Raw genomic sequence first — 57,671 nt, 5'->3', positions numbered from 1 at the left:
GCTGTGGATCGAGCGCATCGCCAAGCTGAACCCGGACTACATCTTCTCGTTCTACTACCGCAACCTGCTTAGCGAGCCGCTGCTGGCCACCGCTCGTAAAGGCGCGTTCAACCTGCACGGCTCGCTGCTGCCGAAATACCGTGGCCGCGCGCCGGCCAACTGGGTGCTGGTCAACGGCGAAACCGAAACCGGCGTGACCCTGCACCGCATGGTCAAGCGTGCCGATGCCGGTGCGATCCTCGCCCAGCAAAAGGTCATCATCGACCGCACCGACACCGGCCTGAGCCTGCACGCCAAACTGCGTGACGCGGCCACCACCCTGCTGCGCGATGCACTGCCGCAGCTGGCTGCGGGCAAACTGAGCGAGACCGCCCAGGACGAAAGCCAGGCCACCTACTTTGGCCGTCGCACCGCCGCCGATGGCAAGCTGGAGTGGAAAAAGCCGGCTGAAGAACTGTTCAACCTGGTGCGTGCCGTAACCCAACCATACCCGGGCGCCTTCTGCGCCGTGGGCGAGCACAAGCTGATCGTGTGGCAAGCCGAAGTGGTCAAGGGCAATGAAGGCCTGGCTCCAGGCCGCGTGATCAGCGTCAACCCGCTGCGCATCGCCTGCGGTGAAGACTCCCTGGTGGTCAAGTTCGGCCAGCGCAACGACAACGGCCTGTACCTGGCCGGCCCGTCCCTGGCCAACGAACTGGGCCTGGTGGACGGTTCGGTGCTGCGCGGTGCCGAGTCCGGCCGCAAACCGCGCCGTACCCGTGTGCTGATCCTCGGCGTGAACGGCTTTATCGGTAACCACCTGTCCGAGCGCCTGCTGCGTGACGACCGTTACGAAGTCTACGGCCTGGACATCGGCTCCGACGCCATCGAGCGCCTGCGCAGCCACCCGAATTTCCATTACGTGGAAGGCGACATCAGCATCCACACCGAGTGGATCGAGTACCACATCAAGAAGTGCGACGTGGTCCTACCGCTGGTGGCCATCGCCACGCCCATCGAGTACACCCGTAACCCGCTGCGCGTATTCGAACTGGACTTCGAGGAAAACCTCAAGCTGGTGCGCTACTGCGTCAAGTACAACAAGCGCGTGATCTTCCCGTCGACCTCCGAAGTCTATGGCATGTGCCAGGACCAGTACTTCGACGAAGACACCTCCAACCTGGTGGTCGGCCCGGTCAACAAACAACGCTGGATCTACTCGGTCTCCAAGCAACTGCTGGACCGCGTGATCTGGGCCTACGGCGCCAAAGGCCTGAACTTCACCCTGTTCCGTCCGTTCAACTGGATGGGCCCACGCCTCGACCGCCTGGACTCGGCGCGTATCGGCAGCTCCCGCGCCATCACCCAGTTGATCCTCAACCTGGTGGAAGGCACGCCGATCCGCCTGTTCGACGGTGGTGAACAGAAGCGTTGCTTCACCGACATCGCCGACGGCATCGAAGCCCTGGCGCGCATCATTGATAACGACAATGACGTGTGCAACGGCCAGATCATCAACATCGGCAACCCGGAAAACGAAGCCAGCATCCGCCAGTTGGGCGAAGAGCTGCTGCGTCAGTTCGAAGCGCACCCGCTGCGTGGCAACTTCCCGCCGTTCGCCGGTTTCCGCGACGTGGAAAGCAAGGCGTTCTACGGCACGGGCTACCAGGACGTGGCACACCGCAAGCCAAGCATCGAAAACGCCAAGCGCCTGCTGAACTGGGAGCCGACCGTGGAGATGAGCGAAACCATCGGCAATACGCTCGACTTCTTCTTGCGTGAAGCCATGCTTGAAATAGCGGATAAAAAGTAATGCAGGCAGGTCTTCGCATTGATGTCGATACCTACCGTGGCACCCGTGAAGGTGTGCCACGGCTGCTCGAAACCCTGGATGAAGCTGGGGTGAAGGCAACGTTCTTCTTCAGCGTCGGGCCGGACAATATGGGGCGCCACTTGTGGCGTCTCATCCGCCCGCAATTCCTGTGGAAGATGCTGCGTTCCAATGCCGTCGGCCTGTATGGCCTGGATATCTTGCTCGCCGGCACGGCCTGGCCGGGCAAGCCGATTGGCCGTGACCTGGGGCATCTGATGCGCCAGGCCAAGGCCGCCGGGCATGAAGTCGGCCTGCACGCCTGGGACCACCACGGCTGGCAGGCCAACACCGGGCGCTGGAGCGAAGCACAGCTGGTCGAACAGATCCGCCGTGGCGTCGACACCCTCAGCGACATCCTCGGTGAGCGCATCGACTGTTCAGCGGCTGCCGGTTGGCGTGCCGATGAACGTGTGGTGCAAGCCAAGCAAGGTTTCAACTTTCGCTACAACAGCGATTGCCGGGGCACCAGCCTGTTTCGTCCAACCTTGGCCGATGGCAGCGCGGGCACCCCACAAATTCCGGTAGACCTGCCGACCTTCGACGAAGTCGTCGGGCCGGTGGTGGCTGCCAAAGACTTCAATACGTTCATCCTCGACCGCTTTGCCGAGTCGAAGCTCAACGTCTATACGATCCACGCAGAAGTAGAAGGGATTCTGATGGCCAATGATTTTCGCCAGTTGCTGGCCCAGGCAGGGCAGCGCGGCATCGACTTCAACCCCCTGGGCGATTTGTTGCCGGCGGACCCGAGCACCCTGCCCCAGCAACGGCTGGTGCGTGGCGCCTTGCCCGGGCGTGAGGGTTGGCTTGGAGTGCAGCAGGCATGATCCGGCGTCTGGCGTTGCCTCTGCTGCTGTTGGCCTTCGGCGTGTTTTACCTGTTGCCGCTGGCCACCCATGGGCTGTGGATCCCCGATGAAACCCGCTACGCACAGATCAGTCAGGAAATGCTGCTGACCGGCAAGTGGGCCTCGCCGCACTTCATGGGCATCCGCTACTTTGAAAAGCCGGCGGCGGGCTACTGGATGATCGCGCTGGGTCAGGCGATCTTCGGGCAGAACCTGTTTGGCGTGCGCTTTGCCTCGGCGTTGAGCACCGGCTTGAGCATCCTGCTGGTGTACCTGGTGTCGCGCCGGTTGTGGAATGACCCGCAAAAAAGCCTGATCAGCACTGTGCTGTACATGAGCTTTGTCAGCGTCGCGGCCCTGGGTGGTTACGCCAACCTCGATCCGCAGTTCACCTTCTGGGTCAACCTGACCGGCGTGGCTTTGTGGTTCTGTTTCGACAGCACCACGCGCAATGGCCGCCTGGGTGCCTGGGCGTTGTTGGGTTTTGCCTGTGGCATGGGCTTCATGACCAAGGGTTTCCTCGCCTGGCTGTTGCCGGTGCTGATCGCCCTGCCCTACGCCATCTGGCAAAAACGTTTCCGTGAACTGCTGGGCTATGGCCTGGTCGCCGTCGTCGTCGCGATTGTGGTCAGCCTGCCGTGGGCATTGGCGGTGCACCTGCAAGAGCCGGATTACTGGAACTTCTTCTTCTGGCACGAACATATCCAGCGTTTTGCCGGTGACGATGCCCAGCATGCCGAACCGTTCTGGTACTACCTGCCGCTGCTGGTGGCGTTCTCGCTGCCGTGGGTGGCGCTGCTGCCGTCCACCGTCAAGCAGGCGTGGCTGGATAAGCGCCTGCCGAAAACCGCATTCCTGCTGTTGTGGCTGCTGATGCCCCTGGCGTTTTTCAGCCTGGCCAAAGGCAAACTGCCCTCCTACATCATGCCGTGCCTGCTGCCGCTGGCGTTGCTGATGGGCTCGACCCTGGCCGACACACTCGCCGCGGGCCGCAGCCGTGCGCTGCGTATCAACGGCTGGTTGAACCTGGTGGTGGGCATCGTCGCGTTGCTGGCACTCACTTGGTTCCAATTGAAGAAGCCTGTGTACGAGCCGGGCCAGGAAACCTTCAGCCTGGTGCTGGTATTTGTCTTCCTGTTCGGCTGGATCATCGCCAACCTGCTGCAGGCTGCGCGCCCGTTGAAACTGTGGGCAGCGCCAGTCATTGGCAGCTGGTTGCTGGTGGCGCTGGTACCGGCCGCGTTGCCCCATTCGGTGGTCTACAACAAGACCCCGGACCAATTCATCATCGACCACCTGCAAGCCCTGCGCCCGGCCACGGCGTTGCTCAGCAACGACCTCGGCGCCGCGTCGGCGCTGTCCTGGCGCCTGGCGCGCCCGGACGTGACCCTTTACAACACCGTCGGCGAAGTCAAATACGGCCTGGCCTTCCCGGACAGCGCCGCGCGCAAGATCGACACCACCCAAGTGCAACAGTGGATGAGCGATGCGCGCAAAAAAGGCCCGGTCGGAGTGGTGATGCGGGTTAAAGGTGACGATGAAATGGCCGAAGTTGCCTTGCTGCCCAATGACGGGCAGCGCTTTGAACAAGGCAACATCGTGATTCTGATCTTCCCGCAGGCTGCTCCATGATCACCCTGCTCCTGTTATTGGCCGCCTGCCTGCTGACGTGCATGGGCCAGATTGCGCAAAAGTTCGCTGTGGAAAGCTGGCGTGACATGCCGGACGGCTGGGGACTGAAACTGCGCTCGCCGTGGCTGTGGGCCGCATTGGTGTGCCTGGGCCTGGGCCTGCTGGTGTGGTTGCTGGTGTTACAGCGCCTGGAAGTCGGCATCGCCTACCCCATGCTCAGCCTCAACTTTGTGCTGGTCACGCTGGTGGCGCGGTTTGTCTTTCATGAGCCCATCGATGGCCGTCACTGGCTGGGCGTGGCGCTGGTGATTGCCGGTGTCGTGCTGCTGGGGCGTCAGGTATGAGCCGCGTGCAAGGGTTTGCCCTGGCGTTGGGCAGCGTTGGTTTGGTCAGTGCGGCCCAGTTGGGCATGCGCTGGAGCATGACGCGCCTGCCGCTGCCCCACGAATGGCTGAGCGCGTTGAGCAACAACAGTATCGACCTCGGCGCCCTGGTCGCGGTGCTGCTGGCGATCTTCGCCTATGCGCTGTCGATGCTCTGCTGGCTGGGCGCGCTCAAGCACCTGCCGCTGGGCCGTGCCTATTCGTTGTTGAGCATCAGCTACGCACTGGTGTACCTGCTGGCCGCCAGCCTGCCGGTGTTCAACGAACATTTTTCGCTTTCAAAAACCCTGGGGGTGGCGTTGGTCATCCTTGGAGTTCTGGTTATCAACTCTCGCCGTGCTAGCACCACAAGTCCCAGGAATGCCCCATGAAAATCAGTGTATTTGGTAGTGGTTACGTCGGTCTGGTGCAGGCCACCGTATTGGCCGAAGTCGGTCACGATGTCATCTGCATGGACGTAGACAAGAACAAGGTCGAGTCGCTGCAAAAAGGCCATGTGACGATCTTTGAGCCGGGGCTGGCTGCGATGGTCAAGGAAAACCTGGAAAGCGGGCGACTGCACTTTACCCACGACGAAAAACTCGCGGTCGAACACGGCGAAGTGCTGTTTATCGCTGTGGGCACGCCGTCGGACGAAGACGGTTCGGCCGATTTGAAATACGTGTTATCGGTAGGCGACGCCGTGGCCCGTCACCGTGTGGCCCCGGTGATCCTCGTGGAAAAATCCACCGTGCCCGTGGGCACCGGCGACACCCTGCGTGCCCATATCGAAAAAGCCCTGCACGTGGCCGGCCGTCACCTGGAGTTCGATATCGTCTCCAACCCTGAATTCCTCAAGGAAGGCTCGGCAGTTGCCGACTGCCGCCGCCCAGACCGCATTGTCATCGGCTGCGAGCGTGAAGAAGTGCGTGAAGTGATGCGTGACCTCTACGCCCCCTTCAACCGCAACCACGACCGCATCATCTTCATGGACCTGCGCAGCGCCGAGCTGACCAAGTACGCCGCCAACTGCATGCTGGCGACCAAGATCAGCTTTATCAACCAGATCGCCGAACTGGCCGAACACCTGGGTGCGGACATCGAAGCGGTACGCCTGGGGATCGGCGCCGACTCGCGCATTGGCTACCACTTTATCTACCCGGGTTGCGGTTACGGCGGCTCGTGTTTCCCCAAAGACATGCGGGCCCTGATCCACAGCGCCAAGCAGGCCAACTGCTCCAGCGACCTGCTGGAAGCCGTGGAAGCGATCAACCAGCGCCAGAAGAGCAAGCTGTTCGAGCGCGTCAACGCGTTCTTCAAAGGCGATCTCAAAGGCAAGACCTTTGCCGTGTGGGGCCTGGCATTCAAACCCAACACCGACGACATGCGCGATGCGCCGAGCCGTGTGCTGATGGAAGCCTTGTGGGCGGCCGGCGCCAACGTGCGTGCCTTCGACCCTGAAGCCATGCAGGAAACCCAGCGCATCTACGGCGATGACCCACGACTGATGCTGATGGGCACCCCGGAATCGACCTTGGGCGGCGCCGATGGCCTGATCGTCTGCACCGAATGGCAGCAATTCAAGGCGCCGGACTTCGACCTGATCCACTCGCGCCTGAAAACCCCGGTGATCTTCGACGGCCGCAACCTGTACGACGGCGAGCGTCTGGCGCGCAAAGGCTTCCAGTACTTCCCGATCGGCCGTGGCGATTCCTGCCAACTGCCAATGCCGCAGCAACAGTGGGTGGCGCAATCGGCAGATCAATCGGCCTATCAGGTCGTGGAAGCCTGAGACGTGAACAAAGCGCCCTTCATCGACGCCACGGTGCGCCGTCAGTCCCTGCTGCTCGGGCTGTTGGCGCTGCTGCTGTTTATCGCCGGCAACTGGCACCAGGCAATCATCGGGTTTGACTCGCGCTTCGTGCTGTTCGCCCAGGAGATGCTGCGCCATGGCCCGAGCTTTTTCCCCACCACCTACGGCCAGCCGTACGCCGATTACCTGGCGACCTCGACGCTGCTGACCTGGTTGCTCTCGTTGCCGCTGGGCCAGGTCACCAGCTTGACGGCGTGGTTGCCGACGGCGATTGCCTCGGCACTGATCGTGATCCTGGTGTACCGCCTCACGGCGCCCTACTCCCCGCGCTGGGGCCTGCTGAGCGTGGCGATGCTGTTGCTCAGCAGCACCTTCGTCAGCGAAACCCGTGCCGTGTCCCTGGACCAGATGCTCGCCGCCGTGACCCTGACGGTGTTTTACCTGGGTTATGCCCATGATCACTTCGGCGCTGGCAAACGCCTGCACTGGGTGTACCTGCTGCTGATCGCAGGCTTTGCGATCCGTGGGCCGATTGGCCTGGTGATCCCTACCGGCGTGCTGTGCAGCTACTACCTGATCAACCGCCAGTGGCGGCAACTGTTCAGCTTCGGCTTGCTCGCACTGGCACTGTTGTTGGCGTGTGTCGGGGTGTTGTTGCTGTTGGCCAAGCTCAGTGGTGGCGAGGTGTTCATGCAGGACGTGATCCGCATGCAATTCCTCGGGCGCATGGACGGCAGCGAAGGCTCGAGCGGCGTGCTGTATTACTTCACCAGCTCCATGGGCAACTACGCGTTGGCGTATCCGATGGCCTTGTTGGTGCTGCTGGCGGTGGCCTTCGGTGGCAAACGCGCGCCGGAGCCGGCCTTGCAGCTGGTGTTGTACTGCGCGGCTGCGGGCTTGCTAGTGATGCTTGGCCTGTCGATCCCCCAGGCGAAGAAAGCGCGTTATGTGCTGCCGATGCTGCCGATGGCGGCAATCATTGCGGCGTACCCGTTCCAGGTCACCCAAGGGCGTGTGTATGCCTGGCTGCGCGGTGTGCTGTTGGGCCTCTGGACCCTGTTGCCATCGCTGCTGATCATTGGCCTGCTGGTGGCGCGCCGCCGCTACGCCGAGCAGGTGGGCGACTTGAGCCTGATCTTTGGCATGCTGGGCGCGTTGCAGGTACTGGCGTTGCTGGCGTGGTTCAAGCCACGCCTGCGTCCGGCAGGGCCGGCATTGGCGGCGGTACTGGCGTTGTGGACGACCTACATCGTGGTGGTCGAACCGCTGGCGCGCACGCTCTACGACACGCGCACCTTCAGCCTGGCGGTCAAGGCGCAGATCAACCAGCAACCAGCGCCCGTGGTGCTGCACGGCCTGGGCAAAGACGCCAAGGCGATCAAGCTGATGGTCAACCTCGAGTGCGACCGTGTGCCGTTGTTCACCCAGTCAACCACCGACCTGGCACCATTGCAGGCCCCCGCCTGGTTGGTGATGAGCGAGGACGACTACGCCGCTTTGAAGGAGCCCCGCCTGCGCGCGCTCGCCCCGACACTGGTGGGTGAATTCGACAAAAATCCCTATGTGCTGCTGCACCTGACAGCCACTCCACAGCCCTGATCCAGCCGGCTTCGGCCGGCCCCTCACGAAAGCTCCTACACAGCTATGCGTAATGACTGGTGCCTTTTGCCATTCCCGCTCATGGATCCAAAATGTAAACTCGGTCGCCAGTTGCGGTAACTATTTACTACCAATGGAACATGCCAAGGACGCTGCCCGCCGTGCACTCAAACGCGACGGGCTTCATGGAAAGGACCACACCGTGCCCAATGACTTATTGCCTGCCCCCCCCTCACTGCTGGTGCCCGACCAGGTACATGCCGGCCTGCACCGCCTGATGGGGTTGCGCGACGCGGTTGTCGCGTTGAATGGCCCCTTGTCCAACGACCCTGGGCTGCGCGACAACCTGCATAAGCAGCTGCTGAGCGAAGAGAACCATGATCGGATCCTGGGGGGCGTCAGCCACTCGTCTGCGTCTATCACCTATTAAACTTCAATTTTATTGCATTTAACCTGCATTAATATGCAGTGGCGTCACTCCATCGAGGTGGGCACACTGCGCGGGTTCCTCCCCCAAATGTGGAACTTTCAAGGGCTTTTCCGGGAAACCAGGCAAGCCTTTTTTTTCGCCTGCTGTTTATGGATCTATCGCAATGCTTGCTCGCTGGTTACCTGCTGCCATCAACACCCGTCCCGCCGAATGGAGCCGTGCCGCCATCGGCATGGCCTTGGGCACTCTGCTCAGTGTATGGGCCTGCGCCCAGGTATTTGGCATGGAGGTCGCGCTGCACCTGCTTGGTCCTTTGGGGGCGTCGGCAGTATTGTTGTTTGCAGTGTCGTCCGGTGCGTTGGCCCAGCCCTGGTCGATTATCGGCAGCTACCTGTGTGCCGGTATCGTCGCGCTGCTGGTCGCCCGTGTACTGGGGCGAACGCTGGGCAGTGCGTGCCTCGCCGCGGGCATGACGGTGATCTTGATCTGCTGGCTGCGCTGCCTGCACCCACCCGCGGGTGGGCTGGCCATGACCTTGGTATTGGCCGACCCGGCCTCGATTGCCCTCGGCTGGCAGGAGCTGGGTGCGGTGATGCTCGGCGCCGGCGCGCTGCTGGGCTGCGCGTTGGCCTACAACAACGCCACGCGTACACGTTATCCCAAAGGTTTGCCGGTGCCGTCCCCTGTGGTGGTGGGCAGCAGTGCGCCGGTCATCGACCCTGAGGTCACGGCGGCCGACTTGAAGCTGGCCCTGGCCGAGATGGAGCAGTTCTACGATGTGCAACCGTCCGAGCTGGAGCAACTGATCCACGCGGCGCAGGGCCATGCACGGCGGCGCAGCATTGGTGAAGTGCTCAGCCGCCGTGCATAAATGCAACAACGACCTGCATGATTCCCCGGTGTACTGGGCAAATTTGCACTGGTAGGATCACAAGAAGGTTCGTCCCCGAACATCTTGATAAAGAACAATAAAAGCAGGGAGTTAGCGATGACTGCTCAGGTTTCATCCGAGGCAAGCCACACCGACCATCTTCAAGACGACATACTCGCCGAAGTCCGCAACCATATTGGCCACCTCACCCTCAACCGCCCCGCCGGCCTGAATGCCATTACCCTGGACATGGTCCGCAGCCTGAGCCAGCACCTGCACGCCTGGGCCGACGATCCCACGGTGTATGCGGTAGTCCTGCGCGGCGCCGGGGAAAAAGCCTTCTGCGCGGGGGGCGACATCCGCTCGTTGTATGACAGCTTCAAAAACGGCGACACCCTGCACGAAGACTTTTTCGTCGAGGAATACGCCCTCGACCTCGCCATCCACCACTACCGCAAACCTGTCCTCGCCCTGATGGACGGCTTTGTCCTGGGCGGCGGTATGGGCCTGGTGCAAGGCGCCGACCTGCGCGTGGTCACCGAGCGCAGCCGCCTGGCGATGCCGGAAGTGGCCATCGGTTACTTCCCGGACGTTGGCGGCAGCTATTTCCTGCCGCGTATCCCCGGCGAGCTGGGTGTTTACCTCGGGGTTACCGGCGTGCAGGTTCGTGCTGCCGATGCACTGTATTGCGGTTTGGCCGACTGGTACCTGGACAGCGCCAAGCTGGCCGACCTCGACCAGAAGCTGGACCGCCTGCACTGGCACGAATCGCCCCTCAAGGACCTGCAAGGCCTGCTCGCCAAGCTCGGCGTACAGCACTTGCCGGATGCGCCGCTGGCCGCGTTGCGCCCGGCCATCGACCACTTCTTCGCCTTGCCGGACGTGCCGAGCATCGTCGAGCAGCTCCAGCAAGTCACCGTTGCCGACAGCCATGAGTGGGCGTTGACCACGGCAGCCCTGATGCAAACCCGCTCGCCGCTGGCCATGGCCGTGACCCTCGAAATGCTGCGCCGTGGCCGTCACCTGCCACTGGAACAATGCTTTGCCCTGGAACTCCACCTGGACCGTCAATGGTTCGCGCGCGGCGACCTGATCGAAGGCGTTCGCGCATTGATCATCGACAAGGACAAAGCCCCACGCTGGAACCCTGCCACGGTGGCTGAGCTGGATGCGCACCATGTCGACAGCTTCTTCCGTGACTTCGAGTTGGTTGGGAGATAAGCCATGCAAGATATTGAATACACAGAAGAACAAGTGATGATCCGCGACATGGCGCGCGACTTTGCCCGGGGTGAGATCGCGCCCCACGCCCAAGCCTGGGAGAAAGCCGGCTGGATCGATGATGCCCTGGTCGCCAAGATGGGCGAACTGGGCTTGCTGGGCATGGTGGTCCCGGAAGAATGGGGTGGCACCTACGTGGATTACGTCGCCTACGCCCTCGCCGTCGAGGAGATTTCTGCGGGTGATGGCGCCACCGGTGCGCTGATGAGCATCCACAATTCAGTGGGTTGCGGGCCGATCCTCAACTACGGCTCCGATGAACAGAAACAGACCTGGCTGGCCGATCTGGCCAGTGGCCAGGCGATTGGCTGCTTCTGCCTGACCGAACCCCAGGCCGGCTCCGAGGCGCACAACCTGCGCACCCGTGCCGAACTGCGCGATGGCCAGTGGGTAATCAATGGCGCCAAGCAGTTTGTCAGCAACGGCAAGCGCGCCAAGCTGGCCATCGTGTTTGCGGTGACCGATCCCGACCTCGGCAAAAAAGGTATCTCCGCGTTCCTGGTGCCCACCGACACGCCCGGTTTTGTGGTGGATCGCACAGAACACAAAATGGGCATCCGCGCCTCGGACACCTGCGCCGTGACCCTCAACCAATGCAGCGTGCCTGAGGCCAACCTGCTGGGCGAACGTGGCAAGGGCCTGGCCATCGCCCTGTCCAACCTCGAAGGCGGGCGCATCGGCATTGCCGCCCAGGCTCTGGGCATCGCCCGCGCGGCGTTTGAAGCGGCATTGGCCTACGCCCGTGATCGGGTGCAGTTCGACAAGGCGATTATCGAGCACCAGAGCGTGGCCAACCTGCTCGCCGACATGCAAACCCGCTTGAATGCCGCGCGCTTGCTGATCCTGCACGCCGCGCGCCTGCGCAGCGCCGGCAAGCCGTGCCTGTCGGAAGCCTCCCAGGCCAAGCTGTTTGCCTCGGAAATGGCGGAAAAGGTCTGCTCGTCAGCGATGCAGATTCATGGCGGGTATGGGTACTTGGAGGATTACCCGGTGGAGCGTTATTACCGGGATGCGCGGATCACGCAGATTTATGAAGGGACGAGCGAGATTCAGCGGATGGTGATTGCTCGCGAACTGAAGAACTACCAACTCTAACTGGCTCAATGCAAAACCAAAATGTGGGAGCGGGCTTGCTCGCGAAGGCGGCGTGCCAGTCAGCACATGCAGCGACTGATCCACCGCATTCGCGAGCAAGCCCGCTCCCACACAAGCCCGCTCCCACATTTGGATCTTCTGTGTTTGGGATTACTTATCTTTGAACTCGGGCGCACGCTTGGCCACAAACGCTGCCATGCCTTCCTTCTGATCCTGCGTCGCAAACGCCGCATGGAACACCCGGCGCTCAAAGCGCACGCCTTCCGACAGGCTGACTTCAAACGCACGGTTCACGCTTTCCTTGACCATCATGCTGATGGGCACCGATTTGCCGGCGATCAGCGTGGCGACTTTCAGCGCTTCTTCCAGCAGTTCATCGGCCGGCACGATACGCGCGACGATGCCGCAACGCTCGGCTTCCACCGCGTCGATAAAACGCCCGGTCAGGCACATTTCCATGGCCTTGGCCTTGCCCACGGCGCGGGTCAGGCGTTGGGTGCCGCCCATGCCCGGCAACACGCCGAGGTTGATTTCCGGCTGGCCGAACTTGGCGCCATCGCCGGCCAGGATGAAGTCGCACATCAACGCCAGTTCACAGCCGCCACCGAGGGCGAAGCCGTTCACGGCAGCGATGATCGGCTTGCGGCGGTTGGCCACGCGGTCGCTGTCGCTGAACAGGTCGTCGAGGTAGATCTGCGGGTAGGTCAGCTCGGCCATTTCCTTGATGTCGGCGCCGGCGGCGAAGGCTTTTTTCGAGCCGGTCAGCACGATGCAGCCGATTTCAGGGTTGGCTTCCAGGCCGTCCAGCGCCTGGTTCAGTTCGCTGACCAGTTGCGCATTCAGCGCGTTCAGGGCTTGCGGGCGATTGAGGGTAATCAGCCCGACGCGGCCCTGGACTTCGAGCAGGATGGTTTCGTAACTCATGTATCGGCTCCTTAGAGATTGCGTGAGATGACCATGCGTTGAATATCGCTGGTGCCTTCGTAAATCTGGCAGACCCGCACATCGCGGTAGATGCGCTCCAGGGGGAAGTCGCTCAGGTAACCGTAACCGCCCAGGGTTTGCAAGGCGGCCGAGCAGACTTTCTCGGCCATTTCCGAGGCGAACAGCTTGGCCATCGAGGCTTCCACCAGCGCCGGCTTGCCGCTGTCACGCAGGGCGGCGGCGTAATGCACCATCTGCCGGGCGACGGCGATTTGCGTGGCCATGTCCGCCAGGCGGAACGCCACGGCCTGGTGTTCGATCAGCGCCTTGCCGAAGCTTTCGCGCTCACGGGCGTAGTCTCGCGCCGCTTCAAAGGCGGCGCGGGCCATGCCCACCGATTGCGAGGCGATGCCGACGCGCCCGCCTTCCAGGTTGGCCAGGGCGATCTTGTAGCCTTCGCCCTCCTCGCCCAACCGGTTGGCCACCGGCACCTTGACGTCTTCAAAGAGGATCTGGCAGGTGTCGGACGCGTGCTGGCCGAGTTTGTCCTCGACCCGCGCCACGGTGTAGCCAGGTGAATCCGTGGGTACGATAAACGCGCTGATGCCACGCTTGCCCGCCGCCGGGTCGGTGACCGCAAACACAATCACGATCCCGGCGTTTTGCCCGGAGGTGATGAACTGTTTGCAGCCGTTCAGCACGTAGTGGTCACCTTCCAGGCGGGCACGGGTTTTCAGGCTGCTGGCGTCGGAGCCGGCCTGGGGCTCGGTCAAGGCAAATGCGCCGAGCATGGCGCCGCTGGCCAGGGGCGTGAGGAACTGCGCTTTCTGCTGATCGTTGCCGAACTTGAGGATCGGCACGCAACCCACCGAGTTGTGCACGCTCATGATGGTCGAGCACGCGCCGTCGCCGGCAGCGATCTCTTCCAGGGCCATGGCGTATGCCAGGTAGCCGGTGTCGCAACCGCCCCACTGTTCCGGCACGAGCATGCCGAAAAAGCCCAGTTCAGCCATTTCGCCGATGGCTTCCTTGGGAAAGCGATGCTCGCGGTCCCACTCGGCGGCGAAAGGTTTCAGGCGCTCCTGGGCAAATTGCCGGGCCGCGTCGCTGATTTGCAGTTGTTCGTCATTGGGCAGCATGGGGTTCAGTCCTTAATACAGGCATTCAACGGCCATGGCCGTGGCTTCACCACCGCCGATGCAGATGGCGGCGACGCCACGCTTGAGGCCTTTTTGGCGCAGGGCCGCGAGCAAGGTCACCAGGATGCGCGCGCCGGACGCGCCAATCGGGTGGCCCAGGGCGCAGGCGCCGCCGTGGATATTCACCTTGCTATGGGGGATTTCCAGCTTGCTCATGGTCACCAGGCTGACCACGGCGAAGGCTTCGTTGATCTCGAACAGGTCCACTTCGTCGAGGTTCCAGCCGGTCTTGCTCATCAGCTTGCGAATCGCCCCCACCGGTGCGACCGGGAACAGCCCCGGCTCATCGGCAAACGCCGCGTGCCCGTGGATCACCGCCAAGGGCTTGAGGCCGCGTTTGTGCGCCTCGGATTGACGCATCAGCAGCAACGCCGCTGCACCATCGGAAATCGAACTGGAGTTCGCCGCCGTGACCGTGCCGCCGTCGCGAAACGCCGGTTTCAGGCTGGCAATCTTGTCCAGCTTGGCTTTCGGCGGTTGTTCGTCGTGCTGGATGGTTTTCTGTTCCTTGCCCACGGTGACCTGCACCGGGACGATTTCCGCGTCAAAGCTGCCGTCGCTGATCGCTTGTTGTGCGCGGGTCAGGGAGGCGATGGCGAACGCGTCCTGGGCCTCACGGGTGAAACCGTTGTGCTCGGCGCAGTCTTCGGCAAAGGTGCCCATCAGGCGGCCTTTGTCATACGCATCTTCGAGGCCGTCGAGGAACATATGGTCGAGTACGCGGCCATGGCCCATGCGGTAGCCGCTGCGCGCACGGTCCAGAAGGTATGGCGCGTTGGACATGCTTTCCATGCCCCCGGCGATTGCCACCCCAATGCTGCCGGCCAGCAGCGAGTCATGGGCCAGGATCGTCGCTTCCATGCCCGAGCCGCACATCTTGTTGAGGGTGGTGCAGCGGGTGGACTTGTCCAGCCCGGCGCCCAATGCCGCCTGACGTGCAGGCGCCTGGCCGAGACCAGCCGGCAGTACGCAGCCGAACAGCACTTCATCCACGGCATCGTGGGCGATACCGGCGCGTTCTACCGCCGCACGAATCGCGGCGGCACCCAGTTGTGGCGCGGTCAGGCCCTTGAGGTCGCCCTGGAAGCCGCCCATGGGTGTGCGCACGGCGCTGACAATTACGATGGGATCAGTCATGGTTCAAACTCCTTACTTGGCCGCCATGCGCAAGGCACCGTCGAGACGGATCACCTCGCCGTTGAGCATGCTGTTTTCAATGATGTGACGCACCAGCGCGGCGTATTCGGCCGGTTTGCCCAGGCGTGGCGGGAATGGCACGCCGGCGGCCAGGGAGTCGCGCACTTCCGGGGTCATGCCGGCCATCATCGGCGTTTCGAAAATGCCCGGGGCGATGGTCATCACGCGGATACCAAAGCGCGCCAACTCGCGGGCGGCGGGCAAGGTGAGGCTGGCAATCGCGCCTTTGGAGGCGGAATACGCCGCCTGGCCGATCTGCCCGTCAAAGGCGGCGACCGAGGCGGTGTTGATGATCACACCGCGTTCGCCATCGGCATTCGCTTCGGTTTCGGCGATGGCCGCAGCGGCCAGGCGCAGCAGGTTGAAGCTGCCGATCAGGTTGACGTTGATCACCTGGGCAAAGCTGGCGAGGGCGTGAGGGCCGTTCTTGCCGAGGATCTTCTCGCCGCGCACCACACCGGCGCAGTTGACCAGGCCGTGCAAACCGCCGAACGCTGCAACGGCGGCTTGTACCGCCGCCTCGGCAGCCTCTTCCTGGCTGATATCCGCTACGGCGCTGCGTGCGTTGTCACCCAGTTGCCTGGCCTTGGCCGCGACGGCTTCGGCGTTGAGGTCCACCAGCATGACCTTGGCGCCAGCGGCGACCAGCATCTCGGCGGTGGCCGCGCCAAGGCCCGACGCGCCGCCGCTGACCAGGAATACCTTGTTTTCAATTTGCATCATTGTTTCCTTAAAAGTGGATCAGGCCACCGCCGCCTTGGCGATTTCCTGGTTACGCAAGATAAAACGTTGCAGCTTGCCGCTCGGGGTCTTGGGCAAGTCGCTGACAAATTCGATTTCCCGTGGGTAGGCATGGGCGGCGAGGCGCTTGCGCACGTGCAGGCGCAGTTCCTCGGCCAGTTCCGGGGTGGCGCGGTATTGGCTGTTGATCACCACGAAGGCTTTCACCAGTTCGGTCCGCTCAGGATCCGGTTTGCCGACTACCGCCGCTTCGATCACCGCCGGGTGCTCCACCAGCGCACTTTCCACATCGAACGGGCCGACGCGGTAGCCGGACGTGGTGATCACATCGTCACTGCGCCCGACAAAACTGATGCTGCCGTTGGGGTTCAACTCCACGGTGTCGCCGCTCAGGTAGTACTTGCCGACAAACGCCTTGGTCTTCACGCCGTCATACCCGGCGAACCAGCACATCGGCGACTGTTCGCGGTCGATGGCGAGAATGCCCGGCTGGCCTGCTGGCAACTCCTGATAGTCATCGTCCAGCACCACGATGCGGTGGCCCGGCGAGGCAAAGCCGGCCGAGCCGACATGCACCGGATGCTCCAGGCCATGGTGGTTGCACAGCACCATGCCCAGTTCGGTCTGGCCGTAGTGGTCATGGATGGTCACGCCCAGGTTGTCGGCGAACCAGCGGATCACTTCCGGGTTCAGCGGCTCGCCGGCGCTGCTGACGATGCGCAGCTTGCCCTTGATCGAATGGGCAAACTGCTCGCCGCCGGCGATCAACAGACGGTAGGCAGTGGGCGAACCGGTGAGGTTGGTGATGCCGTATTTGTTGATGACCCGGCAGGTGCTTTCCAGGGTGAAGGGGCCATCGTAGAACGTGATCGGGTGGCCCATGGACAACGGGCCGGTCACGCCGAAGTAGATGCCATAGGCCCAGCCCGGGTCGGCGACGTTCCAGAACGCGTCTTCGGGGCGCAGGTCCACGGCGTCGCGGGTGTAGCTCTGGAACGCGACGATGGCCTTGAGCGGCACCGACAGCGCTTTCGACGGGCCGGTGGTGCCCGAGGTGAACATCAGCAGGAACGGGTCGTCAGCGCCCAGTAGCACCGGCTCACACACATTGGAATAGTTGGGCAGCTCGGCCCAGAAGCTGAAATCGCCGCGTACCAGGCCTTCGCCCTTGGCGCCGGTGACCGTGACGATGGTCGGGCAGCCTTCGACTTCCGCCAGTTTCGGGCGGTTCACCGCGTCGGTGACCACCAGCGCCGCCCCGGAGCTGTTCAGGCGGTGCTCGATGGCCTTGGGGCCAAAGGCGGTGAACAACGGTTGGTAGACCGCGCCGATACGCCAGGTGGCGAACACCACCACCAGCAATTCCGCGGTGCGCGGCAGCAGTCCCGCCACTTTGTCGCCGCGCTTGACGCCCTGGGCCAGGAGGAAATTGGCGAAGCGTGCGGCCTGGTCCTGCAAGTCGGTAAAGGTCGAGGTGGCGCTGCGGCCGTCCTTGCCCTCCCAGAACAACGCGATGCGCCCGGGCAGCGCGTGGCGGTCACAGCATTCCACGCAGGCATTGAGGCCTTGCAGGGTGCCGGCCAGTGCGGCGGCAACGGTGTGCGGGTAGTCAAATCCGGTGGTGGCGGCCAAGTAGTCACGCATCGCTTCAAATCCTTCTGTGTTTTTTATTTTCAGGACGTAAACCACGGAAATAGTCGCTCTAGCGCGCCCCAGCAGCAATGGTCAAAGCCATCAACATGGCTGACTGGTTTGGCCAGTCATCGACCCCGCCGATCAACCGGTCAGCCCAAGCGATTGGACGCGTTGGCAGCGAGCTTCTAACCTGAGGGCCTGCGCCACCAAAGAAGCTCCCCAGCCGATGATTGTCCGTCCCAAGCCCAACCTCGTGGGCATCCTGTTTTCCCTCAAGGGTTCGATTGCCAAGCGCATTGCCTTACGCAGCCTGCTGGTGACGTTGCTGGCATCGGTGATCGTGCTGGTGGAAACCTGGCACCCGGCCTACTTTTCCAAGGTCAATGCCACGCCCTTTACGTTGCTGGGCCTGTCGTTGTCGATCTTCATGAGCTTTCGCAACAACGCCTGCTACGACCGCTGGTGGGAAGGCCGCAAGCAATTGGGGCAGATGATCATTGATGTACGTTCGCTGATCCGCGAAACCCAGGTGCTGGGGGATTCGCCTGAACGTGCCGGGCTATTGCGCGGCTTGTGTGGTTTTGCCCATGGGCTGGTTGCGCGTTTGCGCCATGAAGACGAAGCCTTGGCGATCAAGCCCTGGGCGGCGGTGGCGGCGACGCACCCCAACCTGCCGGACAGCGTGCTGCAACAACTGGGGGCGCGCTTTTGCGCACTGGCCGAGCGCGGGGTGATCAGCGAGTGGCGCTATACCCAGCTGGAAACCCGCCTGGTCAGCCTGAGCCAGGTGCAGGCCTCGTGCGAGCGGATCAAGAGCACGCCGCTGCCCTTCCCCTACACCCTGCTGCTGCACCGCACCATTTACCTGTTCTGTATTCTGCTGCCGTTTGCCATGGCCGAGCCGCTGGGTTGGTTGACACCGGTGTTCACCGCCATCGTCAGCTACACCTTCTTTGGCCTCGACGAAATCGGCGATGACTTGGAAGACCCCTTCGGTTTCGACGAAAACGACCTGCCGTGCAACGCCATCCTGCGCAACCTGGAGCGTGAGGTGCGCGCCGCCCTCGGTGAAACCGACTTGCCGCCGCCTCTGGAACCGGTGGACTACGTGCTGACCTGACGCGGGTTTGACACCTGCCCTGCTCTGGTCGAAGCTGACGGCTTTGTAATACTTGCGGACGCCTGCATGTCTAAGTCACGCCGTTATTCCCTCGTCGGCCTGTGCGCCCTGCTGTTGATTGTGCTGATCACTTGGTATTTCTCCCGTTCCAGTCAGGTCGCCGTGCCGCCGGCAATTGCCCACGGTTATTCCAAAGCCCTGAAACAGGCGCGCAATGGCGAGCCGGGGGCGGCGCGGGTGTTGTATCAGCAACTGGGCCGGCCGGACCTGTCCCCGGAGCGCCGCGCCGCGCTGCACGCCGAGTTGCCCAACTACCCTAGCCCGCAAGCCTTGAAGCTGGCCGACAAGGACCTGGCGAGCGATTCGCCGCAGGTGCGTGAAGCGGCAATCCACAGCATTGTCGGCCTGGTGCCCAGCGGCCAGCGCACGCTGTTGCTCGGTCCGGCACTCGACGACCCGGAACAAAGCGTGCGCTTTGCTGCGGCCAACGCCCTGCTTGGCCTGTCGCCCGACACCCTGGGCCTGTACTTCGGCCCGTTGCAGCAAGTGCTCGACGAGTTCGTCAAATACCTCAAGGCCCAGCCCGAAACCGCCGAGGGCTGGATTCAACTGGCGCAGCTGTACATCCACAGCGCCCTGCTGACCGATGCACAAAACGCCCTGGAACAGGCGATGCGCTTGCAGCCGGACAATCTGCAAGCGGTGGTCGCACAGATCGAGTTGCTGGATAAACAAGGCAAGAGTGAGGAGTCCCGCCAATTGCTGGCGCGGCAACTGGCGGCGCACCCGGACTCGGCCTATCTGCAACATGCCTTGGGGCTGTGGCTGCTGCACCACGGTGAACGCCCGTACGCGTTGCTGGGCCTGTCCAAGGCCGTGGAGCTGGAGCCGGACAATCAGGATTACCGCTACGACCTGGCGACCACCCTCCACGCCCAGAACGAACTGGAAGCGGCACAGCGTCAGTTGGAAGAGATCCTGCAACGCCATCCGGCCAACCGCAAAGCGCGGGTGCTGCTGGTCAATTACTGGAAGGAAAGCGGCCAGTTGCAAAACGTCCAGGTGTTGCTCGCCCAATTGGAACAGCAAAATCCCGACGACCCGGCCTTGCAGCAAGGCCTGTAGCGCTCTCGGAAAAAAATCGTGGAACGGCTACGGGCCATCACGGTCAAGTAAATATGGCGCGCCCAAGGCGGCGCGTTCCTCTATTGATCCGTGACCCGAGGGCACTTCTTGTCTACATCCAACGAGCTGTTCAGTGAAAAGGCGGCCACCGGTATCGAAGGTCTGGACGACATTCTTTCCGGCGGGCTATCGCGCAGCCACCTGTTCTTGCTGGAAGGTGAACCCGGCACCGGCAAAACCACCGTCGCCCTGCATTTTTTGCAGGCCGGCGCGAAAAACGGCGAGAAGTCGCTGTACATCACCCTGTCCGAGACCGAGCGTGAATTGCGCCAGGGTGCCAAGTCCCACGGCTGGGACCTGGACGACAATATCCATATCTTCGAACTGACCCCACCCGAAAGCCTGCTCAACGCCGAGCACCAGCAGAGCCTGCTGTATTCGTCCGACCTGGAGTTGGGCGAAGCGACGCGGCAGATCTTTGAAGTGGTGGAACGGGTCAAGCCGACCCGCGTGGTGGTCGACAGCCTGTCGGAGATTCGCCTGCTGGCGCAAAGCTCCCTGCGTTATCGCCGGCAGATCCTCGCGATCAAGCACTATTTCGTGCGTTATGACGCCACCGTGCTGCTGCTGGACGACCTCACCACCGAATCCCTCGACAAGACGGTACACAGCGTCGCCCACGGGGTGATCCGCCTGGAAGAACTGACCCCCAACTACGGCGCCGAACGTCGCCGGGTGCGGGTGGTGAAGTACCGCGGGCAGAAATACCGTGGCGGTTTCCATGACTTCACCATCATGCAGGACGGCGTGCATGTGTTCCCGCGCCTGGTGGCGGCTGAACACCGGGGCGGTTACAACCGCCAGACCCTGACCAGCGGCATCAAAGAGTTGGATTCGTTACTCGGCGGCGGTATCGAGACCGGCTCCAGCAGCCTGATCCTCGGCCCGGCCGGTACCGGCAAATCGCTGATCTCGATGATCTTCGCCGCCTCGGCCGTGGCCCGAGGCGAAAAAGCTGCGCTGTTCATCTTCGACGAAGAACTGGGCCTGCTGTTTGAACGCATGAAAAACATGGGGATCGACCTGGAGGCGCTGCAAGCCACTGGCAACCTGCTGATTGAACAAGTGGACGCTGCCGAGCTGTCGCCCGGCGAGTTTTCCCACCGGGTGCGGCGTTGCGTCGATGACAGCGGCATTAAAACCGTGGTGATCGACAGCATCAACGGCTACACCGCTGCGATGCCGGAAGAAAACGCGCTGATCCTGCACATGCACGAACTGCTGCTGTACCTCAACCGCAGGGGCGCGGCGACCTTTATGACGGTCGCCCAGCACGGGCTGGTGGGCGATATGCAGGCGCCGGTGGATATCACTTACCTGGCCGACACCGTGATCCTGTTGCGTTACTTCGAAGCGATCGGTGAGGTGCGCCGGGCGATTTCGATCATCAAGAAAAGGACCGGCTCCCATGAATCCACCATTCGCGAATACCGCATCGGCAGTCGCGGCATGACCGTGGGCGAGCCACTGAACAACTTCCAGGGCGTACTGCGCGGGATTCCCACGTATATGGGCGCCGGCTCGCCCCTGCTCAAGGACATGGGCTGATGCCGGGCCTTTCGCCCTTTTCCGAGCGCGCAATCATCCTGGCGCCGATGGGCCGCGACGGCTCATTGGCGCTGATGATGCTCAAGGAAGCCGGCTACAGTGGCATCGTCGCCAGCGACCTGGGTGCACTGTGCGAAGCGCTGGAACAAGGCGCCGGCTTGGTGATCGTGGCGGCCGAAGCGTTGCTTGGGGTGGAGCTGGAACCGTTGCTGGAGATCCTGCACCAGCAGCCAGCGTGGTCGGACTTGCCGATTGTGCTGATGACCCATCACGGCGGCAGCGGCCAGAATGGTTCCTCGCAACTGAGCCCCTTGTTGGGCAACGTGACGTTCCTGGAGCGGCCTTTTCACCCGGTCACCCTGATCAGCCAGGTGAGCACGGCCTTGCGTGGTCGGCGCCGCCAATACGAAGCCCGCGACCGCTTGATCGACCTGAGTGCAAGCGAGCTGCGCCTGCAACGCACCCTGGAAACCCTCGAACAGCAGGTAGAAGAGCGCACCGCGCAATTGCGCCACAACGAAGACGCCTTGCGCCAATCGCAAAAGATGGAAGCGGTTGGCCAGTTGACCGGTGGCATCGCCCACGACTTCAACAATATGCTCACCGGCATTATCGGCAGCCTGGAGCTGCTGCGCCGGCGGGTGTCGCGGGGCAAATTGGATGATCTCGACAGTTTGATCGACCTGGGTGTGACCTCGGCCAACCGCGCGGCGGGCCTGACCCATCGGCTCTTGGCGTTTTCGCGGCGCCAATCCCTGGATTCCAAGCCGGTGGAGCTCAATACGTTGGTCAGTGCCATGGGCGAACTGCTGCAACGCAGCATCAACGAAAGCATTGCCTTGGACATGCGCCTCGCCGATGGGCTGTGGACCGCCGAAGCCGACCCCAACCAACTGGAAAGCGCCCTGCTCAACCTCGTGATCAACGCACGTGATGCCATGCCCAGCGGCGGCGGCCTCACCGTGGAAACCGGCAACCGCCACCTCGACAGCGTCTTCACCGCCGCCTATGGCACGCTTAAACCCGGTGACTACGTGGAATTGAGCGTCAGCGACACTGGCTGCGGTATCCCAGAAAGCGTGATGGGCCGCGTGTTCGACCCGTTCTTCACCACCAAGCCCATTGGTCAGGGAACCGGCCTGGGGCTGTCGATGATCTACGGGTTTGCGCGCCAGTCCCATGGGCATGTCACGATTCATAGCGTGGTCGGCAAAGGCACCACGGTCAGCCTGTTTCTGCCACGTTTTGCTGGCCAGATCGTTGCCGATGATGTGGTCAACCCGGCCTTGCTGCCGTTTGCCAACGCCGGTGAGACGGTGCTGATCGTCGAGGATGATCCGGCGGTACGGGTCTTGGTCAGCGCGGTGCTCAAGGAGTTGGGCTATGGCTTTGTCGAGGCAGGGGATGCCGATACGGCGGTGCCGATCATCGAATCTGATCAGCGGATCGATCTGCTGATCAGCGACGTCGGGTTGCCCGGCATGAACAGGCGGCAACTGGCGGAAATCGGCCGGCAGATCCGGCCAGAGCTGAAGGTGCTGTTTATCACTGGATATGCCGAACACGCAGCGGTGCGCGGCGGATTCCTAGACCCGGGCATGCAATTGATCACCAAGCCGTTTACCTTTGACTTATTGACGGCCAAGGTGCGGGAGATGATCAAGCAATAGGATGTAGTTCCCCTAGTTTGTAGTGTTTGGAAACGAAGCGCTGTAGGACCATTGGAATCAAACCGTCATCAGGCGACACGAACGGGCAACGCCCGGTACTCAAGAACCGGGGCGTATTAGCCCTGATCGAGTAACTGCTGATGACGCTGAATGCCCTTCCCCTGCGCCCCTCCGTGCCAGCCACGGCCCTATTGCCGAACGCTCTCGCCGCCAAGGCACGAGCCGCTCACGCGCAGGCACCGTTACCGCCCTCCGCATCGCGCGACGGCGCGCACCTTTACCAAGCGTACGCCGCTGCATTGATCAAGGGCGGTGATAATGCAGATTCCATTGGGAGCGAGCGGATTGCCCCGATCTCGCCAGCATCGAGCTTTGGTCAATGGCACCAGCATCTGAAGAGACTGTTGCAGACGGCTGATTTCACACAATGGGCGCAGGCAAATAACGTCGACCTCTCCAAGCCGATCACACTATTTCCACCTGACGGCGGCCGGCCGGGTTATGCGGCAATGCACCTCAAATCGCCAGCAGGTTCGATTGAATATTTCGGAGCAGCGAGTTTTAACCGTAGCAAGGAATTCCCTCTTGTCTGGCCGTTTATCTTGCAGGCGACGACTGCCCTCGCCGCTGGAAAAACCTACATTTTTGGCCCAAAGGACGATAGCGCGCAGGTCAGCGAAATCGCGGCGTTCTACGGTGAGACGGTTCCAACCAATGCGGCGCAGGCTTCCCAACGGGCGGCGCAGTTGACCCAAAGCAAAGAATTTGCCGGGCCGGGCGCCCTTGCCTTTCCCCAAGATCAACAGGAATTGTTGGACAACATCGAACATCGGCACGCATTCAAGGCGAGCGTGATGGATAAGTTGATGCCCGCCTTCATCGAGAAGTACCTGAAGGAGCTGGATAATCTCAACTTGCTGGACGAAGCACATAGCCGCGTGATCCCGGCCCAAGCGCGCAGCAAGGTCAGCGAGATCCTCTTGCAATGCCTGGAGGACACGGTTATGCCCCTGGGGGCTGGCGAAAGCGTCAGCTTGAAGCAGTTCATTGAAGATGCAGGCTGGGTGATGCCGTCCGACCATTTTGAACTCGCCCAACTCGCCCAGAGCGTAACGGCCTTCGCACCTATACAACCGGTTAACGGGGACCTTGGTGGCGCCCTGTCCTGGGCCGTCCCCCTCCATTCGGACGATAAGGCGGGTTTGTATTACCATCCGATCCAGACACTCCCTGACGTGGAAGACCACGGACTGTTCAAACTGCTGACACGCCATAAAGTGTGGGACAAAACCGACCTGGCCCAGCCACGCAGAGTGATCAACGACATCCTTGCCTCTGCGGCCGGCAAAGCGATCGGTGAAGGGCTGCAGCGCAAAAACGGGGCACTGGCCACCCCCACCAGTCACGCCGACTGGCTGCTGGCTGCGCTGCAGGTTTCACTGGATAAGGAAACCTTGTTGGATAATACGCAAGGCGTGCGACACGACAACATCGCAGGCTTTGACCTGGCCAATCAGTCGCATATCGGCGAACGTCCGTCGACCGTGGTCCAGGCACTGGCCAACCATCTACACAGTCAACAAAAGGCCAGTGCCGAGTTGTCCCCCGTTGCCGCATACCTGCTGCTGGCGCACCGCGCCCCCGCCTATCTCGTCAAGCAGATACCTGCCGCCATCACTGTGGGTTCCCATTCCTGGGTCAGTTTTCAAGTAGCCGTCGCACGCCTGGAAGCCAAGGCGCCAGGTTCGACTGCGGATATGACCTATGCCGAGGTGATGCCCCATGCGAATCGCCCTCCCGTGACGCAACAAGAGCAGGCCGTCGAATACGCCGCACAACACGCCGCGCTCAAGGATTGGGGAGTGGCCAATGGCATTATCCGTTCGAACGCCAGCGGGCAATACAGCCCAGCGCAGATGCAGACCGTCAAAACGGCTTACGATCAGCAGATGCTGGAATTGAGTGCTGCATCGCATACGTTCTCCACGCCGATGCCAGCGCGCAGGGAGATGGCACTCGCAGAGCTGAAAAAGGCGTTTGGTGAAGGTATCGATTTTGAAAAGGAGTGCCTGCAGTCCACAACCCGCGCCCAAGACCGTGATGATGTGGGGCCGCACTCGATCGTAGATCTCTATTTGCACAAAGGCACCACGGAGTTGCTGGCCCGGGGGTGGAAGTCCACCAGTCCCGAAGTGCCGCTCGAGCGTCTGAACACCACGCGTCAATCACCGGACATGAACGAGGTGTTCGCGCGGGAGTTTGGGGCCTACCGCGTCGAAATGGATAAGGCCATCGCCACCCAGACGAAGCACCTGATTGTCCGGCTGCCCGTGGAAGACCGGCAACGTATCGAGTTCGGCAACCTTACGGTGATGACGGCCACACAGGTGTCGCAAGACTCTTTTGGTGTGGTTTCCGAAAACAGGATGCCAAATGACCGTAGCCTGCTGCTCAAAACAACCTTTCGTGGTGAGGTGCTGACCTACGAACTCAATTTGAAAGACAACACCCTTAAACGCACGGGACTGGGAGACGTAACGCTTGGAGAACATGCCGATGACAACGGTCGCGTTTATCGCAGGTACGATCAAGTGGCCTCAAGTCCAGCGTCTCAGGGCGCGGCAAGCAATAGCCAGCAGCCGGCAGGGGTACCCGCAAGTTTCACCAGCCAACGTACAGCCTTGATCGCCGACGCCGCGGTGAAGAACGCCGATATCGCCTCCTACGAATCCCAGGCCCGCGGGCAAACGCGGTTTGAAAGTCGCCAGCCATGGTACAAAATAGGCCGCGAGCTACTGCTGAATATGGTTCCCCTGTATTCGGCGATAAAGAATTTCCAGGCCGGAAATATCCGCGACGGAATTGTCGACCTGGCCTTTGATGCGCTGGGTTTTCTGGTGGTGGCAGGTACCGCTGCGAAAGGTGGCAAAGCCTTGAACACGGCTGCGCGTAGCGTTGCCACGCTGGGTCAAGTCAGCAGAACGTTCGGGCGAGCGGCCCTGGGCGTACTCAACCCCCTGGATGGGTCGGGGGCGTCGGTGTTTCGTGGGGGGCAAAAGGCAGCCGCTTCAATCGGAAAGTTGCGCGGGACCGCTGGTCGTTATGACCTGTTGCAGGCCAGTCGAAAATACGAGGCGGCTGCCAAGGGTACATACAAGGTGGGCGAGCAGGTAAGCGAGACATCGGCCATTCTGAAAAACCATAAGTGGTACGCCTTCGACGTCGTTACTCAACAGCCTTACGGTAAGGCCCTGAATGATTTTGTGCCTTCGGCACAGCTGGGTTCGTGGGCAACGGCAAAAGACCCCGTCAAGCGGATTGACGATGCCACGGTCAAAATTTGGAAAAGAACCGTCATCGGACATAGGAGTGGAGACGGGAAATTGGCATTCGAAAGCGGCTACCTCAATGGAAGTTTAAGCAGTGTCCCAGGGCTCTCCGCCTCCTCGAAGATTGAAGACCTGATGAAATTGGCCGCACGCCAAGACATGACACCACAACAGGTGGGTGTACTCGTAAGGCGATACGACGAGATAGCCTATGAGTTTGGCCGACGTGGTGTTGCCCGCTTTATCGATAATATCGAGCCCCGCTTTGGCAGTGTGATACCCATGCCGCAAGTCGTCTACTTCTCCCGGACAGGTCAATTGTCCGACGGACAATGCGCGGCGCTTGCGCGCGCTATGGCCAGTGCTGTCGCCGAAGGTAAAGAGCAGGTATTGCTCAAGAACATGTACTTCGCTGCCGCTTTTCCTGCTGATCCCGCCTCCAGGCGCTTCATGGCGTCCTTACGCAAACTTCAGGTGCAAGTAGGCGCAGAAACCGCCTTCCATGCACGTAAACCGATCCGGCAGATGACCTATCAAAACATGGTCAAGGAGCTGGACGCATCGGCGGTTTCAAAGTCAGTCATGATTGACTCCCCGGATCATGCAATGGCCGCCGGCGTCAGGGTCGAGGGTGGCGAGAAAACATTTTATTTTTATGACCCTAACCATGGCCTGGCGACGTTTGCAGATGCAGGGGCCATGGAGGGCGGCTTGAATAAGCTATTTAACGACAAGAAGATGAATGTTCACTACAAAACCCATGGAAATGACCGAAAGGCTCTGGAATTCAAGGTGTTTGACCATGACGATGCCTGGCAGCTGCAAAACAGCGTAAACAGTGCTGATTTCAAAGCCTTATACGAGGCGCCGCTGGGTCCATCCAACACGTCACACGGCCTTTCCAGCCTGGAACTGGCAAGGAACTGGGAAGTGCTGCATGCCAATCCTGCCAATAAGGGCCTGGTCTGCTATGAGGCATCGATACGCGTGGGTGAAGCAGAAAAAAGGTTGTCACCCAACGTATTCGACGCTGTCATAGCCAGCACAGTCCGCAGGGGAGATACCAACTACTCGCCGCGCTACCTTGAGCTCATGGGGATCAAACCGGGCAGCCTCAAAACAACCTTCAAACCTGCCGAAATCACCGAGTCCGGGCTGATCAACTTCAAGCATGCGCATGAAGGGGGCGAGTTCGGCCACACGGTGTACGTGCAGAAAACCATCGACAATGAGCTGATTCTATTCAATACCAACAGCCCGGATCTGGATATCGCGATGATCCGCAATGGCAATCCCCCACAGATTATCGGTGGAATGCAGGTCTACCGACTGGACAATGGCAAGCACAAAGGCTTGCAGGACTTCCTCGATGGGGTGAACGGAACGACAGGGTGGCAATTTGCGTATACACCGGCCAGCAAGCTCCATGCGAATGTCAGCCGGTTACAACCCTGACGCACTGAAACGATCGGCGCCATGGCGCGGCGCCGACGCAGCCGTTACGCCAACAACCGCTGGATATGCTCATGCAGTGTATCCAGGTCAAACGGCTTGGCCAGGATCGGCGCATTGCGCGTGATCGGGCTGTTGCAGTCGAGGATTTCCTGCGGATAACCGCTGATGAAGATGACCTTCAATTCCGGGCGCAACTTGATCGCCGGTTCCGCGATCTGTACTCCGGAAATGCCGCCGGGCAGGCGGTAGTCGGTGACCATCAGGTCCAGGTGTGGCTTGGACGCAAGGATTTCGAAGGCCTGCTCCCCATCGATCGCCTTCAACACCCGATAGCCCAGGCCGGCCAGGTACTCACCCAGCACAAACATAATCGATTCGTCGTCCTCGACGATCAGTACAACATCTTGTGCATCTTCACTCATGGGAAGCCTTTGTCCGGTCAATTGCTGCAATTACGACCATGGGGTCACGCAGAGGTTGCGTCGAGCTGACGATTGATTTCATTGCGCAGCCTCAAGGGGCAGGCACACGCGAAACAAGGCGCCCTCGCCTATCTGGCTTTCGACCTCGATGGTACCGCCGTGGGCCGAAACGATCTGCTCGGAAATAAACAGCCCAAGCCCCAGGCCTGCTGCCACTTGGCTCGCGGACACACGCTCGAACTGCTGGAAAATACGCTTCTGGTTGTCTTCGCTGATACCGATACCACGGTCGCGCACTTCTACCCGCGCTTCCCCGTGCTCACTGTAGACCCGCACGTCCACCGGGCTTTTGGCCCCGTAGCGCAATGCGTTGGTCAACAGGTTGGTGACCACTTGCTCGATACGGAACTCATCCCAGTGACCCTCCACCGGCCCCACGGCGTCCAGTTGCATGGATGAGCCGGCCGCTGCCACTTGCTGGGCGAAATTTTCCACGAGGTTGCGCACCAGCTGTGCAAGGTCGAAGCGCGCGGGGCGGATCGACAGCTTGCCGGTGCGGATACGCGACACGTCGAGCATGTCTTCGATCAAGCGGATCAGGCTCTGGATCTGGCGTTCATCGCGGTCAACCATGGCGTGCATCTTGTCCAGGGTAAACGCCGCGGCGTTATCCCGAGCCAGATGCATCTTGCGCAGCTGGGTTTCGAGGATCAGCCCGTTCAGGGGCGTACGCACTTCGTGGGCAACGATCGACATAAAGTCGTCACGCATACGCACCGCTTGCTCCAGCTCGGCCTGGGTGGCCTGCAGGCGCGTGAGCAACAGCTCTTGCTCGCGCCGGCTGCGCTCCAGGGCTTCGACCTGTTGCTTCATCGCCTTGCTCTGGCGGTACAGGTCGACAAAGATGTTGACCTTGCTCTTCACCGCGTGGATATCCAGCGGCTTGTGCAGGAAGTCCACGGCACCGCTTTCATAGCCTTTGAAGGCGTAGTTGAGTTCGCGGCCTGCGGCGCTGACGAACACAATCGGGATGTTCTTGGTCTTTTCGGTGCCGCGCATCAACTCGGCCAGCTCAAAGCCATTCATGCCGGGCATCTGCACGTCGAGGATCGCCATGGCGAACTCGTGCTCCAGTAACAGCGACAAGGCTTCGTCGGCACTCAATGCCTTGAACACCTGGCGATCCTCACGCTTGATCAGCGCTTCGAGGGCCAGCAGGTTTTCCGGCAGATCATCGACGATCAGCAGTTTGGCCTGGACAGTACTTAACATGGGGAATATTCCAGGGAAGCCAACAATGAGCCTATCTGGCTCAGCGAAAGAATGTGGTCAGGAGTATGCAGTGCCAGGGCCGCGCGGGGCATGACGGCCACGCGTGCTTCTGTGGGGTCTTGCACCACAGTGGTTCCACCTTGTTGCTTGACATGGGCCAGGCCCCGGGCGCCGTCTTGGTTGGCGCCGGTCAACAGGATGGCCAACAAGCTGCAGCCGTAGGTATCGGCGGCGGACGCGAACAGAAAGTCGATCGCGGGTCGCGAGTGATGCACGCGGTCTTCCTGGCTCAGGGACAGGCTGTGATCGTGTTCTACCGACAGGTGATAGCCTGGTCCGGCAAAGTACAGGGTGCCAGGCTTTATCAGCTCTTTGTCGCGCGCCTCTAGCACCGGCATGCTGATCCGCCGGTCAAACACCTCGGCCAGTTGGCTGCGACGTTCGTCAGGCAGGTGCAGCACGGCAATGATCGGCACACCAAAGCCCTGTGGCAGGTCGCCGAAAATACTCAGCAACGCCTCTACGCCGCCGGCAGAAGCGCCGACGACGATGGCTTCAATCCCGCGAATCGGGCCTGTTGCAGCGTCGTTCATGATTTTCGGTAGATCCGTTCTTGCTTGACCAAGGGCTCGAATTGCTTGCTGTAGGCGGAAAAGTCCAGGGTCTCTTTGCTGCCCAGCACCAGGAAGCCGCGATGACACAGCGACTCATGAAACAATCCAAAGGCGCGATCCTGCAATTTTTTATTGAAATAAATCAGTACGTTACGACACGAAATTAATTGAGTTTCTGAGAAGACACTGTCGGTCGCCAGGCTGTGATCAGCGAAGGTCACGTTCTCGCGCAGGGTCTTGTCAAAGATCGCGTAATCGTAAGCCGCCGTGTAGTAGTCGGCAAATGAACGTTGCCCACCGGCCTGCTGGTAATTGGCGGTGTAGGCGCGCACGTTCTCCAGGGAAAAGATGCCCTGCTTGGCTTTGTCCAGGGACGCCGGGTTGATGTCCGTGGCATAGATGATCGTACGCTCCAGCAAGCCCTCTTCGCGCAGCAGGATGGCCATGGAGTACACCTCCTCCCCCGTGCTGCAACCGGCGATCCAGATCTTGATTGACGGGTAGGTCTTGAGCAGCGGCACCACTTCCTGGCGGATGGCGAGGAAGTGCGACGGGTCGCGAAACATCTCGCTCACCGGGATCGTCAGAAATTGCAGCAACTGCATGAACGCCGCCGGGTCGTGCAGCACCCGCTCCTGCAACGCCGAGATGGTCGCGCAGTCGAACTGGCGCAACGCATGGGCCACGCGCCGTTTTACCGACGCTCCAGAGTAGTCGCGAAAGTCATAGCTGTACTTGAGGTAAATCGCCTCGATCAACAGGCGCAGCTCGATATCGCTGCTTTTATCCAAAAAACTTCGCTCCACTTAAATGCGTTCCATCTTCGGTAGCCATACGCGAATCAGTGAGAACAGACGGTCCAGATCAATCGGCTTGGCCAGGTAATCGTTGGAGCCCGCCGCGAGGCAGCGCTCCTGATCGTCCTTCATGGCCTTGGCCGTCACCGCGATGATCGGCAGCTTCTTCCAGCGCGGGTCCTGGCGGATCAAGGCGGTGGCCTCGTAACCGTCCATCTCCGGCATCATCACGTCCATCAGCACCAGGTCGATATCGTCCACTTCATTGAGTTTGTCGATGGCTTCACGGCCGTTCCGCCCGATCACCACCACGGCGCCTTTGTGCTCCAGGGCGCTGGTCAGGGCGAAGATGTTGCGCACATCGTCGTCCACCAACAGGATCTTGCGCCCTTCAAAGACCTTGTCGCGGCTGCGGGCGGTCTTGAGCATCGTCTGGCGATCATGGGACAGCTGGGATTCGACTTTGTGCAAAAAGAGTGTGACTTCGTCCAACAGGCGCTCCGGTGAACGGGCGCCCTTGATGATGATCGAGCGCGAATACTTGCGCAGCTCGGCCTCTTCGTCGCGGGTCAGGTTGCGCCCGGTGTAGACGATCACCGGCGGGAACGAGCAGATGTCCTCGGTGGCCATGCGCTTGAGCAGCTCGTTGCCGAGCATGTCCGGCAATTTGAGGTCGATGATCATGCAGTCGTAGACATTGCTGCGCAGCAGGTCCAGCGCGGCCTGGGCATAACCAACGTCAGTAATTTCAATGTCATCGTCGCCGATCAGGCGGGCAATGCTGTCGCGTTGCAGGTCATCGTCCTCCACCAGCAGCACGCGCTTGACCTTCTGGGTCAGCTTCGCTTCCAGCCGGGCGAACACGTCCTTAAGCTCTTCGCGGGTGGTAGGTTTCACCGCATAACCGATGGCGCCCATGTGCATGGCGGCTTCGACGCGGTCCTCAACGGAGATCACGTGCACCGGGATGTGTCGGGTATTGGCGTGTTCCTTGAGGCGTTGCAGCACCGTCAAGCCGGAATGGTCCGGCAGGCGCATGTCCAGCAGGATCGCGTCGGGAATATATTCTTCGGCCAGGCTGTAGCCTTCATCCGCGCCGTGGGCCACCAGGCAGTTGTAACCCAGCTCGTGGGCCAGGTCGAAGAGGATGCGGGCGAAGTTCGGCTCGTCTTCCACCACCAGGATGCAGCGGGTGGTGAACGGTGCCTTGTCACGGTCATCGGCGAAGCGCGGGATCAGGTTGGCATCGGCTACCGGCAGCGGTGAAATCTTCGCCGGCGTCGGTGCGGGCGCCACGACGACCTGGCGTGGCTGCTCGACCGGCGCGGCTTCTTCGCCGCGCTCGACGTACTGCTCCGGCAACACCAGGGTGAACAGGCTGCCCTTGCCCGGCTCGCTGCTCACGCTGATGTAGCCGCCGAGCAGGTTGGCCAGGTCGCGGGAAATCGACAGGCCCAGGCCGGTGCCGCCATAACGGCGGTTGGTGGTGCCGTCGGCCTGGCGGAAGGCTTCGAAGATGCTTTCCTGCTGGTCTGGCGCAATGCCAATCCCCGAATCACGCACGGTAAAGGCTATGCCCTCCCCCGGCGCGCGGGAGACGGACAAGCTGACCTCGCCCTGTTCGGTGAACTTGACCGCGTTGGACAGCAGGTTCTTGAGGATCTGCTCCAGGCGTTGACGGTCGGTATACAGCATGACCGGTGTACCAGCCTGCACCTCGACCTGGAAGCCCAGCTTGCGGTCGGCCGCCAGCGGTTCGAACATGCCGCGCAGGCCATCCACCAGGCGTGCAACGCTGGAGTTCTCCGGACGTACTTCCAGCTTGCCGGCCTCGACCTTGGAAATATCCAGGATGTCATTGATCAGGTTCAGCAGGTCATTGCCGGCGGAATAGATCGACTCGGCAAACTTGACCTGCTCGGCGCTGAGATTGTCCTGGGGGTTTTCCGCCAGCAGCTTGGCCAGGATCAGCGAACTGTTCAGCGGCGTACGTAGTTCGTGGGACATGTTGGCGAGGAATTCGGATTTGTATTTGCTGGAGCGCTGCAGCTCGTCGGCGCGATCTTCGAGGTCGTGCTGGGCCTGGCTGAGTTCAACGTTCTTGCGGTCCATGGCGTCGCGTTGGTCGGCCAGGGTCTGGGTCTGCTCGGCCAATTGTTCGTTGGTCTGCTCCAGCTCCGCCTGCTGGGTTTCCAGGTGAGCCTGGGATTCCTTGAGGATGCGCGACTGCTCTTCCAGCTCTTCGTTGGCGGTCTTGAGTTCTTCCTGCTGCACTTGCAGCTCTTCGTTGAGCTGCTGGGTCTCGGCCAGCACTTCCTGCAAGCGTTGGCGATAGCGGGCAGCCTCGATGGAGGTGCCGATATTGCCCGCGATCAATTCCAGTAATTCGACGTCACGTTCATCCAGCGGGCGCAGGAAACCCAGCTCGATCACCCCGTTGACGCGCCCATCGTCGCTGGTCGGCACCACCAGCACACTGCGGGTCGAGCCTTCGCCCAGGCCGGAGCTGACTTTGAAGTAGTCCACCGGCACATCGTCCAGGCGAATCAGGCGATCCAGCTGAGCGGCCTGCCCAACAATGCCTTCGTCGTTGTAAATCGCTTGCTCCAGCTGCTCCTGTTCGCGGGAGAAACCGTACGTCGCAACACGCTTGAGACCGCCGTGTTCTTCACGCACGTACAGCGCAGCCACTGCCGAGCCCATGTACTGGGCAAAGAATTGCAGGATATTGCGACCCAGCATGTTCAGGGTCAGTTGGCCAAGGACCTGTTCTGCCAGTTCGGTCTGGCCGTTGCGCAGCCAGGCCTGCTGTTCCAGGCGCCGTGCGATCTTCTGTTGCGACGCGAGGTTATCGCCATAACTCTTTGATAATGAAATTAAATTCTTCCTGCCGATATACGCCAGAAAACCACTGAGCCCCAGTACAAACGCCAGGTACAGGATGACGCTGACAACGGTCGTACGGGTGACTTCCTCGTTACGGGTGATACGGAACTGCTGCTCCATCGCCACCGCGTCGTCGTACTCCTTGCGAATCTCATCGGTGAGGCGTTTGCCTCGGCCGGCTTTCACCGCACTGCGGTAGTCGCCGCTGGTGCGCTGCATCTCAATCATCGACTCGGCGTACTTGTTCCACTCGGTCTGCAAGGCTTCCAGACGCTTGAGGCGATCCACCTGCTGGGGGTTGTCCGCGACCAGATCCTGCAAATTGCGCAAATCGGCAATGATTCGTGGCTTGGCGACTTCATACGGGTCGAGAAAATGCTCGTCTCCCGTTATCAGAAAACCGCGCATGCCGGTTTCCAGGTCCACCGTCAGTTTTGACGATTCATTGAGGTTGTTGATGACCCGATCGGTGTGCTCCACCCACTGGATCACTGTCAGCAGATACGTAATCAGGCAGCCGAAAAACACTGCGCTGAGCACGCCCACACCCAAGGGCAGCGCCACATTTCGGCTTAACAGATTACGGAAGCTTTTTTCATCGACGGACGACGCAGGTGTCATGGGCATGCCTTGGCCAAGTGCGGAAAAACCGGGAGTTTGCCGCAAAGATCGCCCATAGACTACGTTTGCTGCAGATATTTGCCGCAATTGTTTTTCTTCCTTACATACAGCATATGGCCGGAATGGAACGCGGGAGCCCTGGCGAGCGACCCAAAAATAGCGTCTAAGGAACAGGGCGCCTCCTTTTGGAAAGACGCAATCGTTCCATAAAAAAGGTACCCACTTATGCTGAATCCTATTGCACAAACATCGACATCCAGCACTTTCCCGACGCCGATGCTGGCGTCAAACCGACACGCCCGGTCCGCCAACGACGCAACAGGCAACCCTACCCAAGCCTCACCGCTGAAGACCGCGTTGGGAGACAAGGAAAACCTTAAAGCCCTGGGCCTCAAGCTTGCTGAAGTCGCTGCCAGACTAGGCGCCAGCGCCACTACGGGGGCTGTACTGGCTGCGCTGACCAACACCGTCATGGCGGTACACGCTGACTCGTCTTACCCCAAGACGACCGGTAGCCAGGTTGACCTGGCCACATTTATTCGCAGCCTTGGGCTATCGCTGCCCACCGACCACTTCTCGCTGTCCGGGCTTGGCACAGCGGTGGCGCACCGTGCGATGGAGCACCCGCTCGGCAACCTGGGTGGTGCGCTGTCCTGGCCAGTGCCCTTGAGCGTGGACGAGCAGCGCCAGTTGCAGGGTTTTGCCCAGAAAGAGGCGGCCGCCGGGGTTGGCAAGGGCATCCTCGAGCGTCTGTATCACCCGCTGTCTCTGTCCGCCGAAACCCTGGGCGATCCCGCCAAACTGCTGGATACCCTGTTGGACAGCACGCAAGCGCAGGCGTTGGGCAAAACCCTGCAGGTGCACATGCAGGGCATCACCAACGAAAGCAGTCAAACGGACTACTTGCTTGCGGCCATCAATCTGGAACTGGACCCTGAATCCATGACCAGTCCTGACCGCAACAAGGTTGCCGGCTTTGACCTGTCCGGTCATGCACTGATCGGTAAGCCGACAACCACCCTGATACGGCAACTGGGTGAACATCTGGTCCGCCGGGGCAAAACCAGCCCGCAGGTGGCGTATGCGGCGGTCAAGTTGTTGTTGGCAAGCCGTGCGCCAGCATGGCTGGTCAAAAACATTCCCCAGAGCGTGACCTATGGCAGCCTGGCCTGGGTCAACCTGGCCATTGCGGCGACCACCATCGAAGCCCAGACCCCGGGCAAAGTGGCCAACATGACTTATGCCCAGGTCATGTTGGAAGCCCGCAATGTCGAGGCGGCTGATCCTGCGATTACCCAGCGCGCCCAGCTGGAGGCGCTGGTGGACTGGGGGGTGGCCAACGGCGTCCTGAGCAGAAAAAGCGATCACCTCTACAGCGCCGATGAATTGAACGCGCTGACCGAGCAATTCAATGCACGTAAACAACAAATGACGGTTGCCTCTGAGGCGCTGGACAGAGAACTACCGTCGCGCAAGGAGCTGGCGCTGGCCAGGCTCAAGGAGCGCTTTGGCGACCTGGGCTCACTGTTTGAAGAAAAACTCATTGATATAAAGCGCAGAGTTCGTTGGCTGGATGACGGCAAGGGTTTCAATTCCGATGCTTCAAACCCCCATTCAATGCTGGATGTGGCGATGATGGAGCTGGAGGATCCGGACGCGGTGTTTTTTTCCCAAGATAGCCGCATCCCTATCGACGCCCTGAATGCCAATTGCACATTTGGCGTCGTCGCGACCTTCAATCGTCAATTCGACCAGGCGATCAGTGACAAAAAAGCGGCGATTGCCACCTATATCAAACAGTTGGTTGCCCAGTTGCCAGTGGAGGACCGGCAACACCTGGAGCAAGGTCAACTGCAGCTGTTCCAGACGTCCTCGTACACCCAAGGCACTGGCGTTTCCAGCAGGGTCGATCACCCGAAGCAGGAAAAGCTGCTGATCAAAGTCACGCACAACGGCGCCTCCCGTGCGTACGAGATCGACTTCAATCAGGGCCGTATCAAACAGACCCATCCGTGGCGAGTCGGGGAGAAAAAGACCAAGGTCGCGCATGATGTAACGGTCACTAAGTCGTTCGACCCCGCAGGCAGCGAATCCTTGCGCACAGCGAACCCGTCGTCGAATCCGGCGCCGCACGATAGCTTCTCGTCCACCCGAACGCATGTGTTGGCCCAGGCGTTTGTCAAACATCTGGACCTGGACAATCCCGCCATCAAGGCTCAGGCACGAGGGCTTACGACCCAGGATAAACATGACAATAAAATTGAGGCTGTCACCGAGTTCGCGCTGAACCTGGTGCCTTTTCGCTCGGCGATCGTCAACTTCCAAAAGGGCAACTATACCGAGGGCACGCTGGATCTGGCGCTCGACGCCTTCGGCTTCCTGACGGCTGGCGCAGGGGCCGCCGGTAAAGTGATCAAAGTGGCAGGTGGCGGACTGTCCACTGCGAGCAAGCTGCTGAGGGTGGCAAACATCATCGGCTCGGCCACCATCGGCGTGCTCAACCCGCTGAGTGGCCTGGGCGATGCGCTGGTGGGCGGGTCCAGGTTTGCAGCCAAGGGTATAGGGTTTGTTACATCAAAAGGCATCAAGTACGTCAACTCTTTACGGGGTGCCACCGGCAATTATGACCTGCTGAAAACCATCAGCAAGAAGCACGGGCCGACACTGATCGGTGCTTATAAAGTCGGGGGCGTGGAGACACAGGGGGTTGCGGTTCTCAGAAATGGTCAATGGTTTAAATATGACCACGTGCTCAAGAGGCCCTACGGCCCGCCCATCGCTGACTTTTCGCCACGGGGGGCTCCGCCGCACCGCAACGTACTCAGCGGTTCGGCGGACGTTGAGAGTGTAAAGCGGCTAGAAAGAATGGTTTTTCTATGACCCCAACTCAGGCCTGGTGAAATTCAACAACTCGATGGCGATGCAAGAAGGCATGGAGAAAGTGCTGAACAGTGGCAAGCTCGCGGCGACCAACAACACACTCAGGTCGTCTGTGGAGGGCCGACAATACAGCGTCAGCATCTTTGATCCAGCCGATGTGAATCGCCCAGGTATCGACGCCAACGCTGTCGCAGATCTTTCAGACATCGCGCTGTAACCCTTCAACACCCGGGACATTCTTGTCCGTGCCAGTCACAATGCCAGCAATTGTTTCGGAACTTGCTGGCATTCTCACCACTCACTACAGAGTTGCCTTCCACCCCATCAAGACCAGCACCTTCATTTTTCAGGAATTTTCACTATGCCCGCTGCCTCCACCATCCTTGTAGTCGAAGACGACGCCATCGTGCGCATGCTGATCGTCGATGTACTTGAAGAGCTGGAGTTCAACGTGCTTGAAGCCGCCGATGCGGAAGAAGCATTGACGGTGGTCCAGAACGCCGCCCAGGTGATCGACCTGATGATGACCGACGTTGGTCTGCCCGACATGGACGGCAAGCAGCTGGCAGTCAAGGTACGCGAGCTGCGTCCAACCCTGCCCATCCTGTTCGCCAGCGGCTATGCAGAAAACATCGACGTGCCGTCCGGCATGCAGGTGATTGGCAAGCCGTTCTCCATCGATCAGCTGCGTGACAAAGTCAAATCGATGCTGCCGGTCTAAAAAACCGTGATATCTCCCACACCAAGCAACTAATTCGTTCGGATAGCTAGCGTGCCTGGATTTAACTGCTAGCTTCAAACGACATGTCCTATACGACTAAATGAATAGGACCGCCCGACTGCTTCTATTCCTGCACTTTCGGGCACGTTTCCAAGGAATTGGGGAACTCGCATGTTCAGGTCATCGCAAGCACTGGCATTATTGCTGGCCGCTCTGGTATTGCCCGGGTTTTCTGCCTGGGCCGACAACGCCGAGACCGCCAACAAGAGCAACAACCCGCTCAATCTCGCGCCGGGCGCCAACCTGCAGGACTACTACACCCCCCGCCTGTACGACAGCAACGCCCACACCAATGACCTGTTGCTGCGCGGGACCCTGCCCATCGCACCGTCGGCTTTCATCGGTGCGCCACAGTTGCTACGCGCCACCCTGCCCCTCAGCACCCGCCCCGATCCCCGCAGCGGCTACAGCACCGGCATCGGCGACCTCAACCTCTTCGACATTTTTTTGCTCAAGACCGAAGGCGTGCAACTGGGCATTGGCCCGCAACTCACCGCGCCCACCGCCGAGCACGATGAACTGGGCACCGGCAAATGGCAGGCCGGCCTGGCCGCCATCGCCATCGATGCCTCGCCACGTGGTTTGCTGGGCGCCCTGGTGCAATACCAAAGCTCCTTTGCCGGGGATCGCGACCGCGCGCATGTCGAGAGTGCAACTTTCCAGCCGTTTATCATTCATAACCTGCCCAAGGGCTGGTACCTGCGCTCTACCGGCACCTGGACCTTCGATCTGAAGAACGACACCCACTACATCCCGATTGGCTTGGGGGCGGGCAAGGCCTGGAAAGCCGGCAGCAACATCCTCAATGCTTTTGTCGAGCCGCAATGGACGGTGGCCCGTAAAGGCGATGGCTTGCCGCAGTTCACGTTGTTCGCAGGGATTAACGTGACGTTCGGCAAATAAACCGGTTAACTCGGCGCCTTCATCCCACGCCCTTAAAAAGATCTCTGGAAGGACGCAACAACATGATTGGAAAACCGACGCGCCTGCTGTTGGCGAGCCTCTCGATACTCATGAGCACCGGCGCCCTGGCCGACTTCACCGCCTCCCCGGCCGAAGCACGGGCGATTGCCAAGGAAGCCTACCTGTACGGCTACCCGGTGGTGGCGATGTACAAGACCCTCTACACCCAGGCCGTGGACAAAGGCGGGGCCAACTTCAAGGCGCCGTTCAACCGTATTGGCAACACCGCCCAGGTGTTCAGCCCCAAGGACACCGCGTTTGTCACCCCGAACTCAGACACCCCCTATTCGTTCGTGTGGATGGACCTGCGCCGCGAACCCCAGGTGCTGACCCTGCCGAAAATCGACGACAACCGTTACTACTCGGTGCAGTTGATCGACCTGTACACGCAGAACTTCGCCTACCTGGGCACCCGCAGCACCGGCAACAACGGTGGTCACTACATGGTTGCCGGCCCGGACTGGAAAGGCCAGCAGCCGGTAGACATCGACCGCGTGGTGTACAGCGAAAGCAACATCGCCTACGCCCTCTATCGCACCCAGCTGTTCGATGACAAAGACCTGGGCAAGGTCAAGCAGATCCAGGCCGGCTACAAGGTGCAGCCCCTGAGCAGCTACGTGAAACAGCCAGCCCCGGCTGCCGTGCCGAAGATCGAATGGCCCAAGCCGACGGCCACCATGACCGAAGGCCCCCAACTGTTTCGCTACCTGAATTTCATGCTCGCCTTTGCCGCGCCCCAGGACAGTGAAAAAGACCTGATGGCGCGCTTTGCCAAGATCGGCATTGCGCCGGGTGCACCGTTCAAGGCCCACCAGTTGACGGCTGAACAACGCAAGGCCCTGGAAGACGGGATCGCCGATGGCCGCGCCGAGTTTGCCGCGTTCAAGAAAGACAAGATCGACACCCATCAGGTGAGCAGCGGCGACCTGTTCGGCAGCCGTGACCGCCTGAAAAACAACTACCTGTACCGCTACGCCGGTGCCGACCTGGGCATTTTCGGCAACTCCACCGACGAAGCGATCTACCTGAGCTACTTCGTCGACAGCGAAGGCAAACCGGCCAATGGCGCGCGCCACAGCTATACCGTGCATTTCGCCAAGGACCAATTGCCACCCGCCGAAGCGTTCTGGTCGCTGACCATGTACGACGCCAAGACCAAGCTGCTGGTGCCCAACCACAAGAAACGCTACCTGCTCAATTCGCGGATGCTGCCAGACCTCAAGCTGGACGCCGATGGCGGCCTGACCCTGGCCTTGCAACACCACGAGCCGCCGAAAGCCGAACAGAGCAACTGGTTGCCGGCCCCGCCGGGCCCGTTTTATGCCGTGCTGCGTATTTACCTGCCCAAGCCTGAGGTGGGTAACGGTCAATGGAAGCTGCCGCCGTTGACACCGCTCAAGTAACACCACGCGCCCGGCCGCTCCAGGCCGGGCGCGTACCCCCGATTTCAGGCCGCTTACAAGGATATGTAACGCCATGATTTCACGTGCTTGCTTGTGTGCTTCGCCACTGATCTTCGGCATGCTCTCCAGTTGCGGCGTATCTGCGGCCAACCTGCCAGACCTCGGCAGTACACCCGCCGCCGCCCCCAAGTCCGACCCCGAAACCTGCCATCGCCTGCAGCAAGACTTCGATATCGACCTCAAGCAAGTGGTCAAGGCCGGTTGCGACCCTTCCACCGAACAAATCGCCAAGCTGATGGACAACCCGGTGGGCAACCTGGTGCTGCTGTTCAACCAGTTCGACTACAGCGCGCTTAAAGGTCCCCACAGCAACGGCACGCGCTACCTGGGCAAATACAGTTTCATGCCGACCTTCCCGATTTCCATCGGCGAGGACTGGAACCTGATCAACCGCATCCCCCTGAGCTACGTCAGTGCCCCGGTCAATGCCAAGGCCGGCAACCTGATCGGCATGAGCCCCTATGGCGTGCTGACGGATCGCGATTTTCCCTCGGTGGTCAACGATCCGTTCGACCGCACCTCGGGTTTTGGCGACATGGCCTATGTGGGTGTGTTCTCGCCCAAGCAACCGATCCGCTTTGCCAACGGCGGCAAGCTAGTTTGGGGCGTTGGCCCGACGGCGATGTTTCCCACCGCCGAGAAGGACGTGCTCGGCACTGGTAAATATTCCCTTGGCCCGGCATTCGTTGCGGCCTACCTGGGCGAAGACTGGACCCTGGGGTTCTTCCCGCAGCACTGGTGGTCGGTGGGCGGCGACTCACGGCGCAAGGACGTCAGCCTGACCAATATCCAGTATTTCATCCAACGGGCAATCCCCGGCCCCAGCCAGTGGCGGGTCGGCATGACGCCCAATATCACGGTGGACTGGAAAGCCGACGGCGGTAACCGGGTCAACTTCCCCATCGGTCTCGGCGCGGGACGCATCGTCAATTTCGGCAAGCTGCCGGTGCGTATCTCCGGTGAAGTGCAGTATTCGGTGATCCACGCCGACGATCAGATCAGCCCCCGCTGGAATTTCCGCCTGTCATTCATCCCGGTGATTCCAACCTTCATGCTGTGAACGAGGTGCGCCATGTCCCGCTTTCATTGCTCACTGCTTTGCCTGGCACTGCTGGCCACGACCGCATCGGCCGACGAACTGGAATCCAGGGCCCTCGTCGGCCTGGACCGGATGGGCGCCTACCTGCGCAGCCTGCAGCAGTTTCGCCTCGACGCCAGCAGCCACACCGACCAGGTGTTGGAAAATGGCCAGGTCGTCGAGTTCAGCCATCAGGCCCGCTTGCTCGCACGCCAGCCGGACAAACTGCAGGTCTCGCTGGAAAGCGACGGCAAGCGCCGCAGCCTGTTCTATGACGGTAAACGCTTCACCCTGTATGACAGCCGCAGCGGTTACTTCGCCAGCCAAGCCGCACCGGCCGATATCAGCGGGTTGCTCGACCAGTTAAGTGAACGATACGGCATCGAACTGCCCCTCGCCGACCTGTTCCGTTGGGACCCCGGCACCGCCAAGGACGTGGGCATCAGCAGTGCGCTGCTGATCGGCAATGAAACTATCGACGGTAACGCCTGCACCCACTACGCCTATCGCCAGCCGGACATCGACTGGCAACTGTGGGTACGCCAGGGGCCACGGCCCCTGCCCTGTCGCCTGGTGATCAGCCGACGCGACACACCTGAGCAACCACGGCACAGCGTCAACTATCACTGGCAACTCGACCGTGGGATCAAGCCCCAGGACTTTGAATTTGTCCCGCCGCCCGGTGCCCGTGCTGTGCCCCTGCAACAGCTGGACTCACAGGGAGAACAGCCATGAAAACCACGGCGACGATCTTGCTGGTGTTGCTGATCTTGCCCCTGGAAGCCCAGGCCTGGCAGGTGCGTGGCGGTGGCGGCGCACGGACCTTCGTGGTGCCCCATGGCGGTGGTGGGTATCGGCCACCGCCACCGATGCCCCATCCCATGCCCGCGCCAAGGCCAATGCCGCCGCGCCCCGAGCCCCACCCGCAGCCGGGGCCGCACCCTTATCCGGGGCCAAGGCCGCCTCCGCCTCCACCGCCGCCCCCACCACCACCGCCTCCGCACCCGGATGACTGGTATCACCCCTGGGCGGCAGCGGCCGTGGTCGGGGCCACCACGGCCACGATCCTCGCCATCGGCACCCAGGTCAGCGCGGTGCCGGCAGAATGTGTGTCGGTGGTGGCGAACGGCGTGGCCTACCAGCATTGCGGGCCGACCTGGTATCAGCCGCGTTACGTCGGCAGTTCGGTGCAGTACATCGTGGTCGCCGCCCCCTGGTGATCCAGCGTTTCAAGGAGCAATGGCATGACAGCGCTCGATGATGTGAAGGCCTTGCAAGCCAGCATGGCCGAAAGTGTACTGGGCCAGGACCAGGTGATCCGCCAGATCCTGCTCGGCCTGTTGGCCAACGGTCACCTGCTGCTGGAAAGCCTGCCGGGGCTGGCCAAGACCCGCACGGTCAAGGCCCTGGCCCGGCACCTGGACGCGCAGATGAGCCGCATCCAGTTCACCCCCGACCTGTTGCCGTCCGACATCACTGGCGCCGAGGTGCTGCACCAGGTCGACGGCCAGAACCAGATCCGCTTCCAGCCCGGGCCGTTGTTCGGCAACCTGATCCTCGCCGATGAAATCAACCGCGCCCCGGCCAAGGTCCAGGCCGCGCTGCTGGAGGCCATGGAAGAGCGCCAGATCACCGTGGCCGGCGCCAGTCACCCGTTGCCGCCGTTGTTTATCGTGATCGCTACGCAAAACCCTATCGAGCAGGAAGGCACCTACCCCTTGCCGGAAGCGCAGATGGATCGCTTCGTGATGAAGCTGCTGCTGGATTACCCCTGCGCCGACAATGAAAGCCAGGTGTTGCGCCTGCTACGCGAAGAGGAACAGGCCGCCGCGACCCAGGCCATCCAGGGCTTCACCCTGGCGCAGGCGGTGATCTTCGCCGCCCGCCAGGAAGTCAGCGCGATCCAGGTGTCGCCGGCCATCGACCACTACCTGATCGACCTGATCAACGCCACCCGCCACCCCGCCGACTACGATCCCGACCTGGCGCGCTGGATCAGCCTCGGCGCCAGCCCCCGTGGCGGCATAGGCCTGGACCGCTGCGCCCGAGCCGATGCGTGGTTGCAGGGCCAGGCATTTGTCACCCCGGACAATGTGCACGCCGTGCTTCACCCGGTACTGCGCCATCGCCTGCAACTGAGCTATGACGCGGTGGCTGATGGCGTCAGCGCGGACCAGGTGCTGGACCGCCTGCTAAGCAAAGTGGCGCTGCCCGCATGAACGCCGACGGCCTGGTCTACGTCAGCCTGGCGCAGTTGATGGCCTTGCAGTTCCAGGCGCGGGGCTTGAGTTTTGTCGCACGCCAGCCCCAAAGCAGCCTACTGGCGGGCAACCACGCGTCACGCCTGCGCGGGCGTGGCCTGAACTTTGACGAGCTGCGCCGCTATCAGCCGGGCGATGACCTGCGCCATCTGGATTGGCGCGCGTCGTTGCGCACCGGCAAACCGGTGGTGCGCACCTTCACCGAAGAACGCGACCGCCCGGCGTTGATCGTGGTGGATCAGCGCATGTCGATGTTTTTTGGCTCGGTGCGCAGCTTCAAATCCGCCGTCGCCGCCGAACTGGGCGCGCTGGCCGCGTGGATGGTGTTTGACGCCGGGGACCGGGTCGGCGGACTGGTGTTCAACGATGCACGCATCGACAGCGTGGCGCCGTTGCGCAGCCGCAAGCGCGTGGAAGCCTTGTGCAGCCGTATCGCGCAACAAAACGCCGAGCTTAAGGCCAGCAATGCCGACCATGAGGGCGACAGCCAACTGGACAGGGTCCTGCAACAATGCCTGGCCGTGGCCGGCCATGACCACCTGATCTGCCTGGTGAGCGACTTTGCCGGCGCCGGCCCGCGCACCTTGCAACTGCTGCAACAACTGTCGGCACACAACGACGTGGTGGCGTTGCAGGTCTATGACCCGCTGGCGCTGAACGTACCCAGCAGCGGGCAATTGCTGATCACCCAGGGGCAACTGCAAGTGGAACTGGCGGTGAGCCAACGTAAGGTGCGCCAACCCTTGGGGGATTATCTCGGCGGTCGCCTCAAAGACGTCGCCAGCCTGTTGCGCCGCAGCCAAGTGCCGCTGTTGATGATCAGCACGGCCCTGCCCGCCGCTGTGCAGTTGCGCAGTGAACTGGGGAAACGCCGTTGACTGCCCACGTGCCGAGCATCGAACAACTCCAGGAGTTGAGCTTGCCTGCGCCCGTCAGTTATTGGCCGCAGACCTGGGGCTGGGGCGTGTTGCTGGGGCTGCTTGTGCTGGGCTTATTGGTGTGGGGCGTGCGCAGGTGGCTGCGTTGGCGGCGCAATGCCTATCGACGCGAAGCCTTGGCACAGTTGGAGCACATCAGTGACCTGCGCGAGCTGCCGGCCCTGCTCAAGCGTGTCGCCCTGTCGATGCCGCTGCCCCCGCAGGAACACCAGCGCGTGCCGGCCTTGCGTGGGGCCGAGTGGCAAGCCTTCCTGCAACGCCATGCCGGTGCGCCGGTTCCTGAGGACTTCAGCCAGCAACTGGCGCAACTCGCCTACGGCCCACCACTGCTTGCCGTGCAACACCCACAATTACTGGCCCAGTGCAAAGCCTGGGTGGAGCAACACCATGTGGCAGCTTGACTACCCATGGCTGCTGCTCCTGTTGCCGTTGCCGTGGTTGGCCTACCGCTATTTGCCGGCGTACCAGGAAGCGCGCAGTGCGGTGCGGGTGCCGTTTTTTCGCGGCATGAGCCAGGCGGTCGGTGAGGTTCCCGCCAGCCATGGCGTACGCAATAATCGCCCGCAGATGTGCTTGAACCTGCTGGTCTGGGGCCTGCTGATCCTGGCCATCGCCCGCCCGGTTTGGGTAGAAAAGCCCATCGAACGCCAGCAACCGGTGCGCGACTTGATGCTCGCCATCGATATTTCCCAGTCCATGCAAACCCAGGACTTCACCGACGCCGACGGGCATAAGATCGACCGCCTCGCCGCCGTCAAACAGGTGGTGCAGGGTTTTATCCAGCAGCGCAAGGACGACCGCATCGGCCTGATCCTGTTTGGCAGCGGCGCCTTCCCGCAGGCGCCGTTGACCCTCGACCACACCAGCCTGTCACTGTTGCTGGACGACAGCGGCATCGGCATGGCCGGGCCCAATACGGCGATCGGCGATGCCATCGGCTTGGGCCTCAAGTTGCTCGACCAGGCCCATGAGCCGCAAAAAGTGCTGATCCTGCTCACCGACGGCAACGACACCAGTAGCGCGATCACCCCGGATCACGCCGCCGACATGGCCGCCGCCAAGGGCGTGGTCATCCACACTATCGGCATCGGCGATCCCCAGGCCAGTGGTGAAGCCAAGGTCAACCTCAGTGCCTTGCAAGGGATTGCCAACGCGACTGGCGGCCGCTATTTCCGTGCCGAGGACCGCGACAGCCTCAAACAGGTCTACGCCACCCTGGACACAATCACCCCGCATCAAGTCAACACCCTGAGCCACCAGCCCAAGCGCGACCTCTTCTGGTGGCCGCTGGGTGCCGCGCTGGTGTTGCTCGCGGTGTATCACCTGGGCGCAGCGCTGTGGTCGCAACGGTTCAAAAGGGAGGTGGCGGATGGACTTGAGTGAGTTCCACTTCCTGCGCCCCGCCTGGCTGTTGCTGGCGTTGCTGGGTGCCGTGTTGCCGCTGCTGTGGCGGCGCAGCCGTGACCTGCAACGGCGCCTGCGCGGCACGATCGCCCCACACTTGTTGCCGTATCTGCTGCTCACGCCCAGTGACCCGCACCGCCTGCGTCCAGTGCATCTGCTCTGCGCAGTGCTGATGGTCGGCGCCGTCGCCGCTGCCGGGCCGACCTGGCAGCAGGACCGCCCGCAGTTCCTGGAAAACCGCGCGCCGCTGATCCTCGCCGTGGACCTGTCACCGTCCATGGACACTGCCGATGTGCCCCCCACCCGGCTGACCGCCACCAAACACAAGCTGCACGACCTGGTCCAGCGCCGCAAAGGCGCGCGCACGGCCCTGTTGGTGTACGCCGGCAGCGCGCACCTGGTGTTGCCGCCCACTGATGATCCCGCCCTGCTCGACACCTTTATCCAGGCGCTGAGTACCGATCTGATAGACAAGCCAGGCAAGGACGTCGCCGGGGTGATCGATCAGGCCCAGCGCTTGCTCGGACAGTCGCCTGGCACGTTGCTGCTGGTGACCGATGGCGCCACGCAATTGCCCGCGCTCAAGGAAGGTTCGCTGCAAGTGCTGGTCCTCGGCCTGGGCAACAGCCCCACGCTCCAGCAACTGGCCGAGGCCACCCACGCGCCGCTGGCCAGCCTGACCCTGAATGACGACGACCTGGACTGGATCGAACGCCACGCCCAGCAACATTTCCAGGCCGCCGACGAGCAACAGCGCCTGTTGCAGTGGAAAGACGCCGGCTATTGGCTGTGCTGGCCGTTGTTGTTGCTGGTGCTGTTCAGCATACGGCGCGGCTGGAGCCTGCACTGGACGGCCGTGTTGCTGCTGGGCCTGCTGTTGCCGCCGACACAAGCTGAGGCCAACCCGTTCCTCACACCGGACCAGCAAGGCCGCTGGGCCTTCGAGCACCATCACTACCCCGAGGCTGCCGCGCGGTTTGTCGACCCGTATTGGAAAGGCATCGCCGCCTACAACGCGGCCGACTATGACTTGGCGCAAGCCACCTTCGCCGCAATGAACACGCCGCAAGCTGCGTTCTACCTGGGCAATATCCATGTGCGTCGCTTCAAGTTCGATGACGCTATCAGCGCCTATCAACACGCCTTGCAACTGCAAGCGAACTTCCCCGCAGCCAGCGCCAACCTGGCCCTGGCAATTGCCTTGAAAAAGGACACCGAAAGTGCGGCGAACAACACCCCCGAGGTCAAGCCCGATGAGGTCAAGTTCGACAAGGCGCCCGGCAAGGGCCAGAGCAAGGCGATTCAGACCGAGCAAGCCAACAACGATGCGCTGTGGTTGCAGAACCTGACCACCTCGCCGGCCACCTTCCTGCGGCGTAAATTCGCCCTTCAGGACCAGGCGGTGCAACCATGAATCGCTGCTGTGCCGTGCTGTTGCTGCTCGCCGGGCCGTTGTGGGCGGCCGAACCGCAATTGCGGGTGCAGGCTATATTGCTGCCGGGCAGTGCTGTGGTGGTCGGCGAACAGCTGCAGGTGCAAGTGGATGTATTGACCGACACCTGGTTTACCGCCGCCGCAACCCTGCCCGATCTAAAGCTGCCCGGCGCTCGGGTGCAACCGCCCAATGGCGAAGCGCAGCACACCACCCAGGTGATCGACGGGCAGACCTTCTACGGCATGCGTTACACCTACGGCATCACGCCCAACGTGGCGCAACACTTCAACGTGCCAGCGCTGACGGTCAGCGCCCAACCCGGTCAAGCCAGCGCACCGTTGAGCGCGCAGAGCCAGCCACTGGCCTTCGATGCGACCCGGCCCGCAGGCTTCGCGTCCGACGAGCCGGTGCTGGTGGCCAGCGCCTTGCGCTTGAGCCAGACCTTGGCCGCTCGTGACCTCAAGGTCGGTGACAGCCTGACCCGCACCCTCACCCTACAAGCCGACAACACCCCCGGACTGTCTCTGCCCCCACCGAGCGCAATGCCGATCAACGGCCTGCGCCTGTACCCGCAAGCGCCGAGTATCAGCAACCTCGACGATGGACGCGGCTCCGTCACCGGAGGCCAGCGCATCGACTACCTGGTGTACCGCGTCGAACAAGGCGGCCATTACACCCTGCCAGCCATCAGCGTGAAGTGGTGGGACAGCCGCAACCATCGCCTGCAAGTGGCGCAATGGCCGGCGCTGACGGTCGAGGCCCAGGCGATCAGCGCCTACACGCCGACGTATTCCATCGAACAGCAGCACTGGACGCTGTCCCGGCAGTTGCTGCTGTGGATCGCATCAGTCGCGGTGCTGATTCTCGCGGGTTATCTGTTGCATGCGTTATGGCCGCGAATTGCGCGGACCTCGCGAAAAACGTGGGCTGCATTGCGTTGGTGGTGTCGTCGACTACGCTTGCTTCCACTGAACCCCCGTCACGAAAAGGACTTCCCATGACGTCGCTGCGTTCTGCCCTGCCCCTGTTGTTCCTGATGAGCCTGCCCGCCTTCGCCGCCGACCCGTTGCCCTCGTGGAACGAAGGCGCGAACAAACACCAGATCATCGAGTTCGTCCAGGCGGTCACCACCGAAGGTTCCAAGGATTACGTCAAACCCGCCGAACGCATCGCGGTGTTCGACAACGACGGTACGCTGTGGACCGAGCAACCGGCGTATTTCGAGGTGCTGTTCGCCTTTGACGAAGTCAAGCGCCTGGCGCCCCAGCATCCCGAGTGGCAAACCACTCAGCCCTTCAAGGCGGTGCTTGAAGGCGACCATCAGGCGCTCGCCGCCGCCGGCATGGATGGCCTGCTGAAAATCATCGGCGCCACCCACACCGGGGTCAGTACCGAGGCGTTTATCGACAACGCGAAAAACTGGCTGAAACAGGCCCGTCACCCAAAAACCGGCAAGCCTTTCGACCAGATGATCTACCAGCCCATGCTGGAAATGCTCGACTACCTGCGCAGCCAGCAATTCAAGACCTACATCGTCTCCGGCGGCGACACCGCATTCATGCGCGCGTTTGCCGAAGAGGTGTACGGCGTGCCACCGGAGCAGGTCATCGGCTCGAATTTCGTCACCCAGTACCAACTCAAGGACGGCCAGCCGCAAGTACTGCGCACCGCCAAGCTGGCCCATAACGACGACGGCCCGGGCAAGCCGGAAAGCATCGATTCAATCATCGGGCGCCGGCCAATCCTGGCCTTCGGCAACTCCGACGGCGACCTGCAAATGCTGCAGTGGACGGCCGCAAGCAAAGGCAAGCGCTTGATGGGCCTGGTGCATCACACAGACGCCCAGCGCGAGTGGGCCTATGACCGCAATTCTCAGGTGGGGCGCCTGGACAAGGCGTTGGACCTGGCCAAGACACAGCACTGGACCGTGGTGGACATGGTGAGCGACTGGCGCCGTATCTACCCCTTCGACCCAGCTGTGCAAGCGAAGGTGCAATAAGCAAACACGCAGGTCGCATGCACTGCGACGCACGCCCTACCAAGGAGCAAGTCTTATGACTCGCATACGTAAGTGGCTGCCGAAACTCGCGCTGGTAGCGGTTTCGGTGATAGGGGCCTCGGCATCTGCCTGGGCCGCTGAAAAGCCGAATATCCTGGTGATATTTGGCGATGACATCGGGCAAACCAACATCAGCGCCTATTCCATGGGCGTGGTGGGCTACAAGACCCCGAATATCGACCGGATCGCAAAAGAAGGCATGATGTTCACCGACTATTACGCGGAGAACAGCTGCACGGCCGGGCGCTCGTCGTTTATCACCGGGCAGACGCCGTTGCGCACCGGCCTGTCCAAGGTGGGTGCGCCGGGGGCGTCGGTGGGCTTGCAAAAGCGCGACATCACCATTGCCCAGGCCCTCAAGTCCCTCGGCTACGCCACCGGGCAATTCGGCAAGAACCACTTGGGTGACAAGGACGAATACCTGCCCACCAACCATGGTTTCGATGAGTTCTTCGGCAACCTCTATCACCTCAACGCCGAAGAGGAACCGGAACGCCCCTATTGGCCCAAGGACGACGCCGCCTTCGTCAAGGCCAACTCGCCCCGTGGGGTGATCCACAGCTTTGCCGACGGCAAGATCGAAGACACCGGCGCCTTGACCACCAAGCGCATGGAAACCATCGACGATGAAACCACGGCCGCCGCCCAGGCGTTCATCAAGAAACAGGCCGAAGCCGACAAGCCCTTCTTCGTGTGGATGAACACCACGCGCATGCACTTGTTCACCCACGTGCGTGACTCGATGAAGGGCCAGAGTGGCATGCCCGGCAACGAATACGCCGATGGCATGGTGGAACACGACGGCGATGTGGGCAAACTCCTGCAAACCCTCGACGACCTGAAAATCGCCGACAACACAATCGTGGTCTACACCACCGACAACGGGCCGAACCAGTTCTCCTGGCCGGACGCGGCCACCACGCCGTTTCGCAATGAGAAAAACTCCAACTGGGAAGGCGCCTATCGCGTACCGGCGATGATTCGCTGGCCGGGCAAGATCAAGCCGGCCGAAGTCTCCAACGAAATGTTCTCGGGCATGGATTGGTTCCCCACCTTGCTAGCGGCTGCGGGGGATACGGAGGTCAAGGACAAGTTGCTCAAAGGCTGGGCGCCGACTTCCGGTGGCGCGAGCTTCAAAGTGCACCTGGACGGTTTCAACCAGCTGCCGTACCTGACCGGCCAGCAACCCAAAGGCGCACGTGACGAGTTCTATTACTTCAACGATGACGGAGTACTGGTCTCGGCGCGCTTTGGCAACTGGAAGGCGGTGTACTGCGAACAACGCGCGCCCGGTGGGTTCAAGGTGTGGAGCGAGCCCTTTGTGTGCCTGCGGGTGCCGAAGATCTTCAACCTGCGCATGGACCCGTATGAGCGTGCGGACGTGGTCTCTGATCAGTATTACGACTGGAGCACCAAAAACGTCTACCTGGTGGCGGTGGCGGTGACCAAGTCGGCGAAGTTCCTGGAAACCTTTGTTGAATACCCGCCGAGCCAGAAGCCGGCGAGTTTCAGCATTGATCAGATTCGTTCAGCGGTGGACGCGAAGATTGCCGAGAAGACAAAAGCAGGCAGTGCTCAATAACTGACACAACACAGGGCAAATGTGGGAGCGGGCTTGCTCGCGAAGACGGAGTGCCAGTCGCTAAATGTATTGACTGACTCACCGCTTTCGCGAGCAAGCCCGCTCCCACACAAGCCCGCTCCCACAGGGTTATCTAAGTACATTGGGATTTGTTCATGACCGCACGCACCGCCAGCAAACCAATAGAAACCGTCAACGCTACCTCAATCCTCATCCCCGCCCTCCTCCTGTTCATCTCCGGCGGCGCCGCGTTGGTGTACCAGGTGCTGTGGATCAAGCAACTGTCGCTGGTGGTCGGCGTGGAGGTGTACGCAATCACCACCGGTATCAGCGCGTTTTTTGCCGGCCTGGCCCTCGGTGGCTTGCTGTTCGGCCGTTTGGCGGACCGCTTCGCGCGGCCGCTGTTGTTGTATGCAGGTCTGGAATTATTGGTCGCCCTGTTCGGCGTTGGCGCCACGCTGGCGTTGGGCACGGCGGCCGCACCGTTTGCCTGGCTGGAAGCCCGTATCGGCCTGCTGGCCTGGGCGCTGCCGTTTGCCCTGGTGGGCCTGCCGGCGCTTTTGATGGGCGGTACGTTGCCGGTGCTGGTGCGCTCACTGAACATCAACGCCAAAGGCTTGGGCCAGGCCGGCGGGCGTTTGTATGCGGCGAACACCGCTGGGGCGATCGTCGGCACCTTGCTCACCGCGTTTGTGCTGATCGCGCAGTTTGGCGTGCGCGGCAGTGCGCTGGTGGCCGCATTCTTCAACCTCGTTGCGGCGGCGGGTGCGCTGGTCGCTGTGCGCCATCACGCGCCGGTGGTGGTCACGCCCACACGCAGTGAGCCGCCCGCACGCCTGGCCCTGGTGCTGTACGCCATCGCGGGGGGCGTGGCGCTGGGGTATGAGGTGGTGTGGTCGCAATCCATCGTACAGTTCATGAGCACGCGCACTTATGCGTTTGCCGTGGTGCTTGCCACTTATCTGTGCGGGTTGTTTATCGGCAGCCAACTGATGTCGCGCCGGGTGGAGCGGATTCGCGATCCTTGGGGGGTATTTGGCCTGTTGATTGCGGGCGCAGGGCTGGTCGCGTTACTGGAAATCGCCCTGCTGGGGCGCTGGCTGGTGCTGCTGCAAACCCAGGCCGAGGCACTGGTGCTGGGCCTGGGCGGCAGCGAGTTGCCAGGGATGAGCGCGCGCTTTGCCGTCGCTGCGCTGTGCATCGTGTTTGTGCCGACGCTGTTGCTGGGCGCGGCGTTTCCCCTGGCGCTGCGCCTGAGTGTCGGCAACCGCCATGTGGGACGTGATGTGGGCGCCGTCGTGGCCTTCAACACGTTGGGCGGTATCGTCGGGGTGATGCTCTGCGGGTTTGTACTGATCCCCTGGCTGGGGTTGGTGCGTACCTTGGGGTTGCTGGCGGTGATTGCCGCCGGCGTAGGCTACCTGGCTGTGCGTCGGGGCCAAGGCGTGAAAAAGGGCCGGCGCCAAGCGGTGGTCGCACTGGGCTTGGTGTCACTGGCTGTGGCGCTGCTGACGCCGGTGGATCGCCTGGCGAAACTGCTGCCGGGGGCGCGTAATGCCAGCCTCGCATTTTATCAGGAAGGCCGAGGCGCGACGGTCGCGGTGGTCACCCAAGGCCAGGGCGCGCGGGCATTTCAGCGCCTGTATATCCAGGGCGTATCCAATACCGGTGACGCCATGCCGTCCCTGCGCTATATGCGCGTGCAGGCGTTGCTGCCGCTGTTGATTCACAACGGTGAACCCAAGTCGGCGCTGGTGATCGGCTTCGGCACCGGGATCACGGCGGGCGCGTTGTTGCGTTATCCAGGCCTGGAACAGCGCGTGGTCGCCGAGCTGCTACCCGCGGTGATCGACGCGGCGCCGCTGTTCAAAGGCAATTTCAATGCGGCCACTGACCCTGGCATCGACCTGCGCCTGCGCGATGGTCGCCAGGAGTTGCTGCGCAATCCGCACGCCTATGACCTGATCACCCTGGAACCGCCGCCGCCCTCCGCTGCGGGTGTGGTCAATCTGTATTCCCAGGATTTCTACCAGTTGGCCGCGTCGCGCCTGGAAAAAAACGGCCTGCTGGCCCAGTGGCTGCCGTTGCCGACGCAAAACATCGACGATTCCCGCGCGCTGGTACGCAGTTTCCTGAATGTGTTTCCGTATGCCTCGCTGTGGAGCAGCGAGTTTCACGAGATGCTGCTGGTAGGCTCCCGCGAACCCATCGAGTTGGACGCGGCGCGCATCCGCCAGCGTTTTGAACAACCCAGCGTCAGCCGTGCGCTGGCCGACGTAGGCATCGATTCGGCCGCCACCTTGCTGGCGACCTGGGTTACCGATCGCCATGGCCTGGAACGCTTCGCCGCTGATGCCTTGCCGGTCACCGATGACCAGCCGCGCATCGAATACGCACCGTGGGTACGCAGCAAAGAGATCACCCGTGCCTTGCCGGCCCTGCTCGACCTGCGCGTGCCCACACCGCTGCTCAACGCCGACGCCGCCTTCAGCCGCACCCTCGGCGCCGAACAGCAGCGCCTGATGCAGTTCTACCGCGCCAGCCTGCATGCCTATGACGGTGATCGCGATGCCTGGGGGCGGGACATCCGGGAGGTGTTGCAGCAGGACAGTGCCAACCCGTACTACCGCTGGTTTTGCGCAGCCCCTTGTGGGAGCGGGCTTGCTCGCGAAGGCGGCGTGTCAGCCAATACATCAGGTGACTGAACCCGCGCTATCGCGGGCAAGCCCGCTCCCACATTGGTTTTGTAGTGTTGCGGGTTTAGTGTTTTTTCAGCTTTACATAGGACTGATGCAAGTCGGACGCCCAGCCATCAATCACGCTTTTCACGTCGTCGGCCTTCATCACTTGGGCTTCATTGGCCAGCGGCTTGCCGGTGCCTTTGCGTACCACTTGGGCGATCACCTTGCCACTGGCACCGTCGAGAAACTGCGCCTCGGTGCCCAAGGTGGTTTCCTGGTCACGGTGGCCAGATGCGGTACTGGCGGCCGCCACGACCAGCGCGACGGGGATGTATTCGTAGGGTGCGAGGCCTTCGGTCTTGCTGCTCACGGCGGTGATCGCCGCACGCACCACGATCACACCGGGGCCAGGCGCGTTGGCCAGGGGCAGGGATTTCTCCAGCTCGCGCTTGAGCGCCTGGTTGTAGTAGGTGTTGATGCCGTTGAGGGTGCTTTCCGGGATCTTCGCGGTGGCCTGGGGCTTGGGATAGAACTGGGTCGGCTCGACGTAGACGGCGGTGTAGCGACTCAGGTCCAGCTTGGGATCGACCCAGCGCATCACCTCGGCACCGGACGGTGACTGGGCTTGCTTGAGGTGGCTGTAGTCCGAGAGAAAGCCGGAATACTCGTCCGGTTGGGTGACTTTGCTGGCACAGCCTGTCAGTCCGAGCGAGGCGACACACAGCGTGCTGATCACTAGCCTTAGTTTCATCATTGAACTCCCTGGCGGTCATCACTGAAACATTGAGCTGTAGGTATAGCCAACTCTGGGGAAATAACCGTTATTTCACGCCCCGGGTTTGACAGACCTGTGACCTGCGTCAAAGCTGCACACAGCTTAAGCGCGCCGTAGAGCGTCCACGCATCAAGACAGCGGAAGTCGGAATGCCAGAGCCCAAAAAAGCCAAAGCTGTACCCCACCGTGATGCATCCCGTCGTTACCTCTACCCCGTATTGATTGTGTTGCTGTTGTTGGCCATGGCCGGGATCTGGTTTTTCCTGCAAGCCAGTACGCCTCGGTTGCCAGCGCCCGTTGTCGCCGCCAAGCCAGCGGTGATTGCCCCGGCGCAGATGGTCGATGAGCAACAATGCCAGGGTTGCCACCAGGCCCAGGCCAAGGACTGGCAAGGCTCCCACCACCAATTGGCGATGCAGGTGGCGACGGCGCAGACGGTGCCGGCCGACTTCAATGACGTCACGTTCAGCGCCGAAGGCGAGACCACGCGGTTTTATCAACGGGGCGCGGAGTTCTGGGTCAATACGCCGGGCCGCGATGGCCAGCCCGCCGACTTCAAGGTCGCGTATACCTTTGGCATCGCGCCGTTGCAGCAATACCTGATCGAGGTCGGCGACGGTCGCCTGCAAGCCCTTGGCGTGGCGTGGGATATGCAGCAGAACCGCTGGTTTCACCTGTACCCGGGCCAGGGCGTGAACGTCAAGAACCCGCTGCACTGGAGCAAGCCCAGCCAGAACGCCAACTTCATGTGCGTGGAATGCCACACCACCGGCTACAAACGCAATTTCGATCCGGTAAAAAACGCCTTCGACAGCCAGTGGAACAGCCTGGGCGTCGGTTGTCAGGCCTGCCACGGCCCGGCCTCCAACCACTTGCAATGGGCGGCGAAAAAAGGCGACCTGCTGCACACCGGCTTCGCCGTGGACCTGAAGGACAAGGACGCCACCGTCGAAATCGAAACCTGCGCCCGCTGCCACGCGCGCCGCGCCCCATTGGGCGATGGTTTTACCGTCGGCAAACGGCTGATGGACGACTACCTGCCCAGCGTGCTGACCCGCGAGCTGTACACCCTGGACGGCAAGATCAAGGATGAAGTGTTCGAACACGGCTCGTTCGCGCAAAGCAAAATGGCTGAAAAAGGCGTGCGCTGCAGCAACTGCCACAACCCCCACAGCAATGAACTCAAGGCGCCTGGCAACGGGGTGTGCCTGCAATGCCACAACACCGCAGGCAAGACGCCCATCGCCACGGTGGATGGGCGCGGTTTGCAGGCCAAGGACTACGACTCCGCCGGGCACATGGGCAAGGCCGGCGCGTTCTGTGTCGACTGCCATATGCCGGGCAAGGTGTACATGGGCAATGACCTGCGTCATGACCACAGTTTCAGCATCCCACCCGGCGCCCGTGATGTACTCAAGGCGCCAGACTATGCCGAGAGCATGGCGTTGATTCGTGGCGGCCAACCGGGCGCGGCCCAGGCGCTGTATGAGCAACTGGCGCGGGGCAATCTGCCGGCGATCCAGCGTGCAACGTTGCTGGTCGAGCTGCCCAATTACCCCAGTGAACAGGCGTTGAAACTCGCCACCCAGGACCTTGGCAACCCGGCGCCGCAGGTGCGTGAAAGCGCCGTGCGTGCGGTCAGCGCCCTGCTCCCGCCACCGGAGCGTGTCGCCCTCTATGGGCCTTTGTTGCGTGACCCGGTGCGCGCCGTACGCATCCTGGCCGCGCGGGACTTGCTCAGCGTGCCCGGCCAAGGTCAGGCCTGGAGCAACGCCATCGCCGAATACGAACAGGTGCAACTGAGCCTGCTGGAGCGCGCCGAAGCCAACCTCAACCTGGCGATGCTCTACCAGGCCAGCGGCCGTGGCGACAAGGTCGAAGCCCAGTTGCGCAGCGCCCTGCTGCGCGACCCGGATTTCTTCCCGGCGCTGGTGACCTTGGCGCAGTGGCTGGAGGCCAATGGCCGTGGGCAAGAAGCGCGAGACCTGATCGCGGATCAGTTGGCGCAGCACCCGGACGCGGCCCTGTTGCAACACACCCGAGGCTTGATGGCGATTCGCGCCGGTGACTCAGCGAGCGCCATGGCGTATTTGCGCAACGCCGTGCGCCTGGACCCGGCCAGCGCCCAGTACGCCTTTGTCCTTGCGGTGGCGCTGCATGACAGCGGCAAGGTCGACGAAGCCTGCCAGCAACTGGAAAGCCTGCTCCAGCGTCAGCCGTATAACCGCAATGCGCGGCTGTCGCTGATCCAGTACTACTTGGAAAACGGCCAGGAGCCGAAAGCGCAGGTGGTCATGCAGAGTTGGAAAAAGCTCAACCCCGGCGACCCTGCGCTGAAATAGGCGCGGGGCGAACACCGCACCTGTGGCAAGGGAGCAAGCTCCCTTGCCACACAGGTTGCTCGGTAGCCTGAGCCTTACATGCGTTCGCGCGGGATCAGGCTCTGCAACTGCGATGCCAGGAAGTTCGCGTCAAAGCCAAAGGTGTCCGGGTCTTTGAGGCCATTGGTCTTCTTCCACAACCAGTCATTCTTGTCCGCCGGCAGCACCAGCGACACGCTGCCGTGGCGGGCGGCGGTCAGGCCCATCACTGACACCGAGATCAGCCCGCCTGCGCCCATCACTTCCGGCACGAACTCGACGGCCTTGCCGGTGATCTGCACGTTGAGTTTCTCGGTCTTGAAGGTCGAGGTTTCCAACGGCACGCTGGGGCCGCTGGCGACGTAGGCTTCACGGTGCACCTCCAGCAAACCCACGGTCTTCACCGGTTCCAGCCACAGCTCGATCTGCCCGAATAACTCGCCGAGCTTTTGCGCCCAACGGGCTGACTGCACGTCGAATTGCTGCTTTTTGTGCGCTTCGCTGTCGGCGTAATGACGAAGCATCTCGCCCAGTTGTTGTACGTCGTCCATTGCGGATCTCCTTGGGTGAGCCAGGTTGCGAAGGCTGATCATGGCAGATGCATCGCGGCCGCGTAT

46 protein-coding genes (1 of these 46 cut by a window edge) are annotated in these 57,671 nt (G+C 61.6%); 34 read left to right on the top strand and 12 right to left on the bottom strand.

The genetic code is table 11. The features are described from left to right. The 11 genes from arnA to DBR46_RS01695 form a co-directional block, all read left to right on the top strand. On the top strand, positions 1-1,792 hold the 3' portion of the coding sequence (arnA, locus tag DBR46_RS01745; protein ID WP_124524758.1) for a bifunctional UDP-4-amino-4-deoxy-L-arabinose formyltransferase/UDP-glucuronic acid oxidase ArnA. 200 nt of this gene lie to the left of the window's left edge; only the last 1,792 of its 1,992 coding nucleotides appear in the window; its start codon lies off the left edge, out of view; the stop codon is at positions 1,790-1,792. Then, complete coding sequence (arnD, locus tag DBR46_RS01740) at positions 1,792-2,676, top strand: 4-deoxy-4-formamido-L-arabinose-phosphoundecaprenol deformylase (RefSeq protein ID WP_124524757.1); 885 nt, start codon at positions 1,792-1,794, stop codon at positions 2,674-2,676. Before arnA ends, arnD begins: the two co-directional genes overlap by 1 nt. Further along, complete coding sequence (gene arnT, locus DBR46_RS01735; RefSeq protein ID WP_124524756.1) at positions 2,673-4,328, top strand: lipid IV(A) 4-amino-4-deoxy-L-arabinosyltransferase; 1,656 nt, start codon at positions 2,673-2,675, stop codon at positions 4,326-4,328. Before arnD ends, arnT begins: the two co-directional genes overlap by 4 nt. Beyond that, entirely contained in the window at positions 4,325-4,672 is a 348-nt protein-coding gene (gene arnE, locus DBR46_RS01730; protein ID WP_124524755.1) for a 4-amino-4-deoxy-L-arabinose-phosphoundecaprenol flippase subunit ArnE, read from the top strand. Before arnT ends, arnE begins: the two co-directional genes overlap by 4 nt. After that, the gene (arnF, locus tag DBR46_RS01725; RefSeq protein WP_124524754.1) at positions 4,669-5,082 is read left to right on the top strand and encodes a 4-amino-4-deoxy-L-arabinose-phosphoundecaprenol flippase subunit ArnF; all 414 of its coding nucleotides are present in this window, start codon (positions 4,669-4,671) and stop codon (positions 5,080-5,082) included. Before arnE ends, arnF begins: the two co-directional genes overlap by 4 nt. Next, positions 5,079-6,482 (top strand): UDP-glucose/GDP-mannose dehydrogenase family protein, encoded by a 1,404-nt coding sequence (locus DBR46_RS01720; protein WP_124524753.1) that lies wholly within the window; start codon positions 5,079-5,081, stop codon positions 6,480-6,482. Before arnF ends, DBR46_RS01720 begins: the two co-directional genes overlap by 4 nt. Positions 6,483-6,485: 3 nt before the next feature. Continuing rightward, entirely contained in the window at positions 6,486-8,102 is a 1,617-nt protein-coding gene (locus tag DBR46_RS01715; protein WP_124524752.1) for a glycosyltransferase family 39 protein, read from the top strand. Between the two features lie 202 nt (positions 8,103-8,304). Beyond that, the gene (locus DBR46_RS01710) at positions 8,305-8,532 is read left to right on the top strand and encodes a hypothetical protein (protein WP_124524751.1); all 228 of its coding nucleotides are present in this window, start codon (positions 8,305-8,307) and stop codon (positions 8,530-8,532) included. A 163-nt stretch (positions 8,533-8,695) separates the two neighbouring features. After that, positions 8,696-9,403, top strand: coding sequence for an HPP family protein (locus DBR46_RS01705; protein ID WP_124524750.1), 708 nt, complete (start codon positions 8,696-8,698; stop codon positions 9,401-9,403). 117 nt (positions 9,404-9,520) lie between these two features. Next, positions 9,521-10,624 (top strand): enoyl-CoA hydratase/isomerase family protein, encoded by a 1,104-nt coding sequence (locus DBR46_RS01700; protein ID WP_124524749.1) that lies wholly within the window; start codon positions 9,521-9,523, stop codon positions 10,622-10,624. A gap of 3 nt (positions 10,625-10,627) precedes the next feature. After that, entirely contained in the window at positions 10,628-11,779 is a 1,152-nt protein-coding gene (locus tag DBR46_RS01695; protein WP_017738135.1) for an acyl-CoA dehydrogenase family protein, read from the top strand. Positions 11,780-11,929: 150 nt separating this feature from the next. Here DBR46_RS01695 and DBR46_RS01690 read toward each other — a convergent pair whose 3' ends face one another. From DBR46_RS01690 to DBR46_RS01670, 5 genes are read right to left on the bottom strand one after another with little or no spacing between them, the layout of a single operon-like run. Then, positions 11,930-12,703 carry an enoyl-CoA hydratase gene (locus DBR46_RS01690; RefSeq protein WP_017738134.1) on the bottom strand — a complete coding sequence of 258 codons (774 nt, stop codon included), beginning with the start codon at positions 12,701-12,703 and terminating at the stop codon, positions 11,930-11,932. An 11-nt stretch (positions 12,704-12,714) separates the two neighbouring features. Next, positions 12,715-13,842 (bottom strand): acyl-CoA dehydrogenase, encoded by a 1,128-nt coding sequence (locus tag DBR46_RS01685; RefSeq protein ID WP_124524748.1) that lies wholly within the window; start codon positions 13,840-13,842, stop codon positions 12,715-12,717. Positions 13,843-13,854: 12 nt separating this feature from the next. Then, entirely contained in the window at positions 13,855-15,039 is a 1,185-nt protein-coding gene (locus tag DBR46_RS01680; RefSeq protein ID WP_124524747.1) for an acetyl-CoA C-acyltransferase, read from the bottom strand. A gap of 12 nt (positions 15,040-15,051) precedes the next feature. Further along, entirely contained in the window at positions 15,052-15,819 is a 768-nt protein-coding gene (locus DBR46_RS01675; protein WP_124524746.1) for an SDR family NAD(P)-dependent oxidoreductase, read from the bottom strand. A gap of 21 nt (positions 15,820-15,840) precedes the next feature. Next, positions 15,841-17,484 (bottom strand): AMP-binding protein, encoded by a 1,644-nt coding sequence (locus DBR46_RS01670; RefSeq protein WP_124524745.1) that lies wholly within the window; start codon positions 17,482-17,484, stop codon positions 15,841-15,843. Between the two features lie 217 nt (positions 17,485-17,701). Between DBR46_RS01670 and DBR46_RS01665 the strand changes: the two genes are divergently transcribed. The 5 genes from DBR46_RS01665 (at position 17,702) to DBR46_RS01645 (ending at position 27,782) form a co-directional block, all read left to right on the top strand. Beyond that, positions 17,702-18,595, top strand: coding sequence for a bestrophin family protein (locus DBR46_RS01665; RefSeq protein WP_124524744.1), 894 nt, complete (start codon positions 17,702-17,704; stop codon positions 18,593-18,595). A 66-nt stretch (positions 18,596-18,661) separates the two neighbouring features. Continuing rightward, a complete protein-coding gene (locus DBR46_RS01660) occupies positions 18,662-19,720 on the top strand; it encodes a tetratricopeptide repeat protein (RefSeq protein WP_124524743.1) in 1,059 nt (352 codons plus the stop codon). 108 nt (positions 19,721-19,828) lie between these two features. Continuing rightward, a complete protein-coding gene (locus DBR46_RS01655; RefSeq protein ID WP_124524742.1) occupies positions 19,829-21,328 on the top strand; it encodes an ATPase domain-containing protein in 1,500 nt (499 codons plus the stop codon). Then, complete coding sequence (locus DBR46_RS01650; protein ID WP_124524741.1) at positions 21,328-22,998, top strand: ATP-binding protein; 1,671 nt, start codon at positions 21,328-21,330, stop codon at positions 22,996-22,998. The genes DBR46_RS01655 and DBR46_RS01650 overlap by 1 nt, the downstream gene beginning before the upstream one ends. 140 nt (positions 22,999-23,138) lie before the next feature. Then, positions 23,139-27,782, top strand: coding sequence for a hypothetical protein (locus tag DBR46_RS01645; RefSeq protein ID WP_124524740.1), 4,644 nt, complete (start codon positions 23,139-23,141; stop codon positions 27,780-27,782). A 44-nt stretch (positions 27,783-27,826) separates the two neighbouring features. Here the strand turns inward: DBR46_RS01645 and DBR46_RS01640 are convergent, their stop codons facing one another. From DBR46_RS01640 to DBR46_RS01620, 5 genes are all read right to left on the bottom strand, one after another. Further along, on the bottom strand, positions 27,827-28,204 hold the full coding sequence (locus DBR46_RS01640; protein ID WP_029290496.1) for a response regulator: 378 nt from the start codon (positions 28,202-28,204) through the stop codon (positions 27,827-27,829). A gap of 78 nt (positions 28,205-28,282) precedes the next feature. Next, positions 28,283-29,476: a hybrid sensor histidine kinase/response regulator gene (locus DBR46_RS01635; RefSeq protein ID WP_124524739.1), complete on the bottom strand. Its 1,194-nt coding sequence runs from the start codon at positions 29,474-29,476 to the stop codon at positions 28,283-28,285. Next, the gene (locus DBR46_RS01630) at positions 29,470-30,069 is read right to left on the bottom strand and encodes a chemotaxis protein CheB (protein ID WP_124524738.1); all 600 of its coding nucleotides are present in this window, start codon (positions 30,067-30,069) and stop codon (positions 29,470-29,472) included. The genes DBR46_RS01635 and DBR46_RS01630 overlap by 7 nt, the downstream gene beginning before the upstream one ends. Next, complete coding sequence (locus DBR46_RS01625; RefSeq protein WP_014718485.1) at positions 30,066-30,881, bottom strand: protein-glutamate O-methyltransferase CheR; 816 nt, start codon at positions 30,879-30,881, stop codon at positions 30,066-30,068. The genes DBR46_RS01630 and DBR46_RS01625 overlap by 4 nt, the downstream gene beginning before the upstream one ends. A 15-nt stretch (positions 30,882-30,896) precedes the next feature. Beyond that, positions 30,897-34,394, bottom strand: a complete 3,498-nt coding sequence (locus DBR46_RS01620) for a response regulator (protein WP_124524737.1) — start codon at positions 34,392-34,394, stop codon at positions 30,897-30,899. Positions 34,395-34,619: 225 nt separating this feature from the next. Between DBR46_RS01620 and DBR46_RS01615 the strand changes: the two genes are divergently transcribed. From DBR46_RS01615 to DBR46_RS01535, 17 genes are all read left to right on the top strand, one after another. Next, complete coding sequence (locus tag DBR46_RS01615) at positions 34,620-37,274, top strand: hypothetical protein (RefSeq protein ID WP_124524736.1); 2,655 nt, start codon at positions 34,620-34,622, stop codon at positions 37,272-37,274. A gap of 16 nt (positions 37,275-37,290) precedes the next feature. Further along, the gene (locus DBR46_RS01610; RefSeq protein ID WP_124524735.1) at positions 37,291-37,491 is read left to right on the top strand and encodes a hypothetical protein; all 201 of its coding nucleotides are present in this window, start codon (positions 37,291-37,293) and stop codon (positions 37,489-37,491) included. A 144-nt stretch (positions 37,492-37,635) separates the two neighbouring features. Beyond that, the gene (locus DBR46_RS01605) at positions 37,636-37,995 is read left to right on the top strand and encodes a response regulator (RefSeq protein WP_124524734.1); all 360 of its coding nucleotides are present in this window, start codon (positions 37,636-37,638) and stop codon (positions 37,993-37,995) included. Between the two features lie 171 nt (positions 37,996-38,166). Next, a complete protein-coding gene (locus DBR46_RS01600; protein WP_124524733.1) occupies positions 38,167-38,958 on the top strand; it encodes a hypothetical protein in 792 nt (263 codons plus the stop codon). A 62-nt stretch (positions 38,959-39,020) separates the two neighbouring features. After that, on the top strand, positions 39,021-40,421 hold the full coding sequence (locus tag DBR46_RS01595) for a DUF1254 domain-containing protein (RefSeq protein ID WP_124524732.1): 1,401 nt from the start codon (positions 39,021-39,023) through the stop codon (positions 40,419-40,421). 73 nt (positions 40,422-40,494) lie between these two features. Beyond that, positions 40,495-41,541 carry a hypothetical protein gene (locus tag DBR46_RS01590; RefSeq protein ID WP_124524731.1) on the top strand — a complete coding sequence of 349 codons (1,047 nt, stop codon included), beginning with the start codon at positions 40,495-40,497 and terminating at the stop codon, positions 41,539-41,541. Positions 41,542-41,553: 12 nt separating this feature from the next. Beyond that, entirely contained in the window at positions 41,554-42,294 is a 741-nt protein-coding gene (locus tag DBR46_RS01585; RefSeq protein ID WP_124524730.1) for a DUF2092 domain-containing protein, read from the top strand. Further along, positions 42,291-42,779, top strand: a complete 489-nt coding sequence (locus DBR46_RS30455) for a hypothetical protein (protein WP_256659196.1) — start codon at positions 42,291-42,293, stop codon at positions 42,777-42,779. Before DBR46_RS01585 ends, DBR46_RS30455 begins: the two co-directional genes overlap by 4 nt. A gap of 24 nt (positions 42,780-42,803) precedes the next feature. Further along, the gene (locus DBR46_RS01575) at positions 42,804-43,778 is read left to right on the top strand and encodes a MoxR family ATPase (RefSeq protein ID WP_124524729.1); all 975 of its coding nucleotides are present in this window, start codon (positions 42,804-42,806) and stop codon (positions 43,776-43,778) included. Then, positions 43,775-44,698, top strand: coding sequence for a DUF58 domain-containing protein (locus DBR46_RS01570; RefSeq protein ID WP_124524728.1), 924 nt, complete (start codon positions 43,775-43,777; stop codon positions 44,696-44,698). Before DBR46_RS01575 ends, DBR46_RS01570 begins: the two co-directional genes overlap by 4 nt. Next, positions 44,695-45,159, top strand: coding sequence for a DUF4381 domain-containing protein (locus tag DBR46_RS01565; protein ID WP_124524727.1), 465 nt, complete (start codon positions 44,695-44,697; stop codon positions 45,157-45,159). Before DBR46_RS01570 ends, DBR46_RS01565 begins: the two co-directional genes overlap by 4 nt. Next, positions 45,146-46,141, top strand: coding sequence for a VWA domain-containing protein (locus DBR46_RS01560; RefSeq protein WP_124524726.1), 996 nt, complete (start codon positions 45,146-45,148; stop codon positions 46,139-46,141). Before DBR46_RS01565 ends, DBR46_RS01560 begins: the two co-directional genes overlap by 14 nt. Continuing rightward, on the top strand, positions 46,128-47,576 hold the full coding sequence (locus tag DBR46_RS01555; RefSeq protein ID WP_124524725.1) for a VWA domain-containing protein: 1,449 nt from the start codon (positions 46,128-46,130) through the stop codon (positions 47,574-47,576). The genes DBR46_RS01560 and DBR46_RS01555 overlap by 14 nt, the downstream gene beginning before the upstream one ends. Then, complete coding sequence (locus DBR46_RS01550; RefSeq protein ID WP_124524724.1) at positions 47,573-48,598, top strand: BatD family protein; 1,026 nt, start codon at positions 47,573-47,575, stop codon at positions 48,596-48,598. The genes DBR46_RS01555 and DBR46_RS01550 overlap by 4 nt, the downstream gene beginning before the upstream one ends. Further along, a complete protein-coding gene (locus DBR46_RS01545) occupies positions 48,595-49,596 on the top strand; it encodes an HAD family phosphatase (protein WP_124524723.1) in 1,002 nt (333 codons plus the stop codon). Before DBR46_RS01550 ends, DBR46_RS01545 begins: the two co-directional genes overlap by 4 nt. A gap of 55 nt (positions 49,597-49,651) precedes the next feature. Beyond that, entirely contained in the window at positions 49,652-51,238 is a 1,587-nt protein-coding gene (locus tag DBR46_RS01540; RefSeq protein ID WP_124524722.1) for an arylsulfatase, read from the top strand. A 155-nt stretch (positions 51,239-51,393) separates the two neighbouring features. Then, on the top strand, positions 51,394-53,943 hold the full coding sequence (locus DBR46_RS01535; RefSeq protein WP_124524721.1) for a fused MFS/spermidine synthase: 2,550 nt from the start codon (positions 51,394-51,396) through the stop codon (positions 53,941-53,943). Between the two features lie 55 nt (positions 53,944-53,998). Here the strand turns inward: DBR46_RS01535 and DBR46_RS01530 are convergent, their stop codons facing one another. Next, the gene (locus tag DBR46_RS01530; protein WP_124524720.1) at positions 53,999-54,670 is read right to left on the bottom strand and encodes a DUF3313 domain-containing protein; all 672 of its coding nucleotides are present in this window, start codon (positions 54,668-54,670) and stop codon (positions 53,999-54,001) included. A 173-nt stretch (positions 54,671-54,843) separates the two neighbouring features. Between DBR46_RS01530 and DBR46_RS01525 the strand changes: the two genes are divergently transcribed. Continuing rightward, complete coding sequence (locus DBR46_RS01525) at positions 54,844-57,036, top strand: tetratricopeptide repeat protein (protein WP_124524719.1); 2,193 nt, start codon at positions 54,844-54,846, stop codon at positions 57,034-57,036. Positions 57,037-57,110: 74 nt separating this feature from the next. On the opposite strand, the gene DBR46_RS01520 is transcribed toward DBR46_RS01525, so the two are convergent. After that, positions 57,111-57,605, bottom strand: a complete 495-nt coding sequence (locus tag DBR46_RS01520; RefSeq protein ID WP_124524718.1) for a hypothetical protein — start codon at positions 57,603-57,605, stop codon at positions 57,111-57,113. Between the last annotated feature and the right edge of the window lie 66 nt (positions 57,606-57,671).

The sequence above is a fragment of the Pseudomonas sp. KBW05 genome (assembly GCF_003852405.1).
Taxonomy (GTDB): domain Bacteria; phylum Pseudomonadota; class Gammaproteobacteria; order Pseudomonadales; family Pseudomonadaceae; genus Aquipseudomonas.
This window is presented reverse-complemented; position numbering and strand designations above follow the sequence as displayed.

Excerpts from the sequence above, each read along its gene's own strand:
- DBR46_RS01575 (WP_124524729.1), top strand. The coding sequence starts at position 42,804 with ATGACAGCGCTCGATGATGTGAAGGCCTTGCAAGCCAGCATGGCCGAA.
- DBR46_RS01520 (WP_124524718.1), bottom strand. The coding sequence starts at position 57,605 with ATGGACGACGTACAACAACTGGGCGAGATGCTTCGTCATTACGCCGAC.
- arnT (WP_124524756.1), top strand. The coding sequence starts at position 2,673 with ATGATCCGGCGTCTGGCGTTGCCTCTGCTGCTGTTGGCCTTCGGCGTG.
- DBR46_RS01540 (WP_124524722.1), top strand. The coding sequence starts at position 49,652 with ATGACTCGCATACGTAAGTGGCTGCCGAAACTCGCGCTGGTAGCGGTT.
- DBR46_RS01660 (WP_124524743.1), top strand. The coding sequence starts at position 18,662 with ATGTCTAAGTCACGCCGTTATTCCCTCGTCGGCCTGTGCGCCCTGCTG.
- DBR46_RS01685 (WP_124524748.1), bottom strand. The coding sequence starts at position 13,842 with ATGCTGCCCAATGACGAACAACTGCAAATCAGCGACGCGGCCCGGCAA.
- DBR46_RS01690 (WP_017738134.1), bottom strand. The coding sequence starts at position 12,703 with ATGAGTTACGAAACCATCCTGCTCGAAGTCCAGGGCCGCGTCGGGCTG.
- DBR46_RS01560 (WP_124524726.1), top strand. The coding sequence starts at position 45,146 with ATGTGGCAGCTTGACTACCCATGGCTGCTGCTCCTGTTGCCGTTGCCG.
- DBR46_RS01665 (WP_124524744.1), top strand. The coding sequence starts at position 17,702 with ATGATTGTCCGTCCCAAGCCCAACCTCGTGGGCATCCTGTTTTCCCTC.
- DBR46_RS01590 (WP_124524731.1), top strand. The coding sequence starts at position 40,495 with ATGATTTCACGTGCTTGCTTGTGTGCTTCGCCACTGATCTTCGGCATG.
- DBR46_RS01650 (WP_124524741.1), top strand. The coding sequence starts at position 21,328 with ATGCCGGGCCTTTCGCCCTTTTCCGAGCGCGCAATCATCCTGGCGCCG.
- DBR46_RS01620 (WP_124524737.1), bottom strand. The coding sequence starts at position 34,394 with ATGACACCTGCGTCGTCCGTCGATGAAAAAAGCTTCCGTAATCTGTTA.
- DBR46_RS01595 (WP_124524732.1), top strand. The coding sequence starts at position 39,021 with ATGATTGGAAAACCGACGCGCCTGCTGTTGGCGAGCCTCTCGATACTC.
- DBR46_RS01675 (WP_124524746.1), bottom strand. The coding sequence starts at position 15,819 with ATGCAAATTGAAAACAAGGTATTCCTGGTCAGCGGCGGCGCGTCGGGC.
- DBR46_RS30455 (WP_256659196.1), top strand. The coding sequence starts at position 42,291 with ATGAAAACCACGGCGACGATCTTGCTGGTGTTGCTGATCTTGCCCCTG.
- DBR46_RS01555 (WP_124524725.1), top strand. The coding sequence starts at position 46,128 with ATGGACTTGAGTGAGTTCCACTTCCTGCGCCCCGCCTGGCTGTTGCTG.
- DBR46_RS01530 (WP_124524720.1), bottom strand. The coding sequence starts at position 54,670 with ATGAAACTAAGGCTAGTGATCAGCACGCTGTGTGTCGCCTCGCTCGGA.
- DBR46_RS01585 (WP_124524730.1), top strand. The coding sequence starts at position 41,554 with ATGTCCCGCTTTCATTGCTCACTGCTTTGCCTGGCACTGCTGGCCACG.
- DBR46_RS01605 (WP_124524734.1), top strand. The coding sequence starts at position 37,636 with ATGCCCGCTGCCTCCACCATCCTTGTAGTCGAAGACGACGCCATCGTG.
- DBR46_RS01645 (WP_124524740.1), top strand. The coding sequence starts at position 23,139 with ATGACGCTGAATGCCCTTCCCCTGCGCCCCTCCGTGCCAGCCACGGCC.
- DBR46_RS01700 (WP_124524749.1), top strand. The coding sequence starts at position 9,521 with ATGACTGCTCAGGTTTCATCCGAGGCAAGCCACACCGACCATCTTCAA.
- DBR46_RS01570 (WP_124524728.1), top strand. The coding sequence starts at position 43,775 with ATGAACGCCGACGGCCTGGTCTACGTCAGCCTGGCGCAGTTGATGGCC.
- arnD (WP_124524757.1), top strand. The coding sequence starts at position 1,792 with ATGCAGGCAGGTCTTCGCATTGATGTCGATACCTACCGTGGCACCCGT.
- DBR46_RS01550 (WP_124524724.1), top strand. The coding sequence starts at position 47,573 with ATGAATCGCTGCTGTGCCGTGCTGTTGCTGCTCGCCGGGCCGTTGTGG.
- DBR46_RS01720 (WP_124524753.1), top strand. The coding sequence starts at position 5,079 with ATGAAAATCAGTGTATTTGGTAGTGGTTACGTCGGTCTGGTGCAGGCC.
- DBR46_RS01535 (WP_124524721.1), top strand. The coding sequence starts at position 51,394 with ATGACCGCACGCACCGCCAGCAAACCAATAGAAACCGTCAACGCTACC.
- DBR46_RS01600 (WP_124524733.1), top strand. The coding sequence starts at position 38,167 with ATGTTCAGGTCATCGCAAGCACTGGCATTATTGCTGGCCGCTCTGGTA.
- DBR46_RS01705 (WP_124524750.1), top strand. The coding sequence starts at position 8,696 with ATGCTTGCTCGCTGGTTACCTGCTGCCATCAACACCCGTCCCGCCGAA.
- DBR46_RS01545 (WP_124524723.1), top strand. The coding sequence starts at position 48,595 with ATGACGTCGCTGCGTTCTGCCCTGCCCCTGTTGTTCCTGATGAGCCTG.
- DBR46_RS01670 (WP_124524745.1), bottom strand. The coding sequence starts at position 17,484 with ATGCGTGACTACTTGGCCGCCACCACCGGATTTGACTACCCGCACACC.
- DBR46_RS01635 (WP_124524739.1), bottom strand. The coding sequence starts at position 29,476 with ATGTTAAGTACTGTCCAGGCCAAACTGCTGATCGTCGATGATCTGCCG.
- arnE (WP_124524755.1), top strand. The coding sequence starts at position 4,325 with ATGATCACCCTGCTCCTGTTATTGGCCGCCTGCCTGCTGACGTGCATG.
- DBR46_RS01680 (WP_124524747.1), bottom strand. The coding sequence starts at position 15,039 with ATGACTGATCCCATCGTAATTGTCAGCGCCGTGCGCACACCCATGGGC.
- DBR46_RS01525 (WP_124524719.1), top strand. The coding sequence starts at position 54,844 with ATGCCAGAGCCCAAAAAAGCCAAAGCTGTACCCCACCGTGATGCATCC.
- arnF (WP_124524754.1), top strand. The coding sequence starts at position 4,669 with ATGAGCCGCGTGCAAGGGTTTGCCCTGGCGTTGGGCAGCGTTGGTTTG.
- DBR46_RS01630 (WP_124524738.1), bottom strand. The coding sequence starts at position 30,069 with ATGAACGACGCTGCAACAGGCCCGATTCGCGGGATTGAAGCCATCGTC.
- DBR46_RS01640 (WP_029290496.1), bottom strand. The coding sequence starts at position 28,204 with ATGAGTGAAGATGCACAAGATGTTGTACTGATCGTCGAGGACGACGAA.
- DBR46_RS01695 (WP_017738135.1), top strand. The coding sequence starts at position 10,628 with ATGCAAGATATTGAATACACAGAAGAACAAGTGATGATCCGCGACATG.
- DBR46_RS01615 (WP_124524736.1), top strand. The coding sequence starts at position 34,620 with ATGCTGAATCCTATTGCACAAACATCGACATCCAGCACTTTCCCGACG.